Source organism: Acidobacteriota bacterium (assembly GCA_016208495.1).
Taxonomy (GTDB): Bacteria; Acidobacteriota; Blastocatellia; order Chloracidobacteriales; family Chloracidobacteriaceae; genus JACQXX01.
The window spans coordinates 1-52,022 of the sequence record JACQXX010000120.1; the positions used below are offsets into that span (position 1 = coordinate 1).

Sequence of the window (52,022 nt, forward strand, 5' to 3'; positions counted from 1 at the left end):
CTCGGGTGTGATTCATCCCAAATGGAAACCCCGGACCCCAGGGATCGCCGCTGGGTTAACCGACCATGTCTGGACCTTTCGCGAGCTTTTAACCGCCAAATTTGAGCCGATTCAGAATCACAGTATTAGCCGATGAGCACCATTGTTTTAAGGAGTTCTTTATTTTCACGATTTATTATAAGAAGTCTAAGTATTCCATTTTTTTTAAATAAAAAATCTCTAAAAAAACTTTCAAAATTCTTTGTAATATAATTCAGATTGTGACCAATTAATAGGATGTTTTTTGCTTGTAAAGCTATTTCCCACTCATCCATTTTAGGCAAATTGATACGAGAATTAATTGGGCAGATAATTTTTTCATGCTGATTTATTTTTTGTGGTGATTCTGAATTTATATATTCATAATCTGAAGAGAAATATTGACGAACTTTTAATTTTATTCCAAATTTTACCTCGATCTCTATTGAATTTTTGAAATTATCAGTCAAAGTATGGTCAAAATCTACTAATTTCTGATATGCGTTTTCAGAAAAAAGAATTTGCATTCCATCAGCAAAGTCCATGATTCTTGAGGCCATGTTTATTGTAGTCCCGGCAAAGTTATAGTTTCTATTTACATCTTTATATACAATGCCATTTCCTTCATTAATTCCAATTCTTAACTTAAAATGATTGTGGTCATTACACCAATTTTCACGTTGAAATTGCACGCAAGCAAATTTCTTATTATTTGATTTTATTAGATGTAATAATTTTTGTGCAAACTGAAGTGGGAGTGTTGTAGTTTTATCTTCGATAAATGTAAAAACAATAGCTAGGCCATCTCCGGTTGGAATTTTTATAATATCTGTATCGAATTCGATACCATTATCAGTTGCATATTCAGCAAATTCGTTAATTTGTTTAATTTCAGCTATTGCATTTTTGATAAGTTCTATAAATTTATCTATCACTTTTTTTTGGTTTGATGAATTGCGTTTTGAATATTTTTCAATATCCATAAATATTACTTGTGCTGCTGTGCTTCCATTTTTATTTTTTATAATTTTATTCAAATGTTCTGATTCAAGTTTCATGTTTACCTCTTCTTTAATAGATGTTATATTATTTTTTGGAGCTTCTTCTTTAGGTGTATTGAATTTCCTGGCTACCTCTTCAGTAATTGGTTTGATTATATCATTTTCTACAAGGTTTTCTTTGGGGATTATAGGCTTAGTTTCAGATGATTTAATAATTTTTTGCTTCTCCGCAAAAAAAAGAATTCCTTTACATTTTGAAGGCTGATCGATTTCAGTTGGATTAATAGTCCAAAAAAGAACCTTTTTATTACAATTTAAACAATTCGCACTGCTAGATACAGTGTTTCGTTTTTTGTCGTATTCTCCTAAGATCGATTCTCTGAATATCGTAGGAATATTACAATGAGGGCAGGTTATTCTAATATCTTCTGGATATTGTTTTTTATGATCTGTTCCTTTATGTTTACCCCATTTTTCAACATCAGAACTAGAAATCATGTAGTCCTTTAAATATGAATTTTCTGAAAAAGTTATTGGAAAAAATAAAATTCCATCACAGTCTTTATTGTCAAAATCTTTTGATGGGTTAATTATCCATAAATAAATCTTATTTCGACATTCAGGACATTTTGATTCACTTGTTAATGTCTTTTGGAAGCTATCAAACTCAGTTTCTAACTTTGGAATACTAAAGTTAACAGGATTATTCTCTATGTTGCTATTTAAAGAACAATTTGGACATATCATATTAAAAGAAATTGGACACCAATACCCTTTTACTATATCCCAATTTCGCACTGAGCTTAAAGGAACAAATTTCATGAATTTCCCTTTTTACATTGAAGCATTTGATTAGATCTTAAGTAAGAGAATTTATTTGTATTACTTATGATATCAAATCCTGACTGCTTACTTATTTAATCAATCGAAATAGTAAATTCGAGTTTGCTCGTAACCGACCAATGATTCACAGTATAGATCAATTTGCGTTAATTGTTAAATAGGAAAGTGTGCGGAAATAAAAAAATTTGACCTACGTGCAGGAGGAACTTTGGAAGGGAATAACCAAAAAGAAATAATGCCATTTGCCAAACCAGCGAGTTCAGAAGTGAAGAGTGAAGTGGCTGGAAAGGCAAATGGCAAGACTGGGGCGGAAGACTCGCAAGCTCGGGGCTGCCTTCACGTGTAGGTTTTTTGGTTTTGCACCGCGAAGCGTTGCGGTTCGGATAGCCGGTCGGTTGGCCGCTTTGGGCCTACCACCGGACTCCAGATTATCTTCTCTTTTCTCCCCACGTCGCCTGCGCCCCGCAGGGGCGCAGGCGACGTGGGGAGGGTTGGAGGAACGAACCTTTTTCCGGTGGTAGCTCGCAAAGCCTTGCAACCAACCGGCTATCCGAACGGCAGCCCTTCGGGATGCTCAATCCAATTCACAAGTGGTCGCTCGCTGTAGCTGAACAACCGACCAGCTATCTGAACGGTAGCCCTTCTGAATGCTCAATCCAATTCACAAGTGGTAGCTCGCTGTAGCTGAGCACCGACCAGCTATCTGAACGGCAGCCCTTCGGGATGCTCAATCCAATTCACAAAGTGTCTTGTCTCACTGAGAGGCAATCAAAAATCCTACACGTGAAAGGCTCAGGGCTTGGGGCGGAAGGCAACGGACTCGGAGCAAAGGAAGGGATGAGGGATGAGGGGTGAGGGATGAAAGAAAACCAATTCTTCAGCCCCTAGCCCTCAGCCCGATGTCTTCCGCCCTCAGCCCTGGTTTTCTCAGCCGCTGGCTTATTTAGAAGTTACCACCATCTCGACCGGCACGGCGTTTCCGCCTTTCTGCGGGTTGTAATATTCATACACTCGCGACGAAACCGTTTTGGCTTTGAGCGGATATTTCGCTTTCAGTCTGAAATTGAAGGTCACCGTTTGCCGTGCTTTGAAGGCGTCAAAGTACAAAATAATCTGCTTGCCAGTGACGGTGAACTTGGTGACGTGGCCACCTTGTTGACCGGCGTTGAGCCCCATCAGTTCCTGGAGGTCTTCGGCCAGCGGTTCAAATCCGGGAGGAATTCCCAAATCCACCATCACGAGTTCGGCATTCAAATTCTGATTGTTACGAACCGTTACTTTCGCGGTCGCGATGTCATCTTGCGCCAGTCGCGTGCGGTCATAGTCAACCTTGATGCTGAGCGGTTCGGCACCCGCGCCGTCACTGGTTTTTCTGGCCACCCACGGCATGTAATACCGTCCGACGATTTGATAGAGGAGGCTGCCCTGGCCGCTAAACCGCAAATCAACCTGATGTGCCCCGGAGGTCTGCGTCCAGCGTTTGAGGTCAACCTGCTGCATCAGGTCCTGATTATCGGCGTCAATCGTGAAGCGATGCACTGGCTGGCCGTTGACCAAAACTTCGACCGTTCCGCGAGTGTCACCCGATGAAGCGGCTTTTTGGGCCAGCAAAAATGCCTTGAGCGACAAAATCGTAGCCTGGGTGGATTGCCAGTTGCCGAATGAATCTTTCTTGCTCGTCAAATAGGCCAGTGCTTTGCGGGCCACGTCGCTGGCGCGTCCCCACTTGATAACGGCTTGCGTTGCCAGCGCGGTGGTTTCAATTGCGGCATTGTCTCCGCTGGCGTAAGTCGGGGTTTTGCCGCCGACTTCCCAAAACATCATGTCATTTTGCTGGGTGGCCGATTCGACCAGATTTCCAACCGTTCGATCTGCCCAGGTTTTATCGGTTTTGTAATCGGCGGCGAAGTTGGCAATTACGGCTTCGGTATAGGCGTCTTCTTTGCCCGTCGTGTGGCTTTCGACATAGCGTTTGGCTTTATCAATCGCCTCTCCCTGATACCCGGTGTAGGCCAATGCCCATCCGATGTAGGCCGTAATCCGCACCACATCCGTGTTGAATTGATTGGTCGCGCCTTCGTTGATAAAGGACGTGTCCGGTTTGAAACTGCCGTCCGGTTGCTGTTGCGAAGCGAGCCACTGTTGCGTCCGCGAAATCAAACGCGGGTCAACTTCGTGGACTTTGGACATGTCGTAAAATTCCATCAACCCGTAGGAAGTCAAAATCTTGTTGGCTGGCGCTTCGCCAAACCACGAAAACCCGCCGCCTTTGACTTCAAACGTGACCAGCCGTTGATAGCCAAGGGAGATATACCCTTCGGCCTTGACCTGGATTTCAGGCGCAATCTTCTTCGTGGTTTTCAGGTAATCCATCACCAGCACATTCGGATAGGTCGAAGATGACGTCTGTTCAAAGCAGCCGCCGGGCATCCGCAGAAGGCTGTCGAGTCCTTCGACCACCTGCGACAGCGGCCCCGGATAAATTTTCACCATCAGTTTGCTGGCATCGTCAATTGCGCCAACCGGAATCGTCAACGTGTGCTGTTTGTTGCCTTCGAGACGGTCATTGACGACCAGCGCCTGCATTTCGCCGTTTGGAATGACTTCGACCGTGCGCGACACCGCATCACCCGGCGAACTGGTGTTCCCGCGCAGGTACGCCGTCACCATCAGTGGCTGGTTGCCGATCTTTTTGGCCTGGACACGATAATAGACGGCGGTGACTTCGTTTGGACCAACGGTCAGGGTTTTCACTGGTGTATCATCAACCAGGATAAACCAGGCGTCTTCTTTCAATTTCAGTTCGATTTGCTGCGCCGTCGGCAGGTAGTTATACACCGCTACCGGCACTGACACGATGTCGTCCTGAGTCAGCGAAACCGGCAAATCAAGATCAACGAAGAAATCTTGAAACACCCGCACGCCGCCTGTTCCCGAGCCAAGCTGTCCGCGCTGGGTTGAAGCCGTCATTGTTACGCGCCACGTCGTGATTGAATCGGCCATTGGGACGGTCAACTGGGCCTGACCATTGGCGTCGGTAATCAAACTTGGATTGGTGTAGAGCGTTTCCGGGAAGTACGACCTGACGCGGGGTTCTTCACCGCCGCCACCGCCGCCAGATTCCTTGCTCATAATGCCGTCATCCAAATCTTTGTTGGCGCGTTCATCCTCGCGGAAGCGGGCTTCTTTTTTGGCATCAGCCGGACCGTCAGCCTTGAAAAATGCTTCATTGGCGGGTTGAGCGGCAGCGGGCATTGGTGGCCGGGCGCCACCGACGGCATCACCAAACTGACCTTCCATCCCAGCCTTTGCCCGGCGCATGACCTTGTTTTTTTGTTGGACGCGGCCATTGGCCAGGGTGACGACTTCGCTTGAATCGCCACCATATGGATAATTCAGGCTGATTTGAAGCGGTGACGAAGTGTCATCCGTCAGCCGCGCTTCAATTGCTGCCTGTTGCTGATTGGTCAGCGTGAACGTTGTGGCCGTGCCGAGGAATCCAGCCGAGCGGACTTCAATCCGATATGTTCCCGCTGGAAGATTATAAACGGTGAATGTTCCACTTGAATCGGTTGCCATCGAGCGGATGATTTGTTTGGCCTTGCCTTTACTGTTCAATCGAGAAAGAACGACCGAAGCCTGGGCAATGGCGTTTCCGTTCGATTCAGTGACTTTGCCGACCACAAACGATTCGCCGTTGCGCAGATTGGCATTGGTCTCAATTTTGACTTTGCCGTTAAATCCATCACCTGTTTTGAGTTCTGACGCTGGACGCGTGAGATAATAGAGCATTGAAAAATCGGTTGGGCCGCCTTGTATCCCATCGTGGCCAAAGCTCTGGACATAGCCGTAACTGTAACGTTGCGCGCCGTAATTGTACGAATATTGATTTCCAAACTGGTACGGTTTTCCCCACGGGTCAAGCAAGTCGCTTTGCTTCAAGTAATGAGCTTTGACGGCTTTCGGTAAATCGCCGGGGAGTTCAAACCGGGTGACGCGTTGTTCGGTAAAGTAGCGGTTCAAGTTTTCAACCAGTTTCGTGGATTGTACATAGTTGATCTGGTAGTAACTCGACGCATATTCGTTTTGTTTGGCCGAGAGGAAATCACGCCCGGCATCGGTTTTGACCGTGTACGGGTTGATTTCGGTTGCAGCGGCGAGCAGCACTCGGGCGGCGGTTTCACGGCGCACCATTTGGACGGGTTCGGTCAGGTTGGCCGGAACAATTTCATCGCTCGAAAAGCTATGGATTTCATAGCGCGGCTTGAGGAGTTCCTGTTCGAGATAGAAGAAAATTTTCTCAAAGCCAGGCTGTTTTTCCGAGAGTGCAAACACCGCTTCGTCCACGATTTCAACCCCAATGACCGCGCGTTTCGGACGACCAGCCGCATCGGTCACGGTGAAGTTGAGCACGGCGCTTTCACCGGGTTTAAAGCTTTCTTTCGGCGTCGAAACCGCCACTTTTAAGTCATCCGCTGGATCCACGAAAATCAGCTTCCGGTCACTGATCGGGTCGGCGTTACGGCCAAAGGTGTAAGCCCGTAACTCCAGCGTTCCAAACAGATTGGTGGACAAATCGAGTGGAAATTCAGCTTTGCCGTTTTCAAGTTCGAGCGCCGTGGTGAGCACCGTCTGGCGGTCTTTGATGATGTCGAGATAGAGCGACCCTTTTTGTTTCGTGGAAATCCCGGTAATGGCCACGGTTTCACCAACTTTGTAGGTAGCGCGGTCGGTGCGCACAAGCAGGCTGTCTTCGGTTGGTGCTTCAGGTGATAGTGAAAGCGTGGCCTTTCCGGTTTTGCTGCTCGCGTCGCGGGCTTCAAGGGCGAGTTCAACGGCCTGGGCTTTGGCCGAAACGGTGGCCATGCCAAATCCATTGGCGTCGGTCTGGATGACACCCGGCGTGAGCCCTTTGGCCGTCACCGTGGCCGAAACCGGCACGCCATCGGGTGATGAGGTCAAAATGTAGACCTTGTTTTCCAGATTCGGCACCAGTTTGCCGCTTTCCGGAACGGCCAGTATCAGAATCGGATTGGAGGAAACCAGCAATTGTTCGCTTTTCGATTCGGTGTGATTGGCGGTGTCGCTGACCGAAATTTCACAGGCTACGGGGGCGCTCCCCTGGGTAAAACTGCTTCCGGCAAAACTGGCGGGTAACTGGCTGCTGAAATGGGCTTTTCCGTCGGCATCGGTCTGGAGTTCAAGGTTGCCGAGTTCAACTGCCGACACGTCAAACGTGGAAAGTTTGAGCGTTACTTTGCCGTTTGAAACCGGTTTGCCAAACAAATATTTGGCGGTGATTGTACCAGCAACCGTCTCACCAGGGGCGTAATAACGCCGTTTTTGACCCTGGGCATCACCGTCAAAGGCGATTTCGATTTTGAATTTGGGCAACACGTAGCGATCAACTGTGACGGTTCGTTCCTGGGTGATGCTGTTCGGGTCGTTTTCCGCACCCAAAATCACCCGGAGTTTGTATGCACCCATGTTGACTTCATCCGCCAGTTGAAAATCGGCAAAGGCAACGCCAAAGGCATCGGTTTGCGTGCGGCGCTTGAAGACTTTGTTGCCTTTGGCGTCTTCGATTTCGATGATTGCCTGACGATTGTTGGCGGCGGCACGAGTAAACCGATCAAGCGCCAGTGCGCGGAGGTGGATCATCTGGCCGGGTTGATACATCGGTTTATCTGTCGTAATGAGAATGCTTTCGCGGCGAACCAGCGTGATTGGTTGCAGGAGTTCTTGAGCGCCGACGGGTGTGTCTACGTTAATTTTCAGACTGGCTTTGCCGACGGTTTCGGCTGGGAAATTGAGCGGTAGATTGACTGTTCCGTGGGTGTCGAGATCGGCTTTGCCAAGCTGAAATTCGGTTTTGTCAGTCTTGAGTGCCAGTTGCAACGTGCCCTCGGTCAGCGGCGAGCCATCGAGTCCGTCAACGGCCACCAGTCGAACGGCAGAGGGACTTCCGACGCCATATTGTTGCTGACCCAGGACTCTGACGACCGGGTAGCGCAGAATGGATGAAATCGCATAAATCCCGGCGGGCTCGGCATCAGCGGCAGATTGGGGGCTTGAAAACCGGTACTGGAGACGATGCCAGACGATGTCTTCGCGCTGGAGTGTGGCTGGAATCGCAAGCTTGAAGTTCCAGACACCCTGTTCACCGGCGCTCAATTGATCACTTTCAGAATGGCTGGCAATCACTTTATTGTCTGGGCCGAGAATTTCTACGTTGAGCGTGCCGCGCCCAAGTTTCTGGCTGGTCAGGTAGGGAATGGTGACTTCGAGCGTTCCCGGTCGAAAAACGGCTGACAGTTTGGCCGGAGCATCTGCCTGCGACGTGTTGTTAAAAAACCAGAACCCCAGTGTTCCAAATAAGATAAGTCCGAGTGCAAAGAGTCGGTTGCGAACGGCAAACCCGACAGGTGCGGTGCGACAAAAAGCAGCCTGTGCAGACATTGGATTTTCTCCCCGAATTGAATTGATTCTGAAATGGACGCGCTCTGTAGATTTCGTTTCGGGGCTGTTGACGCGATGGATAGGAAATGGTTCCTGAAGAATTGAGAATTGAGAATGAAGAAACTGGTTTCAATCTCTTCTTTGCTCCATGCTCCATTCTTTGGCCTGCTCCATCCTGGTTACGTGGGCAAGGTGACTCTATCTTATGGGCTTATTTGAAGTTAACGGCTGACAGATTCTGGCGCGGAATGGCTTTACCGGAAATCACCACGGTTTCAATTTCGCCATAAGCGGTGATTGTTTTGAGCGGATTGGCTTTTAAAATCAACAAATCAGCCAGTTTTCCCGGTTCAATCGAGCCAAGTTTTTTCTCCAACCCAAAGGCTTTGGCATTGCGGGTGGTTGCAGCCAGGAAGATTTGTTCGAGACTCAGGCCAGCAGCGTGGAGTTCCTTGAGTTCCAACTGACCGTTGAACCCAGGCACATTACCGACACCTTCTTCGGCGGGAGTGTCAGACCCAAAAATAAAGTTCACTTTGGATTGAATTGCCAGTTTCATGGCCTTGAAAAAACGCTTTTGAACCGTGTGGAGGTAGGTTTCAAGATCAATAGTCGGGTCTTTCCGGTTTTTAGTGTAGGTCTCAATCAAAAACCGTTGCGAGGCTTTGCCTTTTTCCGACTTCAGGTGTTCGATCAGCGCACTGGGCAAGGCGTTTTTCAATTCCGGATGGCTTACCAGCGACCACGTGTATGTGTCAATTTCACCCGAAATCACACGCATGGTGGCCTGGACATATTTGCCAGAGTTACCAAGTTGCTTGAGTGTGGATTTGACTTCCGGGCCTGGCTCTGTATCAAGCGGGGAAGTGGTGTTCCAGTACCAGAGCCCGTGGGCGAAAATATCAACTCCGGCGTTCAATCCCTTCTGATAGCCTTCGGCTGATGGAGCATGAATAATAACTGGCAGGTCCAGCGCATGCGATTCATCCACCAGTTGCTTTAATACGTCATCGTTTGGAACCGGAAGCTCGGATTTAGACCAGGTGCCACGTTCAAAATAGGTTTTAATACCGATCATGCCGGTTTGTTTCAGTTTATTGGCGAGAAATTTGGGCGTATGCTGGGTCAGGTCAGTGTTTTCCGGGACATCAGCCAGTTGCTCGGGGTTGTACACCCAATCGGGAAACATTTTGTATCTGAGCGGTTTGGGAAAGAAATTGGGTCCATAGCCATCCAAGACACGAATGCCTCCCACGCCGAACAAGCGTGGCTTGATTTCGGCTGCTTCAAACCGCTTTCTTGAACCGCTGGTCAAATTCAGATCAATGAGTGATGTAAACCCATAATACAGATATGTTCTTGGTAGTTGCCGATAATAGCTGTTGACCAGCTCTGGGTTATTTTCAAAGTCGTCGTCAGTTAATCCAACTGGTGTGTTGACGTGAACATGTGAGTCAATCAAACCCGGCACCAGGTATTTGCCCTTGCCTTCGATGATCTGGACGTTGCCTTTGATCATCGGGCGTTTTTTTCCAGCATACAGGATTGTACCCTCATCAAGGATGACGTGTCCGACAAAGGTTTTTACTTTTTGTTCCGATGCCGAAATTACTGTGATATTGGTGATGAGGACTCCGTTTTGAAGGATAAAGTCCTTTGTTGTCTGGGCTTGAACAATTGGAGATATAACCAGGAACAACAAGACAATACACCACCTGAAAGCGAATAGTTGTTTCATAAATTGAGAATTGAACCAGTGACGGAATTTGAAGTGACAGGCAGCAATATCAGGGCAGAGTGGTTGGTTGTCAAGGTAAGGGCCTTTCCGCAACGGAGTGAACTGGCATCGCTGATGCCAGGATCATGTCCAGATGTCTCATTTTGGCCAGTGGGTGCGCCAGATTGCCAACCGTCAGGTGGTATCCCTCCTGGTGAAGACATCTGACATATTGGAATTTCTTGAAGGCTACTCGCGCCTGCTTGTGGTCTATGCCTGGCTGGCGCGGCACTACCCGGAGTTGTGCGAATCAGACGGGACCATTCAGGCGCTAAGGGAGTCGGATGGAAATATCATACCACCAGGGTTCAGGGTTCAGGGTTCAGGGTTCAGGGCCAGATACTCCACGTTGAGTGGTACCCGCCAGTTCCCCATGGGATTTTATTTTCTTCTGGGTCCCTAAGTACCCATACCAGCTTGCGAATCAACGAGTTGCTTCGGCAAAAGACCCCACGCCGGCGGTGTCGTGACTGCGCAAAAGTGCTTCCGATTGGCCACCGCTACCCGCTGTGCGATCCCTGTTTTCTGGCGCAACGGGAAGACAGATATTTTGATGAGTATTGAATTCAGTCTTATTTTTTATACCTATCTCTAACCAAACACCACCAGTTACGTCAAAAGCAACTTCTTTATAACCGATGAAAAAAGACTTGCCATTTAATACCAGGTAATTTAAACTACTGCCATGATTCGAGTTGAAAAACATCACATCAAACCTGATTGCCCATTCTTCGCCGAAGCGGATGACCTCTGCTTTCGATCAAAGAACCTCTACAACTTGGCGCTCTATGAACAGCGACAACGGTTTTTCGAGGTGGGGACGGTGTTTTCATATGAACAACTCGATGTCCGATTGAAAACGAGCGACGCGTACCGGGGATTGCCGGCCAAAGTGAGTCAGCAGGTTTTGAAACAGGTGTGCCAGGACTGGACCAGCTATTTTGCCGCCACTGCCGAATATGCCCGCGACCGTGACAAATTCCTGGCTGAACCAAAGATCCCGAAGTACAAACCCAAAGCGACGGGCCGGAACGTGGTGGTGTACACCACTCAGGCCGTCAGCCGCAAAGCCTTGAAACGGGGTGTGATCCACCCCTCCCAAACCAACCTATCCTTCCCAACCCGGATTCCCCGAAACCACATTCAGCAGGTGCGAATCGTGCCGGAACTCACTTCGTATGTGCTGGAAGTGATGTATGAACTCCCGGATGTGACGGAACCCAGTTCCTCCAACCGAATCGTCGGGATTGATCTTGGTATTGAGAATCTGGCCACGATAGCTTCAAACTGTCCGGAAGTGAAACCGGTGCTGGTTAACGGTCGCCCGGTCAAGGGTCTCAATGCGCGCTACCATCAACACAAAGCCCGACTCCAATCGCAACTCCCAAAAGATCAATCAACTTCAACCCAAATCAAAATTCTGACCGCCAAACGCAACCGCCGCATCGAGAATGCCCTGCACCAGAGTTCGCGGATGATCGTCAATCTGTGCCTCCAGTATCGGATTGACACGGTGGTGATCGGCAAAAACGACCTCTGGAAACAAAATGTCGCCCTCGGAAGCGTGGTCAATCAACAGTTTACGGCGATTCCACATGCCCGGTTGATCGAGATGCTAACCTATAAATGCCAGTCGGTCGGGATCAAAGTCGTGACGATTGAGGAAAGTTACACCTCGAAATGTTCCTTCCTCGATGGCGAAGTGGTTGAAAAACAAGCCAGCTATGTCGGAAAACGAATTCATCGCGGGTTGTTTCGGACCGGTCGGGGGTTGCTCCTCAACGCCGATGTCAATGCCGCACTCAACCTTATCAAAAAAGCATTCCCGGATGCCTTCGGACCAGGACCGGACGCACGAGGCCACGGGATGGCGGATTGGGTAGTCAATCCGGTACGGGTGACTCCGTTTGGAAGGGCCGGTTCAGGGACTTCCAAACGGGAAGCCACGTGCGAACACCAAATGTATTGGTCAGTCAGTCAGACACAACCTCCAGTCCCGATTCTTGGTCTCGGGACGAAGGTCTGTCAGATTTGATTATATTTTTGGTAACTATCCGAGGATTTAGCGGTGATGGCGGTGCTGCCGTTCAAGCCCAGTTGGTTGATCCAACCTCGCTGGTTTTCGATCAGGCAGGGAACTTATTTATTGCCGATCAGGGGAATGGGCGCGTGCGCCGGGTTGATGCGCAAACCGGGAAAATTTCGACCGTTGCTGGTGCTAAATCCGGGCAACCCGGAGTGGACGGCATCCCCGCGATTCGGGCCAAACTTTTTGTGAGTTTTATTGCGATTGATCTTTCCGGGAACCTTTATCTGGTTGATGATGGGACAAAAATTCGCCGCGTTGATGGCAAAACAGGCATCATCACAACTGTGGCTGGAAATGGGTGTCATCCTGATTTTCCTGACTGCTCGTCTGATGGCGAAGGCGTACCAGCCACACAGGTGAGCCTGTCAATCACCGGAATGGCCGTGGATGCCCAGGGAAATCTCTTTGTGGCCACACAAGGAGTCTCTCTTGAAACGATGAGCCGGTTGAACCGCATCCGTCGGGTGGATGTTTCAACGGGATTGATTACGACTGTGGCCGGGATGCCCCAAACCGGGTCAAACGGAGATGGTGGCCCGGCAGCTCAGGCTTCCTTTGTCAATCCGGGCAGTCTCAGTATTGACAGGGATGGCAATTTGCTGTTGAGCGATGGCAATGCTGTTCGAATCATCAAAGGAATTGCCAAAGTTGCTCCATCTCAATCCGAACTGAAGATTACCAACGCCTCGTTTGCTGACCGGACTTTAACCATTGACGGAACAGGTTTTACCCCAAATGACCTCGATGTTGTGATCAATGATCGGAGTGTTCGAAAATTTATTACCCGGTCTTCGCCAGCCCAAATTTCCTTGACCAAAAGTGAAAAGAAACTCAACCTGAAGCCTGGAGAAAACCAAATCACAGTCAGGGCCGGTGGGCGCACCTCAAATGTATATATAATGAATCGCTAAACTGGAATCTCGGCGTAACCGGGTGATCCAGATAACCTCAAGATACTTTTATTGCTTGAGGTCAAAAAAAGGTTAAATCGTTGAAAGTTTTATTTCTCAATGATTTAACCTTTTTCAACTTGGGAAATCCTTCCAAATTGGATGAGCACGAAAATGTACCGGTGAAGTCCAGGTCGTCCAAATCGTCCGTAGACCGGCCATAGTTACCAAACATATAATCAAATCTGACAAACCTTCATCCCGAGACCAGGGATCGGAATTGGAGGTTGTGTCCGACTGATTCAAACATATGATTGGTGTTCGCACGTGGTTTCCCATCTTGGAGAGGCTGAAACAGTCCTTCCAGACGAGTCACCCGTACCGGATTGACTACCCAATCCGCTATCCCGTGGCCTCGCCGTTCAGGTCCTGGTCCGAAGGCATCCGGGAATGCTTTTTGAAGGTTCTTTGATCGAAAGCAGAAATTATCCGCTTCGGCAAAGAATGGTGAATCAGGTTTGAGGTGATGGCTTTCAACTCGGATCAGGGCGGCAGTCTAAATCACAAAGTATTAGAAGGCAAGTCTTTTTTCATCAGGTATAAAAAATTTACCTCTGACATAACTGGTTATGGTTAGTTAGAGATAGGTATAAAAAATAAAACAGAATTCAATACCCGTCAGTCAAGTCTCACAAATTCCTGCAAAAAATAGGCTCCACTCAGTTTCATCAACCTTGCTATGAATGCCATTGAATGTGCCTTGCTCAGCAAAGTGTACGGTTCGTTTCGTGCCGTGAACGCCATCTCACTTGAGGTTCAACCGGGAGAAATCTTCGGGTTTCTGGGTCCAAACGGCGCCGGGAAAACGACTACCATCCGGATGTTGATGGGCATGTTGATTCCATCCCAGGGGCAGGCCCGAATCCTGGGACTTGATTGCCAGAAAGATCGAGTCGAAGTCAAACGTCGGGTCGGGTATCTGCCAGATAATCCGGTGTTTCAGGACTATTTGCGCGGGGTTGAAATTCTGCAATTTGTCGGAGAAATGCACGGCCTTGCAGGCCAGTCTCTGGTTACACGCGTCACCCAGCTCCTGGAACAATTTTCCCTGACGGATGCTGCCTACGAATTTGCGGTTAATTATTCAATGGGCATGAAGCGCAAGCTGGGATTGGCTTGCGCCCAGATTCACAACCCTGATGTGTTCATTTTGGATGAACCAACCAACGGTCTGGACCCGATTGCCCAGCGCGAAGTTCAAAACTGGATCACAAGCTCCGCTCAGGCTGGGAAAACTATTTTTCTTTCCACCCACCTGCTCGATATGGCCGAAAAGTTGTGTCATCGGGTGGCGATTATTCACCGGGGTGAAATTCTGACGGTTGGGTCACCTCAACAGCTCAAAGATCAGCTTTCGGCAGGTGGTTCGCTTGAAGAAGTCTTTTTTGCCGTCACCACGACTGAGGACAATTGAAGGGATGAGGGATGAAGGATGAGGGATGAAATAAAACCAATTTTTCGGCCCGAAGTCTTTAGCCCTCAGCCCTCAGCCCAATGCCCTCAGCCCCAAGCCCTTAGCCCCAAACCCTTAGCCCCAAGCCCTCAGCTCCAAGCCCTCAGCCCAATGCCTTCAGCCCGAAGTCTTCATCCCAAAGGTTTCACTTATGCCTCCTCGTCTTTCTGCCTTCCAGATTTTCTGCGTTGTATCAAAGTACAGGTTTCTCCAACTGCGAAATATTCTGGCCGCCACCCTCAATGCCCAGCGAAAGGGAACTCAGCCTGAGGCGAATCGAACCGGCACGGCCCGTAAAGGTCAAATGTCAGTCTCACGGGTAATTTCAAGCCTGGTGTTGATCTGGATTCTCTTCGGAGGGATGTCACTGACAACGATGAGCGGTCTGGTCATCAACTTCAAAAAAACCCCCCAATTGATAGGCTTTAAACTTCCAAATACTGGCCAGCAGCTCAGCTTTGATCCAGGGGTTTCTGAAGCTGGGAAAAGCATTGTGCGATCCCGTCCGTTTCTCCATCAGGTCTCATTCCTTGCCTTGATAACTTTTGTCGGACTCATTGCCGTGTCAATGGGGTTTCAGGGCCGCAATCTGGCCCGACTCGATATGGCGGTTGAGCAATTACTCACGCTGCCAATTTCAATCCCACTCATTTTTTATAGCCGACTGGTCGAATATATTGTGTTTGGTTTTGGCTGGGGGGTGTATTTCCCGTTTTGTACTGTTTTGCTCTTTGTTTTGGGATATCGGTGGAGCGTCATTCCGCTCGCCCTTGGTCTGACGCTGGTTTTCAACTGTGTTTTGGCCATTGTGCAATTTGTCCTTGAAATCCTCCTGCGACGGTTTTTTTCTCTTTCCAGTATTTCCAATTTTCAAATCCTGGCCACGCTCAGCGGAAGCCTCTTTGTTTCGGTGTTTGGGATGTTTCCGATCTTTGGGGAATTTTACCCGGCTCTGTTCCAGTGGTGTGATCGGGTTGGCCGGGTCGCCTGGTATTTGGTGCCTTCCCTGGGGTTCAATGTGCTGCAGGGAGGTGTATCTGTACAAGATTTCGGTGCTCTGGGCATTCAACTGGCTGGTGTGGTGGTGACTGGGTTGATGGGGTGGACGATCATTGGGTGGGCGTCACGCGCTGGGCTCGAAGCCGTCTCTGGTCGGGAAGCTGGTCAGCGGAAGCAAAAATTGAAACTTTCGCAAAGCCGCATTCCAGGATTTTTCCGCCACGAGTTCATTATCCTTCGACGTGACAAACGGGCCTGGATATCAATGCTTTCACCACTGTTGATGCTGATGCCGATGCTTCTGGTTCCCAACATGGCGAGCAGCATGCTTTCTGATCCGCTCAAATCAGGCGCGCTGGCTTTTGGATATGGAATGCTGCTGCTGGTGACGGTGTCAATCAACATCGTGATTTTTGAAGGCGAAGCCTTCTGGATTCTATACACGGTGCCGCAATCACTGCTTCGACTCTTGCTCCAACGGACCGCTTTTTGGCTCCTCCTGGCCTGGGTGACATCGCTGGCCATCTGGATAGCTGGCTTTAGCTATCGCCATCGGTTTGAAACTGGCGATCTGGTGGGGCTGGTGTGGATTGTCGCGGGTCTGCCGATCCTGGGTGTGTTGGGGATGGCGATGGGCGTCCTCTTTACTGATCCGCTGGCGAGAGAGTCCAATCAGCAAATTCGGTCGGACCTGGCAATCTTACCGCTGGCCTTTGGCGGATTATTTGCCGGAGGCATGTTTTTGCCGGGTATCTGGTTGAAACTGAACTGCCTCTTTTTGTTTGGAATGCTGGCGCTGAGCTGGTTGCAGAAAGCCAGCCAGCAAATTGAATATCTGCTTGATCCAACCGCCCTGCCACCTCGAAAAGTCCACGTTGCCGATGGGTTTTCCATCGGGGTTTTATTTCTGGTAGTCCTCATTTTTCTGATAGCCGGGTTTACCTTTCCCACCGCAATGAAGCCGCAGGTGGCCTTTTCCTTGAGCTATTGCGTCGCCGCGCTGGTAACGGTTTGTGCCATGGCAGCCTATGCGTCGAGCGAACAGCTTCCGCTCAAAGAAACCTTCTCGTTGTGGCAAAGTGGAATCGAAGAATCCCGCGAGACGGTTCTGGTGATGCTCAAAGGGATCGGGCTGGTGCTGGTGATTGTTGGGGGAAGTTATTTTTTGCCAGTTTCAAGACCGCCGCTGCCAGCCGGGCCATCAGGCGTTGGCGAAAGACTGGTTCTGACCATTCTCGGACCGGTGATTGCCCTGGGCATCAAACCGGTTTGGGAAGAAGTCTTGTTTCGGGGATTTATCTATCAGGGGTTGAAGACGTCAGTGAGCCCAGTGTGGGCGGGAATTCTATCTGCCTGTGTTTTTTGCCTGTTTCAGCCGCCCTGGAACGCGCTTCCAGTGTTTTTGCTGGGACTGGTGACGGCCTGGACGTTTGAACGATCTCAAAGCCTGATCGCTTCGATGGTCGTCCATGCGGCCTATAACGGGGGGCTGATCGGAATTCAGTTGCTCATCTACACGCGGTATCCGGGATGAGGAAAGAAACGAAAGCGGCGTCACGTGAGCCGCACTCCCAAAAGAAAAAACTGGCGGTTGGTCGCCGCCAGTTTTTTGGCCGTTTTGGGTAGAGAAAGGGAACAGTGATTTGGAATCAAACCGGTTCCCCGTTCAAACGGTCACTTGAACACCTGAAATGGTCCATAGAGTTTATCAATTTCAATCTGTTTCTCGGGTGAAAACTGATTGTTTTCATAGCTCATGGCTTTCAATTTGGGCAGGCTCTTGATTTCAATTGGCAGGTCCGTCAACTGGTTGTTATTGATCTGGAGGTTTTCCAGCTTCTTGAGCTTGCCAACGCCTGCCGGAATCGCCGTGAGCAGGTTGCTGTTTACGCGGAGCGTAACGAGCATGGTGAGTTTTTCAATTTCATTTGGCAGGACGGTCAGTTGATTGACTGAAAGTCCCAATGTTTGCAGGCTGGTCAAATTCCCAATTTCGGCTGGGATGGCCGTGAGCTGATTGGCGGCCAGATACAGTTCCTGCAAATGTTTTAAATTGCCAATTTCAACCGGTAAGGTGGTCAGTTCATTGCTGGCGAGGCTGAGCCATTCAAGTTTTGTCAATTTTCCGATTTCCGGCGGCACTGATGTCAACGAATTGCCGGCCAGATTTAATCGGCGAAGGTTTGGAAAGTTTCCAATTTCAGGTGGAAGAGTGGTCAGTTGTTTGCTTCGGAGATCTAGATTAAACACCGCTTCGGGTTGTGCCAGGGCCTCTTCGAGGGTGGTGAAAACTCTGTTTTCAGCGTCCTGTTGGGGGGTGGCAGCTTTGGTCATTGGAGCGGCGAATAGCAGAACTGAAACCAGAATGCTTGAAAACAGCAAAGCGATGGATTTCATAATTCCCCCTCTCAACGTAAAGCTTGCCGGTCGTGGGTAGGCCAAACAAGTAAAAGAAATTTTTGTTGATGTGTACTGATTGCACTGCTTGAGGAGAGCAAGAATTATGCCATGCTTTCATTGAGACTGAAATGAAAATAACTATATGTTTCGCCTTGTTTTGAAAATGGCATAACTTGTTTTATTTGAATGTTTTATAGTGAGCACTGAGTCAGAGTTTCTGGGGTGACTGATAGCCGGTGTTGGGAGCGAGTTAGTCAGGGGGAAAATTACCAGGAAAATGACCAAAAAATTGGGGAAAGATACGCGGGAAATTCAACCTGAAATTGCGGAAAATTACCGGATATCAAATCCACCTTTGCCAGATTGGTTTTCAGGTAATATCCGAAATTCTGGATTGTCTCTTTCGCCCGGCAAGGCTATAACCAGTTGATCAACCCAACCCAAAACGAGTTTCCGCTGAAGTGGTTGATTCCACAACGGTACTGATTTCTTTTTCTTCAATGTCATCCTGGTTGAATATTTATGAAAAACATCCGAACCTTGTTGAGTGGAGTCTGTTGTCTTGGATTGAGCCTGGGGCTGGTCCCCGAAGTATCAGCGCGGCAAACTTCTGACATCCTGAAACTTGAAGTCGGGCAAACCCAAACCGTCCAGGTATCAGGCGGTCAGAAATATCGGCTGTCGTTCAAAGCCAAAGCCAGTCATTATATTCACCTGAGCGTCAATCAGCAGGGAATTGATGTTGCCCTTCGGTTATTTTCCCCAGATGGGAAAGAAGTGGATATGTCAGACGAACCCAATGGAAACCAGGGGTTTGAACGTGTGAAATGGATTTCAACCGAGGCTGGAATGTATGAACTTCGAATTGAAGCCACCGACCCAGCCGCGGCTGTCGCACGTTGTGTGGTGCGATTTGAATCACTGCGTCCAGCTACTGAACTCGACAGGTCGGTCATGGAAATTGACCATCTGAATGAACAGGTTCAGAGCCTGTTTCTTGAAGGGAAAATTGACACGGCTCTGGAGGTCATGCTGAAAGGGCTGGCATTGGCTGAAAAAAACCTGCCGCCGGATTCCGAAATGCTGGCTCAATCATTGAACAATCTGGCGTCGCTGTATTTTACCAAAGGCGAGTTTGCCAAAGCCGAGCCAGTGTATGAGCGCGCGCTGGCCGTCTATCGTCAAGCTGGTTTGCAGGAGTCACAAGATGCCCTGACCTTGTTGCAGAATCTGGGCACCCTGTATCAGGAACTTGGGAAATACAATCTGGCCCAGCCTGCCTTTGAACAACTCGTTGACCTGCGCAAAAAAGTGCTTGGCCCGGACCATCCCGAGGTGGCCCTGGCGCTCAACCGGTTGGCGATGTTGTACCGTGTCCAGGGGCAACTCGATAAGATTGAGCCGTTGTTGCAACAGGCGCTTTCAATCAATGAAAAAGCACTGGGGCCTGAGTCTGTCGGGGTTGCCACCAGCTTCAATACATTGGGAATGTACTATTTCTCGCGAGGGGATCTGGTGCAGGCCGCCCAGGTGTTTGAACGATCTATTGCGATCATGCGCAAAGGGTTACCAAAAAATCACCCTGACTTTTTGACTTCCTACAACAACCTGGCGATTGTGAATGACCAGTTGGGGAACTTCAAAATCGCAGCCGACTATATCAATCAGGCACTGGCGCAGGCTGAAGCCCAGTTTGGCCCCGACCATCCCGCCGTGGCGTTGCTGCTCAGTACACTGGCCACCAATCGTCGAACCGTGGGAGATTTTCATCAGGCGCTCCTCTATGATCAACGGGCGTATGAAATCCGACTGAAACTCTTTGGCGAGAACCACAAAGAAACCGCCACCAGTTTGAATAACATTGGCTTTACCTATTACAAACGAGGTGATTATGAGAGTGCGGAACCGTATTATCGTCGGTCCCTGGCCATCCGGGAAAAAGTCCTCCCAGCCAATCACGTTGAAATTGGCCAGAGTTACACCAATCTGGCGGCCTTATTGATCGCCAAAAAAGACTATCCACCAGCCAAAATCTGTCAGGAAAAAGGGTTACAGATTCTTGAGGCGGCGCTTGGCCCAACCCATCCGGATGTGGCCAACAGTTTGAACAACCTGGGGATCCTGTATCAGGAAGTAAATCAGCTTGACCTGGCCAATGAGTGTCTGCGTCGGGCGCGTGACATCCGGGTCAAAGTGTATGGTCCGGAACACCCAGGGGTGGCTTCCAGTGACAACAATCTGGGGATTGTGGCCCTTGATCGAAACCAGGTGGATGAAGCCCTCGCCCTGACTCAAAATTCGCTCAAACTGCGTCAGCACATCTTTGGCAAAGATCATCCTGAAGTGGCGATTAGCTGGAATAACCTGGCGTTGATTCGATGGACCACAGGTGACCTGAAAGCAGCCGTTGACTGTCAGCGGACGAGCAATAACCTGATGGAGCGGCAGTTTGAACGCAATTTACTGGACGGTTCAGAGCGCCAGAAGCTCCAACTGGTCAAAGTCACCGCCAATCGTCTTGACCAGACCGTGACGCTGCATACACAGGCATTGCCGGGCGATGTCTCGGCGACCGAAATGGCGATGGAATTGATTGTACAGCGCAAAGGACGGGTTCTGGATGCGATGGCCGAGGGCGTGGAGGCCCTGCGCCGTCGGGCAACACCTGAAGATCAAAAATTGCTCGATGACCTGACCAGTGCCCGGGCCCAGCTTTCGGCACTGTCGCTGCGTGGGCTTGGAAAACTCAAGCTGGAAGACTTTCAGACCAAATTGCAGACCCTCGAACGTCAAATTGACGAACTCGAACGCGCCATTAGTACCCGGAGTGCCGAATTTCGAGCCCAGGCGCAACCGGTCACACTCGAAGCCATTCAACAGGCAATCCCGAAAGACGCGCTGCTGGTGGAATATATTGCCTATCGAAAGTTTGACCTCAAGACACGAAAAAGCGGCGCCCAAGCCTATGCCGTGTATCTGCTTGGTCACGAGGGACCACCCCAGTGGGTATCATTGGGGGATGCCGCGCCGATTGATGCCGCCGTGACAGAGTTTCGCAAAGCGCTTAAAACTCGAAAAACAGATTTGAAGAAAGTCCTCAATCCCGTTTCGCAGAAACTGGACCGGCTGATTTTCAAACCGGTTCGCCAGCTTACAAAAGACAAAAAGCAATTGCTGATTTCCCCGGATGGCGCACTGCAACTGATTCCATTTGCCGCGCTGATGGACGATCAGGGGCAGTATGCGGTCGAACGATATTCGATTTCTTACCTGACCAGTGGCCGGGATTTGCTACGACTCCAGGTCAATATTCCATCAGTTGAACCGCCGTTTATTGTGGCCGATCCAGATTACGGTACGGGGGCTGGCCCGACGTTGTCAGGGACGACGTTCCAGCCTTTGGAACGATTGGCCGCCACGGCCATCGAAGGCCAGCACATTCAGACGCTCTTTCCAGATGCGGCGCTGAAAACGCAGGGTCAGGCGGTTGAAAAAGTGCTCAAGTCAGTCAAATCACCGAAATTACTGCACATTGCCACCCATGGCTATTTTCTGCCGGATCTGGTTCCGACAGATCAAGACACCAATGACTCTCGAACCCTGACCAAAACCCAGGATCTGGAAGCCGTCAATGTCAATCAACTCCGATTGGCGAATCCATTGCTGCGGTCAGGGTTGTTTCTGGCTGATGCCAACCAGCGTGGGGCAACTGGGGAAGACGCCACGCTCACGGCGCTTGAAATGACGGGACTTCCGTTGTGGGGCACAAAACTGGTGGTACTGTCGGCCTGTGAAACCGGCGTTGGGGAGGTCCGCAACGGAGAAGGTGTGTTTGGACTCCGACGGGCGCTGGTTCTGGCTGGCAGCGAAACCCAGATGATGAGCCTCTGGTCAGTCTCTGACCGTGGGACACAGGAACTCATGGCCCAGTACTATCAGCGGTTGAAAAACGGGGAAGGCCGGGCCGAAGCGCTCCACAATGTGCAGCTTGCCATGCTGAAAGACGCGCGGTGGGCACATCCTTTTTACTGGTCAAGTTTTATTATCTCTGGCGAATGGAAGCCGTTGTAGGGCTGAGAAAACCAGGGCTGAGGGCTGAAGAAGACGGGTTGGAGAACTTCTTTCCCGTGTAGGTTTATTGATTATTTCTCTGTCAGACCTGACATTTTGTGAATTGGATTGAGCATCCTGAAAGGCTGCAGTTCGGATAGCCGGTCGGTGCGAGGCTTTGCAAGTTACCACCGGAAAAAGGTTCGTTCTCTCCCTTTTCTCCCCGCTTCACCCGCGCCCCAAGGGCGCGGGTGAAGCGGGGAGAACCAAAAAGTGGCATTCGTATCCGGTGGTAGGCCCAAAGCGGCCAACCGACCGGCTATCCGAACTGCAGCTCTTCGAGGTGCAAACCCAAAAACTACACATAAAATGGCATATGGATGTTTCCAATTCAGCCGCGGCATGGGTGGGAAATAGCCTCAATCTTTGAGCTTGAAACTACGCCTCGACGCTGAGCTGGCACTTCATACCTTGTTCACACATTCGGCTTCGCAGCGATTCCGCCCGGTCCGGATGAACCCGAGATTGCAAAAGGTGAGGCGTTCCATCACAAAATTCTGATCGAAGCGCTGGTCCCGGCTTTTGCAAGTCAAATGCCCGCGAAAGAAACGCAAGCTGGGAATCAGTGAGGGCAAACGTTGGCTCCAGCGTGAGAGTGAAAAACGGCCCGGTGTAATCAGGCACTTCCGGATGTCCCAAAACAACCCAGCTTTCGTCAAAAGCGGGTTGCGGTTCTGGTAAGGCGACACAATGCAGTCGGCGTGCATGATCGCGGAGTTCGGTTTCATCCCGGCAAAGGAAGACAAACTCATTGCAGACTGGGCAATGCCTGACCTGTTCATTGACGGTTGGGGTGAGTTCAGCCCATTCACTCGGGCATTTGAACGTGAACTGACAGCGTTGAATCTGGGTTGGTTGACCAGTCATCGGTTACACCCGTAGTTTCAACTTGGGAAACGCTTTCCGAGAAACAGGTAAATATTTCCTCATATGGATAAAGCTCGTTTGTGCCCTACGAGCAAGAACTCCAGCTCGCAACAGCCTTTTTGTTTCAAATCTGTGAGTCAGGCATTCCTTTGAAGAAACTTGATTGAGTAAAAAATTTTAACAGCCGTTTTTTGACTTTCAGAATCTTTGCATCTCACTGACATTGTCAACTTACCAGTTGGATTTTTTTCAGATGGAAAATGGACGCCAGCAAAATAATTATATTCTGTTTGGCTCTGTGGAGCAGTATACAAAACAATTTTGGCTGGCTCGTGATTGATTTCTGTAACAAGTTGCTGAAATTGAGGTTGAGATGAGTCATCCAGTGAATTGGACCACATCCCAAAATCGAAACTCAGATTCATGCTCTGGCTTTTGTACTCTCCGACATAAGAATCAATACCTTGAACCGCTCGCTCCTGCAAATCTTTAGGAACAGAGAAGCTGAAGATTCCTCTTGCATTCACTATTTTCCAATCAGTTGGGGTTGTGTGGTCAGGCTGTATTTTATTTGTAGAACATCCAAAAAGCAGACCGAATCCCAGGAGTGAAAGAAAAACTATTTTCAGCCCTTTTATTTTCATACAAGCTTACTCTCCCGCTGCAACTCGGATCTTGTCCGGATACTGTTCGGCCAGTCGGAGTGGTTCGCCGCCCTTTTTGAACCGAAAATCACACTGGCTGGCACCGAGGGCAATCGAGCCGGTTCTCCGAAGTCCCTGGTTGCCTTTGTCGCTCATCACGTCATCCGCGCCGCACATGTAGGGCACTAAATCCTGGGCATCATACTTTGAGCACTGGGTGTAAATCGCGCAGGACTTGATATTGTGGCCAAAGTCGAAATCCGTCCCGTTTCCAGGGACAAATTCAAATACATCTTCGCCGGGTGCCGGATGTCGTTGCGAAGCTTCAGCGGCTGCCAGGAATTGAACATAGCGTTCGTGGGCGGCGGCTTCATTCTCTGGTTCGGTTGGGGCCGGAACAGGTGCTCGGGCCAGGCCGTGGAGCATGGCGCTCCCGAAATCATGGACAGCTACACCACGTTCTTTCAAGGCTAAATAAGCTGCGAGATTGACCGTGCAGACAAAAAGCGCTGACGCCAGTGGATGAAATGGTTTCTCAACGTAGGCCAGCTCCGGAAGCATCTCATCAAAAATCACTTCCGCCCTGGAAACAATGGTTTGCGGGTCGTCTACAAATCGTCCGGTCAGTCGAGCCAGCCGTGGTTTGGCCTGTTCAAAGAAGCTTTTCACAAATTGTTCGCCTTCGTGTCGTGTCATGTATTTCCTTGAGAATGCTTTATGGTTGGTGTTGAAATGAATCCCTTCGAAAACCCGGAAGCGTGGAACACTGACAAGGTGACAAGGTGATTTTTTCATCCCTCATCCTTCAGCCCTCATCCCTTCCGAAAACCCTGAACCCTGAACCCTGAATGCTTACTTCGAAACCAGCGTAAACACCGGGCTTGTGCCCGTTCCACTGTTTCCGGCGGCATCCCGTGCTGTAATTCGAAGGCGAGCCGTTTTGCTCTTTTGTTTTCCAATCAGCGCTGAATTCAATTCCAATGATTGAACCGTCCCCGCGAGTCCAGTTGCCAGTGTCGTTGGGAAAGTCGTCCCGCCATCAAGTGACAGCCCGACATCCTGTGAACTGACGCCGACATTGTCACGTGATTGCCACGTGATGGTAAATGACTTGCTGGCAGACACTTTGACTTTGCCTCCAGTTGGACTGGTCACCGTGACCTGAGGTGGTTCGGTATCGTTTGGCGTAGCCCGAACAATCGCAAAATCAGCATCTGACGCATCAAGTCCTTTATTTCCAGCGGCATCCTGGGCGGTGATTCGCACCCGCGCCCGCATTGAGGCAAATTGATCGGTGGCGGTAAAGGTAAACGCCTGGGCCGAACCGTCAAGCGCCGCCGCTGCTGAAATTGGGAAGGTGCTGCCGCCATCCAGCGAGAGTTCAAGTGAATGTGACGCCACGCCGGAATTATCCGTGGAATTCCACCGCACCGGAACACCTGATCCAATTGTGAATGATTCTCCGCCGTTGGGCGCCAGCAGGGTAACGGTTGGTGGCTGTGTGTCAGTTGTCGTGCCAGGTTTGACTTCAAAGTTGGTGTTGGAAATGTCAAAGAAGACATTGCCGACTGCCTCGACCTTGATGCGGCCAGCCTGGGTGGTCAGTTGGGGGACGATGATGGTGTGGGCGCCGTCATTGGCGGCCCGGTCGGCCAGCACGGTTGGAAAGGTTCGCCCGCCATCGGCTGAAAAAAGAATTCTGACTTCGGCGCAGTTGATTGGGGCGACATCAGTTTGGGCGACTTTCCAGGTCACGGTTTGAACCGTGCCACCTTCAAAGGTTTGGGGTTTGCCCTGTGAGGTAATTTCAAATGGTTCGCTGGTTGCGACCACACGCACGTGTTGCCGGGCAAAGTTGACTCCGCCGCCTCCGGCGTGATTGTCACGCACCGTCACCTGGAATTTGAGCACCCGGTTTTGGGTGGGCAGGGTTTCACCAAGCTGGGTTTTGTTTTGCAGAATGTTGGTTACCTGCGGAAATGTCCGCGTGGGTGATGTGGTCGGAGGAAATGATCGAAAGAGCGGTCGGATGCGTCCATCTTCATCGCTGTTGGGCGGACTTGGGGCAAAGGAAACGTCAATTTCTTCCCAGCCGTAGGTGAGCGGGTCGCCTTCGGGGTCAGTCGCGGTTGCCGTGAGCGCAAATGGTGTTTTGGCGGGAATTGCCAGATCCGGCCCGGCGGTCACCTGTGGCGGCTGGTTCCCGGTCGAGACGGGTGCCGCACAGCTTCCAGGGGTGGCCTCGGTGGCGGCATTGAGCATCTGGGTCAGGCTAAAGGCATGAAAATAAATATCTTCTGGTTTGAATCCAAGGTCTTCCTCACCGCAGCCGCTTGGACCGTAGGCCATAATCGTGGTCCCGCTGGCCGGCTCAACCGCCGCGACTCCCTGCCGATTTCCATTGCCGCAGGTTCGGGTTGCGGCATTAAAAGTATGATTGGCAAATTGCTGGTGACCCATTTCGTGGACCAGCGTGTAGGTCGAAAGCGGCGTGTCTTCCGCAACACCAAAGCAGGTGGCGCCCAGTGCTTTGAAATTCGGATCACACAAGCCAAAAAAAGCCGTTCCAAAGGTGCCGCCTTCGCCAACGGTTCCAAACGCATGGCCCAGGTCATAGGCTGTCGCGCCGACCCTTCCATTCAAAACATCCACGTTCTCAAAATCCATTTCGCGGGGATTGCCATTGGTAAACGGGTCGCTTGAGCCGCTTGTGAAAATGGCATCCTGATCGTTGACCACCAGAAAGCGGACCGACATTTCCCGTTCATAAATGGCATTGGCAAAGTTGACGCGCTGGACAATGGATTCAAAAGTTCGAGTCACATTGCCATTGCCAAAGCGCTGGGTATATTCGCCCGTAGCCGAGACCGCCAGCCGGTAGGTGCGCAGGGTGTTTCCAACCGGAAGCGGCGGTGCCGCGGCCAGAATCACCCACCCGTTGCCATCTGCCGTCAATGTGGCGCTCCGAAAATTGCGGTTTTCCTGGCTAAACTGGGCGAGTTTGGCCTGCAGACTGGATGAAAGGGAAACGGAACTGGCTCGAAAGAGCGAATTGCCATACACAATCACCCATTGATTATTTGAGGTGAAGGCAATGCTTTTGAGTTCTTCGCCGCCGCCAGCCAACTCAGTAAGAGCTGCCTGGGCGTCGGCTGGAATGCCATCAGAAAAAAACTGGTTGTAATCTGAAAGGATGATCCAGCCGCCAGTTGCGGTAAAGGCGATATGCTTGACGATCCGATTTTCATTCGCCAGTGTCTGGAGGCGATTTTGCATCGCGGTTGGAATGCCCTGGGCCGCAAACTGGTTCTCTCCGTGGAGGATAACCCAGCCGTTGGACGGCGAGAAATACACACCAAAGAGTTCGTTTCCGCTGTTGTTGAGCGAAAGCGCCCGGTCAAAAGCTGCCTGCGGAATGTTGCGAGCAAAGAACCCGCTGTAGCCATAGACGATCATCCAGCCGTTGTTGGCTGTGAACTGGGCTGTTTTCAACGTGTAAGCGGTATTTGAAAAGGACTGGAGCCGCGTTGCCATTTCTGCCGGGATGGACTGAGCCGCATACCGGCGATCTTCAGCGGCTTGCCGTAACCCAGGAGCCGCGGTTGAACTGGTTGGGTTAGAACTGGAGTTGAAAACTCCACCGGAGGCGAGTCCATCCGGTTCGATTGTATATTCCTGAATGCTGGGGAATTTCTGGTCAACGACTTCCTGTGGCATCGTTCCGCACTGGAAGTGACCCGGTTGCCAATCGGCGTCTGTTCCAAATGAACTGACATAGATCTGTGGGTGGTTTGGGTCGCCGGCTGGACGTACAAACACTGAACCCTGACTGGTCAAGAGCAAAGCGTGCAGGCCATCGGAATTCCAGTCAAAGCGTAGCGTGGCGGTTGGGTCTTCGATGCCCTGACCAACAAAGGTTCGAATGTGGATATCCGCTGACGGCGGCGACACAATCGGAGACTCGGCAATCCGCGCTGACAACCATGTTCCATCCGGCAAGGGAAATTGAAGAATCGTCTGGCTCTGGCGGAGCGGTATGCGACCTTCGTTGGGAGCGCGGTCGAGTGTCTGTTTAACCAGACCAGTATTGAGTTGAAACCGGCGCTCGTTTTTGGCTGTCGCTTGAATCGTGTTTGAACGAGCCGGTGGGGAAATCGCAACCCAAAGCGGATCGGCTGAAACCGGCCTGATGAGTTCCATATTGCCCCATCTGGAAAGAAACAGACTGCTGAGCAACACACCACAAACGGCAATGGACCAAACCCAAACTCGTCCCATAGCTACCTCACATTGAAGGGATTATGAATTCTCTGGTTATAATCTTTCGTCACTGAGAAGCAAACAATTTTATGTCTCTCTCAAGCAGGGATCTTGTTCAAGTGATGGCTCTTCTGGTGCTGTAAAAGAAAAACTTAGGTGAGTGCAACAATTTGATATATTGCCAAAAAAGATAGCTTCGCAGAGAGGAAATTTTGACGAATGGATTTTCAACCCGCTCAATCAACTCTCATTCGGCCAGAACAACCCGATGATGCCGCCAGTGTGCGTCGTGTCAATGAACTTGCTTTCAATCAACACGATGAAGCCAATCTGGTCGAAGCCTTGCACAAGGTGGCTGTGGGGCTGATTTCACTGGTGGCCGTGATTGATGGCCAAATTGTCGGTCATATTTTGTTCAGTCCGGCGACAATCCAGGGGGCAGGCGGTGACTTTCACGTCATCGGACTGGCACCGATGGCGGTCTTGCCTGAATATCAAAATCGTGGGATTGGCTCGCAACTGGTTCGGGCCGGGCTGGCCGAATGCCACCGTCAGGGGCACCGGATGGTTATTGTTTTAGGGCATCCGAATTTCTATCCGCGATTTGGTTTTGTTCCCGCCCGGCCCAAAGGGATTACCTGCGAATATGATGTTTCGGATGATACCTTTATGGTCGCTGAACTCGAACCCGGCGCCCTGGCTGGCTGCACCGGACTGGCCAAATATCACCCGGCGTTTGCCATGGTTGGGTGAATCGCTGAATGAAGAATGCAGAATTGAGAATGAGGAATGAGGAGAAAGCAGTTGTATCCATTTTCCCCAGTCTCCATTTTAGCCACGAATGTGTCAGGAAACTACGCGCCGGATCAGGTCGTCATATCGTGGATCTGAACGCAATGGGAGTAACTCTGGGTCATACTGGAGATAGCTCAGATAAACCGAATGGGCCTGATATGCCTGTTCCAGCCATTTGAATGCCTGATCTTTCTCATTGAGAGCGACATAAATAAGCGCCATAAAATAAGCTGAGTCCGGTGTTTCCTTTTGGTGTGGTAAGATACTGCTCATTAAATGCTGTGCTTCAGCTTTGCGGCCTGACCGAATCAACAAATAGACACGATAAAAATCCATCAATCCATCAGGTGGAATTTTGTCCAATTCAGCCAGTGCTTGCGGATATTTTCTCTGGTATGAGTAAACCAGCGCCCGCAGGCTTACCAGTTGATAATCCTCTGGGTGCATTGCCAGGGCTTCCTGAATTTCGCGATGGGCGAGATTAAATTGACCATTCAGACTATAAGAAAATGAGAGAAACCCTCGAACCGGACTGAGCACTGGATCCAGTTCCCTGGCTTTGATCAAGATAGGAATGGATTCTGGCGGATTGAATGTTTGATAGTATTCCCCAAACCACATCAACGTGGTGGCTGAGTTTGGGTTCAGCTCAAGAGCCTTTTGGAGATCCTGTCTGGCCGTACGATCCCATAAATGCACCTTGGCGTGTCCTAACGCTGCATATGCTTCAGGTAATGAATTGTCGAGCGACAATGCTTTCTCGGCCATGGCTTTGGCTTTTGGAAGCGCTTCATTGGACGGCAAAAACATACCGGCCCCGGTACAGTAGGCGTCGGCCAGCCCGGCGTAGGCCAGGGCATACCCTGGATCAAGTTCAATGGCATGGTTGAAATATCGAATTGCAGCTTCCAGCCCGTCTTTTGTAAACAGGAGGGTGTAGTAGCGGCCTTTGACATATTCCTGATAGGCCAGGGTATTTTCAGTATAGTGTTTGGTGAGTCGGCGCTGTTCCTCATCTGAGAGTTTGTAGGAAAGAGCCTGTGTCACCTGTTCTGAAATATGATCCTGGAGCTGAAAGTAATCTGAGCAGGTTTCATCACATTGAAATGCCCAGACGGTTTGACTGTTACTGACCTGAATCAGTCGCACGGTTACCCGTACCTGATCACCCATCTGTTGAATGCTGCCGTCAAGGACTGTTTCCACCTGGAGTTCCTTGCCGACCTCGGCTGCTTCTTTTGATGAACTGGCAAATGGTAAAACGGACCGCGTTGGGCGAACAACCAGTTGCTGCAGGTTGCTCAATCGGGTAATCAGCACATCGGTCAGCCCAATGCTCAAATATTCATCATTTCCCTGAGGCTGCAGCACTTTAAACGGCAAGACCGCAAGTGACCTGGTTGCAGATTGCGGTTGCGGCGGCGACGGGTGACGCCAAACCAGGAATCCCCCACATATTCCAATGGCCACGATACTGAGAACGAGAGCGATCCGAAAGGAAAGCCACCCCAGGCGATTGGGGGGAGCGGTTTCTAATTGGGCGGGCGGCACGGTCTTCACTGGATGAGGATGCTCTGAGAAATAATTGGGCGCTGAATCAACTGAGGTTTCGTTGTCATCATTCAAAGTCGGAACGTCACACGACTCAACCTGGGCTTCTGAATCCTGTACTGATTCAATCACCTGGACGGCCTGAACCGGAGCTTCAAGCGGGAGCGCTGGTGGTTCTTCAACCACTTCGGTGACTTTGGCAATAAACCGATACCCGCGACGTGGAATGGTTTGAATAAACCGACTGTTTTTGAAATCGTCGCCCAGGACTTTGCGGAGCTGCGAGATATTAAAGGCCAGGTTTACGTCTTCAACAAAGCTGTCCGGCCACAGTTGATGCATCAATTCTTCCTTCACAAGCACCCGCCCACTATTTTCAACCAGGATCAACAGCGTATCAAAAGCTTTCGGCGTCAGTTGGATGAGCCGGCCTTCCTGCTTTAAAACGCGCTGGGTGACATCCAGACAAAATTCTCCGAACGCATATAAGTGCTTCTCCTGATTGTACATAGGTCTTCTCAAAACTTTCTAATAACTTTCTTAACCGGGTTAAAAGATTTCCAGAGTGGGTTTCAGTACAGTTGGGCTCAAGTTCAGACAGCAAGGCCAGGGAGAGAAACTGAACGGATAAATTTTGGGAGTTTGGCTTTCTGGCTGCTTGAAATTCTTAACGAGATTGAGGCTATGCCGATGGAACAAGCCATACCTACGACAAGGTCACGGGAATTGGTTTGAATTCAGCCGGATCTTTTTCTTGAAAATTCGATATGAAAAGACAGATCCGTTTTTACGAAAAGTTTATTGAAGTGAGTATTCAATACACCTTAAACTATTTAAATCTTAGGAGATATATCAATGAAAAGCGTTCAAAAAAATATCAATGTGAAGACTATTTTCCTGGTTTTTGCTTTACTGCTGGCTGTTGGCTTGCCAATACCAGGCGTTGCTGATGGCGTTTCAGTAGGATTGCTGGCCCAGGTTCGTGCCCAGGGAAAATCAAAGGTCAAAGATAATCGCTTAAAATCATTTACTATCGCTGATTTGATCGGGCGGTATGCTGTACTGGCATTAGAAAACGACACTACTCCGGATGGAGCACCCTACCATGCGGCCTGCGTGGGCATGATCACTTTTGATGGGAAAGGGGCTTTCATCGATAAAGAAACCCATAGTTTTAATGGTCAGATTGTCGTTGCTGAGTTAACCGGTACCTACACCATGAATCCAGATGGCACCGGGGTGTTGACCTTTCATGGAACTGGTCCAGATGGTCAACCCCTGACTTTTGAAGAACCGTTTGCTCTCTCAAATGGTGGGAAAGAAATTACCGCGCTCGTTTCTATCGAAGGGGTGGTTTCCTACGCAACGATGAAGAAGCAATAAGCTTTCAACTCTACTAACGGATTGTTTTTTGGGTTTGATTGATGGGGTAGGTTCAGAATTTTTATAGGCTCCCAGTAAGCGGGCAATTCACCAGAAGGTGCCACTGATCTTTCCTCCATTGGCAAAATGGGTAACGTGGTTTTTGGAAAGAACAATCAACCGTGGTTGTCCTGCTTTTTTTTGGGGTAGTCGTGTTTTAGATATGGAAACACGGCTACCTCTTTTTTTTTGGTATCAGGAAACAGAAAAATCTCCGGTAAACTTGTTGGAGTTGTAAACTCTGGCGCGCTTTGTGCCGAAAAGCGATGTCTTCTGGTTCAGGCCGGGTTGCGATCAACCTGATTTCCAACCTACGATACCCATTCCTTGAGAATTTATATGAGTACGCTCGAACACGCGATTGCGCTGGCTGCCAAAGCCCACGAAGGACAGGTTGACAAAGCCGGTCAACCCTATGTGTTGCATCCATTGCGGATGATGTTACGGTTAACCACACCCGAAGAACGCATCACGGCGGTTTTACACGATGTGGTCGAAGATTGCGGCTGGACGCTTGACCAGCTTCGTGCCGAAGGCTTTTCCGAGGCGGTCATTGATGCCGTGGCGGCGGTGACGCGTCAACCAGACGAGACCTACGAGGCGTTTGTCCTGCGGGCTGCCGCCAACCCAATTGGTCGCCGGGTGAAACTGGCTGATCTGGCTGACAATAGCGATCTGAGCCGGATTGCCAACCCGACTGAGCGCGACCGAAAACGGCTTGAAAAATACAAGCGAGCGATCAAAACGATTCGAGAGCACTACCCTGAAGCCTGATTGATCCAAAAAACAACTGGTTGTGCACGCAACTTGCACTTGTTCTCAACCGGCCTGCCCAAACAGGCAGGTTATATCGTGCATCTTCCGGCTGGAAGGACGGATGCCTGATGAGAACCAGAAATAGAAGGAAAGGATGACTATCTTTTCGGATAGTTTCAACTATCCAAAAGGTTTGTGTGTATGACTGAGACGATATGGTATCCACAGTTGATTGCTGTAACCGGACCTTTGCGAGGGGCAACCATTCAGCTTTCAGATGAGCAGACATTCTTAGGTCGCGGAACGGCCAATCAGATTTGTATTGCTGATCCGTTGCTTTCCCGAAAGCATTGTTCGCTGACGCGCATTGATTCACGGCAATTTGCCATTGAAGACGGCGGCAGCATCAACGGCACCTATGTCAACGGCTGCCCAATCAAAAAACAAATTCTGAAACACGGTGACTGGATTGGGGTCGGAGAATCATTCCTGCTTTTTGTTTGTACCGACCAGCACGAGCAACATCCCAATTCACCATCCGTCCAACTGGATGACAGCCAGATTGCCACCAAAGCCCCGATTTGGCTCAACCCCAAGGAAGCTGTCTATTTGAACCTGGACCGTGAGCTGACCAACCTGGTCCAGAATCAGCAACTGGCACACAACCTGCAGACATTGTTGAAATTCAGCCAGTCGTTGATTGCCTCCCAAAGCTTGCCAAAGCTATATCAGCGAATTGTCGGAGCTGCTTTTGAGATTGTTCCAGCCCAGCGAGGCATACTTTTGCTTGTAAACTCGCGAACCAGTGAACTTGAAACAGCCTTTGCCCAGGAAAAGGGTGAGGTTGCTCCAGCCCAGACGATCAATGTGAGCCAGACCGTGATTCGACAAATTCTGGATAAACGACAAGGGCTGGTGATTTCGGATGTCAAAGCGGAAGAACATCTCCATCAGGCTCAGAGTCTGGTTCATACCGAGGTCAAGGCGGTACTCGGCGTGCCGGTCATTGCCTTTGACCGACTTTTGGGGGTGCTGTACCTCGATAGTTTTCAGCCAGATGCCAGTTTTCACCTGGAGCAGTTACAACTCATTACCGCACTTGCCAGCATTGGCGGTATGGCGATAGATAAAGCCCAGCAGGTTGAGTCATTGATTCAGGAAAATCAGCGACTGCAGGCAGATGTGATGTTTTCGCACAGTATGGTCGGTGAAAGCCCAAAAATGCAGGCGGTGTTTCAACGGATTGCCAAAATTGCGCCAACACCGTCAACCATTTTGATTTTTGGGGAAAGTGGAACCGGAAAAGAATTAGCTGCCCGGGCAATCCATTTGAATAGTCCCCGCTCAACCAAACCGTTTATCGCGATCAATTGTGCGGTGCTCAGTGAGCATTTGCTCGAAAGTGATTTATTTGGCCATGAGAAAGGTGCTTTTACCGGTGCCATCGCGCTCAAAAAAGGGAAGTTTGAGATTGCCGACGGCGGCACGCTGTTTCTTGATGAAATCGGAGAACTTGGGCCGGGACTTCAGGCGAAATTATTGCGATTCTTACAGGAACGAGAATTTGAACGGGTCGGCGGTGTCAACACCCTCAAAGTAGATGTTCGAATTGTGGTCGCCACCAACCGTCAACTGGAAGAAGCCGTGACCCAGGGCACATTCCGTCAGGATTTGTATTATCGGCTCAATGTCATTTCGCTCACCATGCCGCCGCTGCGCGAACGCCAGGAAGATATTTTGGTATTGGCCAACTACTTTACCGCCAAATACAGTCGGGCCATCAACTGGCGGGTCAACCGCATTTCACCTGAAGCCAGCCAGCGACTCCTCGGATATGAATGGCCGGGAAACGTTCGTGAACTCCAAAATGCCATCGAACGAGCCGTGGTGATGACTAACTCTGACGTCATTCTAGCTGAAGATCTGCCGGAAAATATCATTGAATCGGTCCAGAGTGCCGACCCTGGAGAGGGTCCGGATGGCTATCACGATGCGGTTTCGGAATTTAAGCGAAAGCTGATTATCAAAGCCATGGTTGATGCCAGGGGAAATTATACTGAAGCCGGCAAATTACTCGGGATCCATCCAAATTATCTACATCGGTTAATTCGCAACCTGAATATCAAGGATCAGTTAACCCGCCATAGTGGGAAATTGTGAGAAAACCGGGTTCGGGGTTCGGGGTTCGGGGTTCGGGGTTCGGGGTTCGGGGTTTTCGAATTGGGTACAGTTCAACGCGACTATGTTATACCATTTTGCCATGAACTGATCATATTAGAGAGTAGTCAAATAATTCAAGCAGATGAACTTAGCGAACTACTGACTACTGACTACGAACTGGTATAAAAAATCCCCGGATGAGGCGCCACGCTTCGTCCGGGGCACTGAGCAATTTTGCGATCTCAGAGAAAGTACAAGCACAATCAGATAGTTCCTTAAAATCTTATCATTGATGAATGATTATTCGGGGTGATGGTCACCTCCTGTACCTGTTCATCACAGGCGATTTTTCGGTTTGACGTGGCTGAGCGGTCTATCACAACTGATGAACGACATCTGGCCACGAGGATGCACTACGGGCAACCTCCTGTGAAGGAAGACTGACACCTACAATCACAAGAACTTGACTGCCAACAGTTGAATTGCCTGTTTCAACCGCAGAACGTCTGGGTTAATCGAAGCTAGTTGGATGTCATGGGTGTAGCACCGACTATAATCCTCTATTAGGCTCTGGGCAAGCTCTCTAAAAAAACCTCAAGAAACGTATAAATATAAGAAAGTAAAAGGAAGAATAAAAATGATCAGGTTTGGCACGCAGGCTTCAGGACAAAAAATTGTAGGGAAATTCATCTTCCCGATTGGGAGTAGCGCCGCCCAATTTGTGACAAGACTGTACCCTATCAGGGCGTAACCCCAAAACCAACCCTTGACAAGCAAGGCAGTTTATCTCACCCAAATAACACATTTGCACCGGATTTGGAAAATAGTTTTGCTTGACAGCCGGAATTGAAATGTTAAGCTTTATCCGCACCGCAACTGCGTGTAAAATGTACTTCATTCAATCAAACAACTTATCTGAATCTATCATTTCTGGGGAATTGCGTTTTTTGAAGACTCCAACCGGTGGTTGGAGGAACACCGATCAATTGCCCGAACTACACGGGGAGCGCCGCTGCATGGTGATACGGTTGAGTCAAAGTCGAATTGGCTGGTTGGGTATTTTATTGTGCCTGACTGTGATTGGGAGCGGGTTGGGATTGTCCTTCCGGCTTGTCAATCAAACCCAGGCTCAAGCTGGACAGGCTGGCGGGAAATCAACCACGTCATCGAGCTTCCCAATCAAAGCTCACCTCAAACAATCCAATCCGCTGCCGTGCGAACGGCCATTGTTGAATGCCCCACGGTGTCTGGCGTTTGATTCAGCCGGGAATCTGTATGTGGCGGACGCCTTCAACTACCGAATTCGGAAAATCACTCCAGATGGCCTTCTTTCGACGGTTGCCGGAACTGGTGAAAACGGTCACACGGGAGATGGCGGACCAGCCGTGGAAGCTTCGGTTTACGGCACCTATCTGTTGACGGATATGGAGGTGCATAACAACCAGCTCTATTTTTCAGGATTGACCGATTCCGCTGGAGGTCAACAGGAGGGGGACGCCATTCGGGTGATTGATTTGGAAACCGGAATCATCAACCGGTTTGCTGGAAATTACGTCAACGGAAGCGATGGCAATGCCGGCAATGGTGGGCCCGCCCTCGATGCTCACCTGTATTATCCCGCTGGATTGTCATTTGCTGGAAATGATCTCTATTTCACGGAAATCGGAACGGGAATCCGGGTTGTTTCAAACGGAATCATATCAAGTGTTGTGCCGTTTAGCGGGTATGCCTGGGGGATGATGTATGACGGGACGAATTTAGCCGGGTTCGTCCAGGATGAAGTAAATTCACAGCAGTTTAAATTAAGGAAGGCAGCGACTCCATCCGGTGAATTCACCGATGTCGAAGTAAACCTTATTTTTCCCTATGATGTTGCGTTTGACCCAATGTCAGGCGACTACTTTACATTCAATGCTTATAGAGACGGCGGGGTTATGTCACCCCAAATCTATCGGGTTTCGTCAACTGGGGAAGTAACATTATTCGCCGGAAATGGAACCGAAAGCTACAGCGGGGATGGTGGCCCGGCGATCAATGCCGGATTCAGGTTTCCGTACAACACGCCTCCAAGTGCGTTGAGGGTGCATAATGGTTATCTCTATGTGTCTGATACTGGGAACGAGTGTGTCCGGCGAATCAATCTGACCACGGGAATTGTCACTCTTTATGCTGGAACGCCGGGGGTTGCTGGGTTTGAAGGCGATGGCGGACAGGCCGTTGTTCCAGAAGTTGCCGGGCCGGGCGTGTTTGAGTTTTCAGCCGCTGAATACACGGTCGAAGAAAACGCCGGAGTCGCCACGATTGAAATTACCCGCACGGATGGCGGATGCGGAGAGCTGTTTGTCGAGTTCACGACGCATCCGGGAACGGCAACCGTGCCCGAAGACTTCACCGAAATCACGACCGGCGTCACGTTTGCCGACGGCGAAACCGGGAGCAAACAAATTCTGATTCCAATCACGGACGACACCAACGCCGAACCGCCCGAGTCCTTTACCGTGGAAATCATTGATTGGCTTGGAAATTCGGAAATCGGAGAGAATTTCCTGGCAACCGTCGTCATCACCGACAACGATGGTCAACCGGCGCCGGTCATCACTTCAATTGACCCAAACAAAGGCGCTGCTGGGACGTCGTTCTGGGTGAGCTTGAAAGGGACAAACCTGGGAGGTTCACCAACAATTGAAATTTTGGACGGCGGCGGCATCACGGTTTCAGAACTGACAGTGCGGTCAAGTGAAGAACTCGTCGCCCGGTTTGCCATTGCCGCAAATGCTCCGGTTGGTTTCCGTCAGATTCAGGTTCGCAAAGCGAATGGTCAGGTGAGCAACACGGTGCCGTTTGAAATTCGGCCTGCTGGGAGCGCGCCAAGAATTCTCACCCAATCCCAAAACACGACCATTGAGTATGCCGAGACGGCCAGGCTTGAAGTCTTCGCGGCTGGAACGGGTTCGTTGACCTATCAATGGTATGCCGGTTTTGCCGGATTGACCGATGTCCCGATTGTCGGTGCCACGAGCCGGACCTACCAGACGGACCAGTTGACGACGACGACGAGTTTTTGGGTTCGGGTGCGCAACACAAACGGCGTTGCCGACAGCCAGACGATTACCGTCACGGTCAACCCACCTGAAGCCGCGACCTTCGGCTTTTCGCAACTGCTCTACATTCCCGGAGTCGAACAACTGCTGGTGTTTTCGGCGACGGACGCGCTCTATCTGGCGCAACTCTATTATGACCCGATTGTGTCGGTGAACGTCAAAGACCAGACCGGAGCGACCCTGATCAACAAGTCCGATTTGCACTTTGCGTACTTTGGCTTTTTGCCTGCCGAACAAGGGTCAACCTACACGCTCAAATCGCACCATTGCCTGGACATGTTCTACACGGTGATCGTTACACCACCGAACGATTTCAGATATGACGATGAATTCAACTTCTCGGAGATGCAAAGCGACCAGGTCTATAGCGTTTGCACCTGGAAACTCTGTGGATGTTCAGTTTGAAGGCCAATGTTTTGGAACTGACCCAACCCGAATTCAGTTTGCTTTTCTCGGGCCGGATGGAAACCCGACCGACAAAGTGAAAATTCAGGGCTCACCGATGATTGGGCCAGGAGGTCGTACCTTGAAGGTGAAGTTCATTGTGGATATGTTCGCCCCGCTGAGTACTCCGGTCACTCCTTATAAAGTATTGCTTGATGTTGATGAGTATCCGCTTCAATGGCCGTTCCAGGTCATTGCACCAACCGTCAAAATAAATTTCTTTGAAATTGTTCCACTCGGTGGTGTGACGACGGTTACCGTTGAAAGTCAGGCGTTAACGCCGGGTCAGGCTCTGACGGTTGAATTGATCATCAAGTCGCTTGGCGCCACCGCTGGAGGGGCTGTTTTTCACACTGACGGAACTCCAGTCACTGGAAATGGACCAACCTCAAAATTGATCACCTTTCAGGGAAATCAGCAAATCAAAGTGAAATTGGAAGGTGTGAAGGTGAGTTCAGACACCTATGATGTGATATTGGAAGCCAGAGAGAAAACTTCCGGGTCTGGAGATGGGTCGCCTGGAGAAGACCCGCTGTTGGATGACAACCAGTTTACGGTTTTTCAATATATTGTTGACTCAGTTGGTTTTGTTGGAGGCCACCAGCTCTATTCCTGGGAAATGCCTGGGAATCCAGCGATTGTCAACAACGGCGTCACCGTCAACTGGAATCGGGATAAACCAGAAAATCCGAATTCAAAAGCCGCTTACAATTTCCAAAATCTGGCGAAAGACCCAAACCAGGAGGTACGGGTTTTTGCCAATATCAGCGTAGTGCCGATTGATATCTTCCAGGCACTCACTGAAACGATTCCAGTCAAATTTAGAGTGGTTGCCCAGGAACAGACGGGTGTGGGATTGTGTCCGCCACAGGATGGGATGTTGTCTGCCTCAGATTTTATAACCCCCCGCCTTGTTTTAGATCGGACGAAGTTGGAGACCTCAGGTCAGGGTGTCAAAGTTGGACGATATACCCTGGTCTGGCAGGCTTCATATGAAAAGGCGAATGGAACTGACATTTGGACGCCACTCAGTGGCCCAGCCGGAGTAACCCAATCCACCACCGGGCCGCACACCATTTACTGGACCTTCACCAATCCGATTGCCAATCCGTTTTTTGACCCGTTGGGAACTGGTTTGGTAAAAAACTATCTATTTGACAGAGCATTAGAGTGGGGGTGTGGGTTAGTGGCCGGAGGAATCAATGGCGAAGATAGTCCTGGTGACCAACCGGTCAACAACCCGGTTGAGATTGCAAATCGCGTCACTAAAGGTATCGGGGCGAAAATATCTCTTCAACTAGCTGATCAGGAAGAATTAGACCACCCTCTAGAAATAACTGACGATTCATCAAGTTCCTTGTTGGGAGGGTCATCAAATCATGCTGTCTTTTTGACAGGTCTTTTGAAAAGCATTGGGATCGGCGCAACAACCAAATATTACTGGAGCGGCAACCAGCAAGGATATTATTCTTTTGTCTATATCAAGGACCCTGATACTCCAGATGGAGGGAAGCAGGTACGCTCATTTCAGGTCATCAGGCCGTCAAATGATCAGGTTGAGACCAATCCCCACTTTATTTACTACGCGGTTGTTGCTGTGAATGGTATTCCGGGGGTATATGATCCCTCCTATGGAAATCATTCACTCTTTTTCAAATATGCACAGTTTAGTTTTGGTGAATGCGTTGATGAAAGAGGCAACTTCTTGCAAGGGGCGAATAAGGTTGAATCAACCAAACCACCTGGACGCCCCCTGGGGGTTGACCAATCAACGTGTGATCATGGTGAAAATGCAACGATCATACCAGAGACATTGAAAGCTCCAGTAAAAGCAAACGCTGAGTTTTTAATTAAAATCACAATTACCAATACTGGTTCAATCACATTACCTCAAGGGTCAATTGTAAAGTTAAAACCATCAGAATCATTGAATCAAAGTTGGGGAGTTCCAGAAGGATTTGATCTGGCTATTCCATTACCTCCCAAAGAATCTTTCACCAGCGTATACAAGCTAAAAGCACCATCTGATCCAGGAATACATGGTTTACAATTTCTGCTTTTTGATAACCGCCAGGGAATCCAATCCTTTGGAGAAGGAAAAACTATAGAGGTTGTAGTCCGTCCAGACTGAATTGAGAACAGTAACTAACAAAGTAGTGAGGTGAATTATGAATAACTACAAATGGGTAATTCTATTTCCAGCGTTAACTGTCATCCTACATCTGGTTGGAATTCGATCTCATTTGGTTCAAGAACCAATAAAACTTTCTTCTTTGAAACAGTTAGAGGCACAATCGGACCACCTCGCTGTTTTTATTCAGAGCAAAGAGCAAAATTATGTTGTTTCTCATAAGAGAACCTCAGAAGGTGCTGGGTACTCTTATATGAGGCAAATCTATAAATCAGAAAAATATTCGGTAATCGCCAATATTCGAATCTGTGAAAGTCAAGAAGTTGCTGAAGAGAGATTTAAGCGACTTGGGTCAAATGGGGCGGTAGGAATGCGATTGGCAGAGATTGGGGATAAGGCTCACGGGTGGTTTGATGGGACACTCTATGTCAGAAAAGGAAATGTTTTGGTGCTTATCTACGTCAACCCCCGACTAAGTAAAGATGAGCAACAACATCAAAACCAAGCTGAACAAAGTGCTGGAGTAAACCAGCCGAACTCTCAAGAAGAACCAATAAATCGAAACCCTAATACTTCGACAGAACTTGAAATCGCCAAACGGTTTGCCCGGCACATCGTCGGTTTTTTTGAAGAACAAGCCCAGTAGAGAGGCTGAAAATGATAGTGACTCTGATTTGGAATCTGGAAGTTTTACACGAGAGGTGAGTTATGGGTAACTACAAACCTTTGATTTTGATACTGATTATAGTCCTTGTTTGGTTCCAGCCTTGCTTAGCCCAAGAACGGGTCAAAGTTCATTCACAAGAGCATTTGAATCTGATATCTAATCAACTTGCCACCTACGTTCAGAGTTTAGAAGGTCGGTATTTGATCATGTATAAACGGGGTTGGGCGGATTCCGGATCAATTAGTTCGTTAAGGCAAATTTATCAATCAAAACAATATTTGGTTACAGCGAACATTTTGATTTGTGAAAATCAAGAGGCTGCTATAAAAGGATTTAAGGAGTTGTTTCCACGATCTGATGGTGCGGTAGGAATGCGATTGGCAGACATAGGAGATAAAGCCCACGGGTGGTTTGATGGGACGCTTTATGTCAGAAAAGGAAACGTCCTGGCATTGATTTATATTGATCAACAACCTGATACGGGCAAAGAGGTACAGCAAAACGAAAACCAGTCAGGGCAAACTACAGAAGCCAACCAGTCTGATGAAGAGCCAGTCAATCGGAATCCAAATTCCTCAACCCGGCTAGAGATTGCCAAGCGGTTTGCCCGGCATATCGTCGGTTTCTTTGAAGAACAAGCCCAATAGAAAGGCTGGAAATGAAAGTGACTCTGATTTGGAATCTGGAAGTTTTACACGAGAGGTGAGTTATGGGTAACTATAAGTATTTGATTTTGATACTGATTATAGCCCTTGTTCGGTCCCAGACTTGCTTAGCTCAAGAGCTGATCAAAATTAATTCACAAGATCAGTTGACTCAATACTCAAAGCAGCTAGTTATACATATTCAAAATCAAGAAAGGAGGTATTTACCAACTTACCAGCGAGCTTCAAAAGGGATTGAATCGAGCTTTATCAACCATGCATATCAATCAAAGAAGTATTCTATATTAATTGATATAGAAATTTGTAAAGATCAATTAGTTGCAATAGAAGGGTTTAAACACTTATTTCCACGATCTGATGGCGCTGTTGGAATGCGGTTAGCTGAAATCGGAGATAAAGCCCATGGCTGGTTTAATGGAACGATTTATGTGAGAAAGGGAAATGTCCTTGCTTTTATCTATGTGAGACCACGGGATCAAGGCAATCAGGGACAGCAAGCACAAGTCCCCCCCAACCCTGGACAACCTGCAGAAACCAACCAGTTTGATGAAGAGCCAGTCAATCGAAATCCTAATACTTCGACAGAACTTGAAATCGCCAAACGGTTTGCCCGGCACATCGTCGGTTTCTTTGAAGAACAAGCCCAATAGAAACGTTGGAAATGATGGGGACCGAATAAGGTGAGCTATGGAAAACTCCAAATTGTTGATCTCAATACTATTTATGTTTCTTTGGCCTATTTGTTGTCTACAACTCGGTTTAACGCAAGACCTGATCAACGTTGGCTCACATCAACATCTGCAGGTTCTTTCAGACCAATTGTTAATAAAGATAAAAGCCCAAGAAGAGGGGTATCAACTAAGATCAAAAAATATTATTTTTGATACTGACTCACAGTCCGGTGAGATAATCCACGTCTATCATTCTGAACAGTTTGATGTTAGATGTGATATCTCTTTCTGTTTGAATCAAGAGCAAGCAAGGGATGGGTTGAAGATGGCGATCCTTGGCGCTAATGGTGTACAGGGAATGCGTTTAGCTGATTTGGGAGATGAAGCTTATGGTTGGTGGACAGGGCCGGTATATGTCAGGAAAGGGAATTTACTTATCCTTGTATATATATATCCTTCTGACTCTTTCCAAAAGAACCTTGAAATAGACGAGACAAAGATACTAAAGGACCTTAGTTCCTCCGAAAAAAACAAAGATTCGCATAGTATGAAAAAACAAGATCTAACCCGCCCAATTTTGCGTGACTTAGCAAAAGATTTCGTCAGACACATACTAGCTTTCTTTGAGGAGCAAGCACAGTAGAGAGACTAGAAATGATGGTGACTCTGATTTTGAATCTGGAAGTTTTACACGAGAGGTGAGTTATGAAGAATTACAAATGGTTGATTTGGTTGATAATGATGATTGGAACCTGCCTGCAACCTTGTTTGGCTCAAGAACCACCTAAGGTTTACTCACAAAAAAAATTAGATTTGCTTTCTGATGATCTTGCTCGTTATATCCATAGTAAAGAAGAGCGATATCTAACGGGTTTTCATCGAGGTTCAGAAGGAATTGAATCGGGATTTATCAATCAAACCTATCAATCAGAGAAATATTTTATTGTTATTGATATCAACCTTTATAAAAGCGAAGCTGCCGCTGCCGAAGAATTTAAACAAGCCTTTTATGGGTCAAATGCTGCGGTAGGAATGCGATTGGCAGAAATTGGAGATAAAGCCCACGGCTGGTTTAATGGAACGATTTATGTGAGAAAGGGAAATGTCCTTGCTTTTATCTATGTGAGACCCCGAGATCAAGACACCCAAAGTCAGCAAACACAAAACAAAGACTCTCAACCTGGACAAACTACAGAAGCCAACCAGTCTGATGAAGAGCCAGTCAATCGGAATCCAAATTCCTCAACCCGGCTAGAGATTGCCAAACGGTTTGCCCGGCACATTGTCGGTTTTTTTGAAGAACAATCGGCTTGGAACCAACTTCAACCGTCAGGAAAAGGTCAAGAGTCCCGCCTTCAGGCGGTTCCAGTGCCTTTCAATCCAAATTTCGAATTCCAAACCCGCCTGAAGGCGGAACTCTGAACTTTTTGAGCACGAAACGGAGGAAAAATCATGATCAGGTTTCGCATAGTTGGATGGATAGCAGTCCTGTGGCTGTTGGGAAGCGCTCCCGCGTTTGCCCAGGCAGAGTTGGCTCCAGCAGATCCAAACAACCCAATTCAGGTCTTGGGATGCCGACTCGCCAACCGCATTCATGACCTGGAACGACTCTATTTGCTTCATTCCTGGGATGATCGGAAGGATAAGGGTGTTGAATACTGTGTCGGGCAAGCCTATAGCTCCGAATACCATTATGTTTCGGTTCATGTCTGTGTGTATAAAGACAAATATCGGGCTGAAGAACAATTTAGTATTTACTGGGGACAGGCTGGAAAAGCAGCCACCTACCTGCTTGATTTCGGAGACCAGGCGTTTACGGCGGATGATCGCTACACCTATGTCAGAAAGGACAATGTACTGGTCTTTATCAACGTCAGTTTTAAGGAACCCTGGAAAGACCCGGATGATACCTCGAAGAAACCAGATGACGCTCCCGAATTGAGTCAACAAGAAAAGCAAAAACAACGGTTTGATGCCCGTGTGGAAATCAGCAAGCTATTTGCCGGGCACGTGTTTGCCTTGATCGAAGCCGACCCAAAACTGACTGCACCACGATGACTGGTCAGGAGAAATCAGGGAAGTACGCTTTTCTCAATCAGTTAACTTCTTCATGAGAGGACCCTATGCGCGGAAATACAGGTCTTATTTTTGTTACAATGATCGGTCTAACCTTCATTGATAGTACAATTCCCAGGTTGGTCACAGTCTGCGAAGCTTCCTCGATACAGCAAAGGCAAACAGCATCCAAAAAACAGACCCAAACGATTCCCTCGCAAGCGGTGTATTTTCAACTCTTTCGGCAGGTAGCGGCGCTGGAAGCCAAAGCGGTTGAGTCTCCGGCCAATGCCGACAAGTACCGCGCCGTTTACCGCAATCTTGCCGGACTGACCGACGCCCAAAACGCCGTTCTGCTCAAAACCGCCGTAGACTGCACCCGACAGGTAAACTCCCTCGACGCCCGAGCCAAAACCATCATTGCCAGTTTCAGGGCCCAATTCCCAAACGGGCAGGTTCCACAAGGGAAGACGCTTCCACCTCCACCTCCGGAATTGCTGCAATTGCAGAAAGACCGGGACGCCACGATTTTGCGTTTCCGGGACCAGCTTCGGACTGCTTTCGGAGAAGCCGCATTCGCCCGGTTTGATGCGTTTGTCCAGGGAAACATCGGCAGCAAAATGACGGTTTCCAGGCCCGTACCCTCAACTCATTCGACCGGCAGCCTGGATTTTCAGAATTAACTTGATATCCTGCTTCGAAGTGGTGGATTGGAACGCGAAATAAGGAATCGTTGAGCTTGATACCAGGGTCATTCTCAAATGATCGCCTTGTTTTCAAATATGACTAAACGACTGAAAAACTTATACATCCATAAGACCAAAAGAGTACTGTTGAATTTGCTTTAAAAGATCCGCAGGAAGAGGCGGAATGAAGCTCAATTTGAAATAAATCTGAATTTTTTCTAAATTTTCCTTGCTCAATTTTTTTTGTCCGGTATACTTGCCGGCGTTTTTGGCCATCCCAATATATTCGACTTTCTCTCGTCATTTTTCTACAACGTATCTACCTGCGGAGAGTCTCCGGTTGAGGTGTCACTTCACCTCAACCGACGTCGCGCGGAACAACAACTTGTGGGTAAATTCTGTTTCCAATTCAAGGGGGATGTATGTCTACGCCGCTTGTTCCAATTCAAATCCCTTCGATTTACAAGAAAAACGGAATCCGGGTACCGCTTCCGGCTCGCATGGCCAAATGTGCCCCTGATATGCTGGCTGCCATCCGGGCTACCGAAAAGGAGGTTGAACAGGCGGGAGGGAACCTCTACCTGTCAGACCTTTTTCGCAGTTATGAAATGCAGCTTGGCTCGCATCTGGATTATGTGAAAGGTAAGAAGTCAGCCTTTAGCCCTCCACCGGGTGGAAGTATGCACGAAGCCGGGCGCGCGCTGGACCTGGATCTGGACGCGCTCAATATGAAGCTCTCCACGTTTTGGGAGATTGCCAGCCACTCGGGACTCGTCCCTATTATCTCAACGCCCAACGCCAGCAAAAGCGAAGCCTGGCACTTTGATTGCCGGGGCAGCCACGACCGGGTGTATCAGTATTATTCGACGGGAAAAGCGTCCAATATGAAACCCTATACGGCGATGGCCGTGAGTGGTATTTTGGCGATTGATGTTCAAGTGGACCGGTTCAAATCCAAACAAACCGAGGCCAAAATCCAGGCGGCGCTCATCCGACTCGGCTTTGATCCGGGGGCGATTGATGGCGACCTTGGCAATCGTTCAAAAGCCGCCCTCAGTACGGTTGGGATTGCCTTTACCACTCCGGCTGAAGTATACGCGGCGCTCGATACCAAACTCCGGGAAGCCTTTCCAACGGAGTTTGCCATTGATTCAGATGGTGATGGCATACCTGATGCCGACGACGAGTTTGATCATTCGCTGCCGGGGCATATCATTCAATAATACCCGTCAGGAGTCAGAAGTTCTTCAAGTTTATTCTTTGGAAGTTCCTTAGAGACTGTTTGGAAATTCCTGGAATTTCCATAAGGCATTGATTTGAAAGAAAACTGCTTCTACCGGATTTTGTGTTAGGTCAGGCCGGTGTTGGAAATAAAGGGCTTGTCAGTACCACCTGCGTGAGCGGGTTGGGTTGGAAAGCAAACAGACCCACCCACTCACGCGGGTGGTACTGACTCATTGGTTCTTTTGATTCGTCTCCAACACAAAATCCGGTAGAAACAGAAAGAAACTCGTTCTTGAGCCCGCGAAGCGGGTGGCCGGCTCGTAGCCCCGGATGGAGCGCAGCGGAGTCCGGGGAACCGAATTTCGCCTGGTTCAAACCCGCGCAGCGGGTGTCGGCAACCAGAATCGAAGACTGCCGGCGCCTCCTTCGGAGGCTCACTTCGGAACGGCACGTGGCCCCAGGGTTCGAAGACTCACCCTGGGCTACGAGCCTTCCACCCGCTTCGCAGGTTCAAACACTGAATTTCCAAACAGTCTCTTAAAGATTTTCAGTTACACGTGTGCCAGTCGCATCAAGGAAGACTTATGACCGAATTGATTCTATTTGAAAAAAATCGGCCTTTGCTGGAGGGAAACAGCGCCCTGGGGATTGAGATTGGAATCAATCAGGAGCCAACCCTTCTGCTGGCTTTTCGCAATGACACCCCGCCAGACCGGCAAATCGAACTCGGTTATATCTCGGTCAGTACGTCCGGCGGATCAGATATTCAGTTTGCCGGTGACAAGGGAATGGTGACTTTTAAGGCTGGGGCTTCGGCGGGAGCTGGAATGGGGATTTACTGGAACAGCCCAAATGTTATCAACGCTCTTGCGCTCGATGAAAAATCACTCGCTGGATTTTCATTACCTTCAGCGGCGACTCATTACTATTCATTGTTGCGATGGGGATATGACGTCAATGCTTCATTTGACGCCAGCGTCGGGCTTGGGTATGGAACGGTCTCTTTTGGCGGTGATGGGCACTTTGAGCGAACGTTTGCGGTGCTCCGGCGCTTTCCATTTCAAACCGGAATCCGCACTGCCTTTACCGGAACGGTCAATAGCTGGAAACTTCCTAAAAGTGTTCAGTCAGAAACAGATTTAGAGCCTGGCACCTGGCTCATTTCAGCCGTTGACGGCTCACTGGGGCTCAACGTTGGGGCTCAATTCGGCTTTGATTTCAACTGGGTTCGTGAAGCCCAACTGGGCGGATTAACCGGGGATATTGGACTCCGGCTGCAGCTTGGCGTGGGGGTGGTGCTTGGGTTTTCAGCCAGTGGACAGTTTGCCATTGTGGTCAGCCGCGAATCCCTGGACGCAACCGATCAAAAAATTCAGGTCCGGGTATACAAGCTCAAAATGCGCGGCTGGGATTTTGCCTTTAATGCCGGGGCACGCGTTGAGCCCAGATTTGAATTGCCGAAATCCGCGGATGATTTGATTGCGGCAGTGTTTGGCGTCCAGGCGGAACAGGTGCTCAAAGGACTGGAAGAATGGACAAATCCAGGTCATAGATTAACCGAATTGCTTGGCGACCAGGTTGATGAATATGCCCGGACGTTATTAACCCGGCTCACTGGCCTTGATACTGTGACGGATGCCCGCGGGAACTTACTGGAATTCCTCGAAGCCTGGCAAATTCTGCCGCACCCGGTTGCCACTGTCATCTGGAAAATTGCCCGAGATGAACCAAAGAAGGGATCCGACTCACGCCTGGGCGAATTTCAACACTTTCTGGCTGCTTTGTCTGAAGGGAACGAAGAAGCCATTCAACGTGAATTGGCCGCCTGGCTCGAACGGGTTGATTTTCTGGATACGCCGATTGGCCAGTGGCTCAGTGCTTTTGGCACCGACGGCATTTTGACGGTGCTTGATAACATCCCAGCACTTCAGCAACTTGCTCGGGCGACAGTCCGAGTGTTTGGTGGAGGGGAAACGAACCGGCTCCTGGGTGGTATTTTCCAACTGGTTCAAAAATTTATTGAAGATACACTCAAAATTGACCTTGGAAAGTTGAAAGAGATCAGTACAAAGGCTGACTTTGACAATCTGGACCTGTTCCTCAAAGGAAAACTGGCTGAGTTTCTCGGTGTCAAACTCGATCAGGTGTTTGGAAAACTTGGCGATATTCAGAAAACGATTGAATTTTTATTGAGCAAGCAGGAAGAGCTTTACACCAAAACCCTCAACACACTTCGCCAGAGCTATGATTTTAACATCCAGGCCGTTGTGCAGCGGAGCACAACCCGAACGGCACTCATTGATGTTGAATTTGATTTTGGGGCTGGTGACCCGGCTCTGCTTCGTCAATGGCTCCACAAAGCGATTGCCGGAGATTTCACTGAAATAGTGTTGAATCCAAAGCCCGGAGTCCGGTTGCGCAAAGGCGTGTTGACTCACGAAATTACCCGCAGTTCATTTGTTGAGGTATCGCTCCCGTATTTTTCAAGCCGAACCACCAACCTTTCCAAATCGCTGGCCAGCCTGAATGCAGTGGATGAAGCGAATGGTCGGTTGTTGCTGTATACCCTGGATGCAACAAATCAAAAAACAGCCAGAATCAATGCCCATGCGGTTCGCCAAAGCAGCCTGACCGTTGGGTTGAGCCTCGCTTCGACGGGTGGTCAACTCGTTCGACATTCTCAAACGTCTGCCAGGTATGGCTACAATTACCGCCAGTTTGTCAAAGATATGAAGCGGGTGGATTTCGAACGTCTGCTGGAGCCCTGGATTGAGGCATACTTTCCCAGGGCGTTTGGCGTTGAAGGAAAAGCTGATTTTCCAGAATGGGTGAGTGTGGTTGATGACCTGTTGGAAAAACAACTGGACAATGGCCCTGGTATTGTGGGCGATACACTGATTCATCTGGAAGTCTCGCTCCCCGGAAACCTGGTTACTGCCTGGCTCAATACCAGACCCGACAAAAACGATCCTCTCTATGAACGGCTCTCCATCCGATTGCAGCGCAAAGTCAAAGAAGTCCTGGCGTTTTACTTTTTGATGGATCCCAAACGCTATGAAACCAAAGTTCCAACCCAGACCCTGCTGGTGTTTGCCTCGATGCCGCCCATTGCAACGAATGACAAAAACTACTGGGATTGGCGGAAAAGTACGAGCCCGGTGGTTCAGCATCCAACCACAACTGAACAATTGAAAAAACGCCTGGCCGTGGTCAAGCCAATGCTCCAGAAGTTTGACAAACTCAAGGATGATGCTGAGTTTTATGACCCGAAGCAGGCTGAAGTGTTACAATTACAGGCGACTTCGGGGATTGGCGCCGAGTTTCTCAGGCAATTGCTGCACTTTGAAGAAACAATTGTTTTTGGCGCCATCAATGCCGCGATTGAGTTAGCCAGCTTCAAAAACGACGCTGACCAGAAACCTGAAGACGCCATCGAAAGCCTGGCAAAGTTTGGGGTGAAAGTCGTTGAAACCTTTCACTCCAACGTTGGCAAAGCGTATGGCGGCATCGAAATCAATGCGCTTCAGAGCCTCATTTTTATCGAAGCCGCCGCAGTCCTGGCGGATCTCCCCAATCCACCACGACCAAATGCTCTGTTGAGCCTGTCGTTTTTGAATCGAAACGCCACCATCACCGCCGAACAAATCGCTGCCGGAGAAAACCCCACATCTGAAGAGCTGGCCCTGGCCGAACGCCTGATTCACATCGAAGGCTAATACCATTTTGGAAGGAAGCCCTCATACTATGGGAAGGCTAAAATATTGAAAGTATTGTATTTCCCTTAGCCCTTAGCCCGATACCCTTAGCCCAAATTGGTATAACTCAACCTGTCCCCTTACCTGGAAAAGGAGGCGCTATGTCGTTGTTTGATACCCGGTTAAGCCGTGTGAATACAGAGATTTGGAAAACAACTGGTCCACTGGTCCTTCCTGAACGGCAGATCCCAGAAGTCTCAGGCCGAAAAAATGTTGGGGTGACCTTTTCAGGCGGAGGAACGCGCTCAGCTTCGGCGACGCTCGGTCAGCTTCGAGCACTCAATGCACTCGGATTGATTTCAGGCATCCGATACCTGTCCTGTGTTTCAGGCGGTTCCTGGGCAAGTATTCCGTTTCTGTATCTGCCTGAAAATTACTCGGATGAATTGTTTTTAGGACCAGTCATTGAGCCGCAGAACATTACCCTGTCAAACCTGGTTTCAGCACCGCCCGGAAGTTTATCCCACACGATTGCCAATTCTGAGATTGTCCGTTCGTTTCTCGATGCATTGTTTAATCTGGGTGGATTTGAAGCCTTTTCCCGAGCACTGGGGAAAATATTTCTGGACCCGTTCGGCATTGGCTCGGTTGAAAAGTTTTTCACCTATTCAGCCACGACCCGAAGCGGTATTCGCCAGACGAATCCAAAAATGCGCGACGAAGATTTCTATCTCCAGAAATCAAATCGGCCATTCTGGATTGTTGGCGGAACCTTGTTTGAAGAAAGCGAGAAAGATTCAAACTATCATTTTGAGTTCACACCACTGTATGCCGGTATTTCAACCCTGCATCAGGGGCAGGGAATCAATGGCTTGAACATTGGTGGTGGCTATGTCGAACCATTTGCCTTTGATTCTGAATCTCCAGGTGATCAAGGCGGCCCTGGAATGACTTTTACGTGCAAACTTGGTGGAAAAGCACACTGGTTGACGCTCAGTGACGTGATTGGAACCAGTGGCGCTGCCCCAGCCAGAGTTTTGAACGAAATGGGGTTGGATTGGATTGGTTTTCCAGAGTTCCGTTACTGGCCTCCGGCGGATATGCCACGCGCCAATTTGGAGAAAAGCTACCCATTTGGAGATGGTGGTTTTCTGGAGAACCTGGGATTGATTGCGTTGCTCAAGCGCAAAGTTGAGCGGATTGTCTGCTTTGTCAACACGCGTGACCGACTTGAAAAACGATCTAACGGCTCGCTTTCCATCAATACGTCACTGCCGCCGCTGTTTGCTCGGGCCGGAGACTTTACACTCAACCATGTCTTTCCTGAGGTGGGATTCCAAAAACTGGTTGATGGTCTGCTTGCAGCCCAATCAGCCGGTGGACCGGTGATGTTCCAGGATCGCTATCAGGTACTTGAAAATGCGTTTTATGGTGTGCCGGGCGGGTGGGAAGTTGATGTCCTGTGGGTGTACAACAACCGTGTCCCGACCTGGGAAGCCAGATTGACATCCCAGGTCCGGGAACTGCTGAAAACTTCAAAATTCGAACGGTTTCCGCACTACAAAACCTTTGGTGAAAACCTGCCGCACATCATTGATTTAACGCCCGAACAGGTTGAACTGCTGGCCCACCTTTCGTGCTGGAATGTGCTGTCACACGAGGCGGTCTTTGACGCCTTTTTGAATGGAGCCACCTGATTGTCACTCTTCAGATTCCAATCTGCACATTACACCCGGAGGGCATTTCCAGACATACTTGCCAGTGGTGTCAATGTACCCAACGTCGTCAGCCGCCAGTCCGTGGCGAAATCTGGAAAAGTAGCCGTTGCTGCGAGGTTCCTTCTCAGGAACAATCGCTTTCTTTCCTTTTTTATCAATAAAATAGCTTTCAAGACCGACCGTGACGTAGGCAAACCCTTCGGAAAATGGAAACGCTTCGTCAAAGACAGCCGGAATTACAACCTTACCGGTTTTATCAATAAATCCATATTCTCGTGTTTTACCAATTTAAGCAGCAGGTTTCTTCTGTAACTTATTGAAAATACAGCGGAGTGGGTTTTTTCGATAGTTTCTCAAAACCACGCCTTTGAGGGCAACTTCCGAAAAAAGAATGATCGAGGCATCCAGTAC

Annotated in this window: 33 protein-coding genes; 22 read left to right on the plus strand and 11 right to left on the minus strand. The window is 49.3% G+C overall.

The window, feature by feature from the left end; translation table 11 throughout:
- Positions 1 to 125: 125 nt before the first annotated feature.
- The 3 genes from HY774_25165 to HY774_25175 form a co-directional block, all read right to left on the minus strand.
- Entirely contained in the window at positions 126 to 1,841 is a 1,716-nt protein-coding gene (locus HY774_25165; protein MBI4751787.1) for a hypothetical protein, read from the minus strand.
- Between the two features lie 960 nt (positions 1,842 to 2,801).
- Entirely contained in the window at positions 2,802 to 8,321 is a 5,520-nt protein-coding gene (locus HY774_25170; protein ID MBI4751788.1) for a carboxypeptidase regulatory-like domain-containing protein, read from the minus strand.
- Between the two features lie 211 nt (positions 8,322 to 8,532).
- Positions 8,533 to 10,059, minus strand: coding sequence for an amidohydrolase family protein (locus HY774_25175; GenBank protein MBI4751789.1), 1,527 nt, complete (start codon positions 10,057 to 10,059; stop codon positions 8,533 to 8,535).
- 133 nt (positions 10,060 to 10,192) lie between these two features.
- Between HY774_25175 and HY774_25180 the strand changes: the two genes are divergently transcribed.
- On the plus strand, positions 10,193 to 10,501 hold the full coding sequence (locus HY774_25180; protein ID MBI4751790.1) for a hypothetical protein: 309 nt from the start codon (positions 10,193 to 10,195) through the stop codon (positions 10,499 to 10,501).
- A 21-nt stretch (positions 10,502 to 10,522) separates the two neighbouring features.
- Here the strand turns inward: HY774_25180 and HY774_25185 are convergent, their stop codons facing one another.
- Positions 10,523 to 10,807 carry a hypothetical protein gene (locus HY774_25185; GenBank protein ID MBI4751791.1) on the minus strand — a complete coding sequence of 95 codons (285 nt, stop codon included), beginning with the start codon at positions 10,805 to 10,807 and terminating at the stop codon, positions 10,523 to 10,525.
- On the opposite strand from HY774_25185, the gene tnpB reads away from it, so the two are divergent.
- The 4 genes from tnpB (at position 10,784) to HY774_25205 (ending at position 17,123) form a co-directional block, all read left to right on the plus strand.
- A complete protein-coding gene (tnpB, locus tag HY774_25190; GenBank protein ID MBI4751792.1) occupies positions 10,784 to 12,133 on the plus strand; it encodes an IS200/IS605 family element transposase accessory protein TnpB in 1,350 nt (449 codons plus the stop codon). The genes HY774_25185 and tnpB overlap by 24 nt on opposite strands.
- Positions 12,130 to 13,098 (plus strand): hypothetical protein, encoded by a 969-nt coding sequence (locus HY774_25195; GenBank protein MBI4751793.1) that lies wholly within the window; start codon positions 12,130 to 12,132, stop codon positions 13,096 to 13,098. The genes tnpB and HY774_25195 overlap by 4 nt, the downstream gene beginning before the upstream one ends.
- A 718-nt stretch (positions 13,099 to 13,816) precedes the next feature.
- Positions 13,817 to 14,551: an ABC transporter ATP-binding protein gene (locus HY774_25200; GenBank protein ID MBI4751794.1), complete on the plus strand. Its 735-nt coding sequence runs from the start codon at positions 13,817 to 13,819 to the stop codon at positions 14,549 to 14,551.
- A gap of 190 nt (positions 14,552 to 14,741) precedes the next feature.
- Positions 14,742 to 17,123, plus strand: coding sequence for a CPBP family intramembrane metalloprotease (locus HY774_25205; GenBank protein MBI4751795.1), 2,382 nt, complete (start codon positions 14,742 to 14,744; stop codon positions 17,121 to 17,123).
- Between the two features lie 140 nt (positions 17,124 to 17,263).
- Here the strand turns inward: HY774_25205 and HY774_25210 are convergent, their stop codons facing one another.
- Positions 17,264 to 17,986 (minus strand): leucine-rich repeat domain-containing protein, encoded by a 723-nt coding sequence (locus HY774_25210; protein ID MBI4751796.1) that lies wholly within the window; start codon positions 17,984 to 17,986, stop codon positions 17,264 to 17,266.
- Between the two features lie 525 nt (positions 17,987 to 18,511).
- On the opposite strand from HY774_25210, the gene HY774_25215 reads away from it, so the two are divergent.
- A complete protein-coding gene (locus HY774_25215; protein ID MBI4751797.1) occupies positions 18,512 to 22,060 on the plus strand; it encodes a CHAT domain-containing protein in 3,549 nt (1,182 codons plus the stop codon).
- A 417-nt stretch (positions 22,061 to 22,477) separates the two neighbouring features.
- Here HY774_25215 and HY774_25220 read toward each other — a convergent pair whose 3' ends face one another.
- The 4 genes from HY774_25220 to HY774_25235 all read right to left on the minus strand — a co-directional run bounded on the left by HY774_25220 (position 22,478) and on the right by HY774_25235 (position 27,888).
- Positions 22,478 to 22,966, minus strand: coding sequence for a hypothetical protein (locus HY774_25220; GenBank protein ID MBI4751798.1), 489 nt, complete (start codon positions 22,964 to 22,966; stop codon positions 22,478 to 22,480).
- Between the two features lie 137 nt (positions 22,967 to 23,103).
- On the minus strand, positions 23,104 to 23,610 hold the full coding sequence (locus HY774_25225; GenBank protein MBI4751799.1) for a hypothetical protein: 507 nt from the start codon (positions 23,608 to 23,610) through the stop codon (positions 23,104 to 23,106).
- Between the two features lie 6 nt (positions 23,611 to 23,616).
- Positions 23,617 to 24,306 carry an L-2-amino-thiazoline-4-carboxylic acid hydrolase gene (locus HY774_25230; protein MBI4751800.1) on the minus strand — a complete coding sequence of 230 codons (690 nt, stop codon included), beginning with the start codon at positions 24,304 to 24,306 and terminating at the stop codon, positions 23,617 to 23,619.
- A gap of 156 nt (positions 24,307 to 24,462) precedes the next feature.
- Positions 24,463 to 27,888 carry a hypothetical protein gene (locus HY774_25235; protein MBI4751801.1) on the minus strand — a complete coding sequence of 1,142 codons (3,426 nt, stop codon included), beginning with the start codon at positions 27,886 to 27,888 and terminating at the stop codon, positions 24,463 to 24,465.
- Between the two features lie 201 nt (positions 27,889 to 28,089).
- Between HY774_25235 and HY774_25240 the strand changes: the two genes are divergently transcribed.
- Positions 28,090 to 28,623, plus strand: a complete 534-nt coding sequence (locus tag HY774_25240; GenBank protein MBI4751802.1) for an N-acetyltransferase — start codon at positions 28,090 to 28,092, stop codon at positions 28,621 to 28,623.
- A 93-nt stretch (positions 28,624 to 28,716) separates the two neighbouring features.
- Here HY774_25240 and HY774_25245 read toward each other — a convergent pair whose 3' ends face one another.
- Entirely contained in the window at positions 28,717 to 30,726 is a 2,010-nt protein-coding gene (locus HY774_25245; protein MBI4751803.1) for a winged helix-turn-helix domain-containing protein, read from the minus strand.
- A 345-nt stretch (positions 30,727 to 31,071) separates the two neighbouring features.
- On the opposite strand from HY774_25245, the gene HY774_25250 reads away from it, so the two are divergent.
- The 15 genes from HY774_25250 (at position 31,072) to HY774_25320 (ending at position 51,590) form a co-directional block, all read left to right on the plus strand.
- Positions 31,072 to 31,599, plus strand: a complete 528-nt coding sequence (locus tag HY774_25250; protein ID MBI4751804.1) for a hypothetical protein — start codon at positions 31,072 to 31,074, stop codon at positions 31,597 to 31,599.
- 378 nt (positions 31,600 to 31,977) lie between these two features.
- The gene (locus tag HY774_25255; protein ID MBI4751805.1) at positions 31,978 to 32,412 is read left to right on the plus strand and encodes a bifunctional (p)ppGpp synthetase/guanosine-3',5'-bis(diphosphate) 3'-pyrophosphohydrolase; all 435 of its coding nucleotides are present in this window, start codon (positions 31,978 to 31,980) and stop codon (positions 32,410 to 32,412) included.
- Between the two features lie 183 nt (positions 32,413 to 32,595).
- Complete coding sequence (locus HY774_25260; GenBank protein ID MBI4751806.1) at positions 32,596 to 34,554, plus strand: sigma 54-interacting transcriptional regulator; 1,959 nt, start codon at positions 32,596 to 32,598, stop codon at positions 34,552 to 34,554.
- 1,016 nt (positions 34,555 to 35,570) lie between these two features.
- Entirely contained in the window at positions 35,571 to 38,060 is a 2,490-nt protein-coding gene (locus HY774_25265) for a hypothetical protein (protein ID MBI4751807.1), read from the plus strand.
- On the plus strand, positions 38,044 to 40,230 hold the full coding sequence (locus HY774_25270) for a hypothetical protein (protein MBI4751808.1): 2,187 nt from the start codon (positions 38,044 to 38,046) through the stop codon (positions 40,228 to 40,230). Before HY774_25265 ends, HY774_25270 begins: the two co-directional genes overlap by 17 nt.
- Before the next feature lie 37 nt (positions 40,231 to 40,267).
- A complete protein-coding gene (locus tag HY774_25275; GenBank protein MBI4751809.1) occupies positions 40,268 to 40,876 on the plus strand; it encodes a hypothetical protein in 609 nt (202 codons plus the stop codon).
- A 62-nt stretch (positions 40,877 to 40,938) separates the two neighbouring features.
- Positions 40,939 to 41,544, plus strand: coding sequence for a hypothetical protein (locus HY774_25280; protein MBI4751810.1), 606 nt, complete (start codon positions 40,939 to 40,941; stop codon positions 41,542 to 41,544).
- A 62-nt stretch (positions 41,545 to 41,606) separates the two neighbouring features.
- Complete coding sequence (locus HY774_25285) at positions 41,607 to 42,212, plus strand: hypothetical protein (protein ID MBI4751811.1); 606 nt, start codon at positions 41,607 to 41,609, stop codon at positions 42,210 to 42,212.
- 37 nt (positions 42,213 to 42,249) lie between these two features.
- The gene (locus HY774_25290) at positions 42,250 to 42,876 is read left to right on the plus strand and encodes a hypothetical protein (protein ID MBI4751812.1); all 627 of its coding nucleotides are present in this window, start codon (positions 42,250 to 42,252) and stop codon (positions 42,874 to 42,876) included.
- Positions 42,877 to 42,938: 62 nt separating this feature from the next.
- Complete coding sequence (locus HY774_25295; protein ID MBI4751813.1) at positions 42,939 to 43,655, plus strand: hypothetical protein; 717 nt, start codon at positions 42,939 to 42,941, stop codon at positions 43,653 to 43,655.
- Positions 43,656 to 43,685: 30 nt separating this feature from the next.
- Entirely contained in the window at positions 43,686 to 44,291 is a 606-nt protein-coding gene (locus HY774_25300; GenBank protein MBI4751814.1) for a hypothetical protein, read from the plus strand.
- A 65-nt stretch (positions 44,292 to 44,356) separates the two neighbouring features.
- Positions 44,357 to 44,971, plus strand: a complete 615-nt coding sequence (locus tag HY774_25305; GenBank protein MBI4751815.1) for a hypothetical protein — start codon at positions 44,357 to 44,359, stop codon at positions 44,969 to 44,971.
- Positions 44,972 to 45,396: 425 nt separating this feature from the next.
- Positions 45,397 to 46,197 carry a hypothetical protein gene (locus tag HY774_25310; protein MBI4751816.1) on the plus strand — a complete coding sequence of 267 codons (801 nt, stop codon included), beginning with the start codon at positions 45,397 to 45,399 and terminating at the stop codon, positions 46,195 to 46,197.
- A 585-nt stretch (positions 46,198 to 46,782) separates the two neighbouring features.
- Positions 46,783 to 49,914, plus strand: a complete 3,132-nt coding sequence (locus HY774_25315) for a hypothetical protein (GenBank protein MBI4751817.1) — start codon at positions 46,783 to 46,785, stop codon at positions 49,912 to 49,914.
- Positions 49,915 to 50,054: 140 nt separating this feature from the next.
- Entirely contained in the window at positions 50,055 to 51,590 is a 1,536-nt protein-coding gene (locus tag HY774_25320) for a hypothetical protein (protein MBI4751818.1), read from the plus strand.
- A gap of 3 nt (positions 51,591 to 51,593) precedes the next feature.
- On the opposite strand, the gene HY774_25325 is transcribed toward HY774_25320, so the two are convergent.
- Positions 51,594 to 51,899: a WG repeat-containing protein gene (locus tag HY774_25325; protein MBI4751819.1), complete on the minus strand. Its 306-nt coding sequence runs from the start codon at positions 51,897 to 51,899 to the stop codon at positions 51,594 to 51,596.
- Positions 51,900 to 52,022 lie beyond the last annotated feature (123 nt).

What these genes read in the sequence shown, in the direction of transcription:
- HY774_25165 (MBI4751787.1), bottom strand. Translation starts at nt 1,841, where the DNA reads ATGAAATTTGTTCCTTTAAGCTCAGTGCGAAATTGGGATATAGTAAAA.
- HY774_25170 (MBI4751788.1), bottom strand. Translation starts at nt 8,321, where the DNA reads ATGTCTGCACAGGCTGCTTTTTGTCGCACCGCACCTGTCGGGTTTGCC.
- HY774_25175 (MBI4751789.1), bottom strand. Translation starts at nt 10,059, where the DNA reads ATGAAACAACTATTCGCTTTCAGGTGGTGTATTGTCTTGTTGTTCCTG.
- HY774_25180 (MBI4751790.1), top strand. Translation starts at nt 10,193, where the DNA reads ATGTCTCATTTTGGCCAGTGGGTGCGCCAGATTGCCAACCGTCAGGTG.
- tnpB (MBI4751792.1), top strand. Translation starts at nt 10,784, where the DNA reads ATGATTCGAGTTGAAAAACATCACATCAAACCTGATTGCCCATTCTTC.
- HY774_25200 (MBI4751794.1), top strand. Translation starts at nt 13,817, where the DNA reads ATGAATGCCATTGAATGTGCCTTGCTCAGCAAAGTGTACGGTTCGTTT.
- HY774_25205 (MBI4751795.1), top strand. Translation starts at nt 14,742, where the DNA reads ATGCCTCCTCGTCTTTCTGCCTTCCAGATTTTCTGCGTTGTATCAAAG.
- HY774_25210 (MBI4751796.1), bottom strand. Translation starts at nt 17,986, where the DNA reads ATGAAATCCATCGCTTTGCTGTTTTCAAGCATTCTGGTTTCAGTTCTG.
- HY774_25215 (MBI4751797.1), top strand. Translation starts at nt 18,512, where the DNA reads ATGAAAAACATCCGAACCTTGTTGAGTGGAGTCTGTTGTCTTGGATTG.
- HY774_25220 (MBI4751798.1), bottom strand. Translation starts at nt 22,966, where the DNA reads ATGACTGGTCAACCAACCCAGATTCAACGCTGTCAGTTCACGTTCAAA.
- HY774_25225 (MBI4751799.1), bottom strand. Translation starts at nt 23,610, where the DNA reads ATGAAAATAAAAGGGCTGAAAATAGTTTTTCTTTCACTCCTGGGATTC.
- HY774_25230 (MBI4751800.1), bottom strand. Translation starts at nt 24,306, where the DNA reads ATGACACGACACGAAGGCGAACAATTTGTGAAAAGCTTCTTTGAACAG.
- HY774_25235 (MBI4751801.1), bottom strand. Translation starts at nt 27,888, where the DNA reads ATGGGACGAGTTTGGGTTTGGTCCATTGCCGTTTGTGGTGTGTTGCTC.
- HY774_25240 (MBI4751802.1), top strand. Translation starts at nt 28,090, where the DNA reads ATGGATTTTCAACCCGCTCAATCAACTCTCATTCGGCCAGAACAACCC.
- HY774_25245 (MBI4751803.1), bottom strand. Translation starts at nt 30,726, where the DNA reads ATGTACAATCAGGAGAAGCACTTATATGCGTTCGGAGAATTTTGTCTG.
- HY774_25250 (MBI4751804.1), top strand. Translation starts at nt 31,072, where the DNA reads ATGAAAAGCGTTCAAAAAAATATCAATGTGAAGACTATTTTCCTGGTT.
- HY774_25255 (MBI4751805.1), top strand. Translation starts at nt 31,978, where the DNA reads ATGAGTACGCTCGAACACGCGATTGCGCTGGCTGCCAAAGCCCACGAA.
- HY774_25260 (MBI4751806.1), top strand. Translation starts at nt 32,596, where the DNA reads ATGACTGAGACGATATGGTATCCACAGTTGATTGCTGTAACCGGACCT.
- HY774_25265 (MBI4751807.1), top strand. Translation starts at nt 35,571, where the DNA reads ATGGTGATACGGTTGAGTCAAAGTCGAATTGGCTGGTTGGGTATTTTA.
- HY774_25275 (MBI4751809.1), top strand. Translation starts at nt 40,268, where the DNA reads ATGAATAACTACAAATGGGTAATTCTATTTCCAGCGTTAACTGTCATC.
- HY774_25280 (MBI4751810.1), top strand. Translation starts at nt 40,939, where the DNA reads ATGGGTAACTACAAACCTTTGATTTTGATACTGATTATAGTCCTTGTT.
- HY774_25285 (MBI4751811.1), top strand. Translation starts at nt 41,607, where the DNA reads ATGGGTAACTATAAGTATTTGATTTTGATACTGATTATAGCCCTTGTT.
- HY774_25290 (MBI4751812.1), top strand. Translation starts at nt 42,250, where the DNA reads ATGGAAAACTCCAAATTGTTGATCTCAATACTATTTATGTTTCTTTGG.
- HY774_25295 (MBI4751813.1), top strand. Translation starts at nt 42,939, where the DNA reads ATGAAGAATTACAAATGGTTGATTTGGTTGATAATGATGATTGGAACC.
- HY774_25300 (MBI4751814.1), top strand. Translation starts at nt 43,686, where the DNA reads ATGATCAGGTTTCGCATAGTTGGATGGATAGCAGTCCTGTGGCTGTTG.
- HY774_25305 (MBI4751815.1), top strand. Translation starts at nt 44,357, where the DNA reads ATGCGCGGAAATACAGGTCTTATTTTTGTTACAATGATCGGTCTAACC.
- HY774_25310 (MBI4751816.1), top strand. Translation starts at nt 45,397, where the DNA reads ATGTCTACGCCGCTTGTTCCAATTCAAATCCCTTCGATTTACAAGAAA.
- HY774_25315 (MBI4751817.1), top strand. Translation starts at nt 46,783, where the DNA reads ATGACCGAATTGATTCTATTTGAAAAAAATCGGCCTTTGCTGGAGGGA.
- HY774_25320 (MBI4751818.1), top strand. Translation starts at nt 50,055, where the DNA reads ATGTCGTTGTTTGATACCCGGTTAAGCCGTGTGAATACAGAGATTTGG.